The 57,671-nt window shown below is 38.3% G+C and carries 39 protein-coding genes and 1 tRNA gene (1 of these 40 running past the window's edge); 12 read left to right on the top strand and 28 right to left on the bottom strand.

What is annotated here, in order from left to right; translation table 11 throughout:
- Both REI64_RS15005 and REI64_RS15000 read right to left on the bottom strand, forming a co-directional pair.
- Window positions 1-1,271 carry the 5' portion of a RagB/SusD family nutrient uptake outer membrane protein gene (locus tag REI64_RS15005; RefSeq protein WP_308850953.1) on the bottom strand. Its footprint begins 538 nt before the window's first position, so the window shows 1,271 of its 1,809 coding nt (coding positions 1-1,271); its start codon is at window positions 1,269-1,271; its stop codon lies off the left edge, out of view.
- 17 nt (window positions 1,272-1,288) lie between these two features.
- Window positions 1,289-4,699, bottom strand: coding sequence for a TonB-dependent receptor (locus tag REI64_RS15000; RefSeq protein WP_308850952.1), 3,411 nt, complete (start codon window positions 4,697-4,699; stop codon window positions 1,289-1,291).
- 256 nt (window positions 4,700-4,955) lie between these two features.
- Here REI64_RS15000 and REI64_RS14995 point away from each other — a divergent pair, with 256 nt between their 5' ends.
- Complete coding sequence (locus tag REI64_RS14995) at window positions 4,956-5,702, top strand: DeoR/GlpR family DNA-binding transcription regulator (RefSeq protein WP_308850951.1); 747 nt, start codon at window positions 4,956-4,958, stop codon at window positions 5,700-5,702.
- A gap of 37 nt (window positions 5,703-5,739) precedes the next feature.
- On the opposite strand, the gene REI64_RS14990 is transcribed toward REI64_RS14995, so the two are convergent.
- The 3 genes from REI64_RS14990 to REI64_RS14980 form a co-directional block, all read right to left on the bottom strand.
- On the bottom strand, window positions 5,740-7,038 hold the full coding sequence (locus REI64_RS14990; protein ID WP_308850950.1) for a RagB/SusD family nutrient uptake outer membrane protein: 1,299 nt from the start codon (window positions 7,036-7,038) through the stop codon (window positions 5,740-5,742).
- A gap of 16 nt (window positions 7,039-7,054) precedes the next feature.
- Window positions 7,055-10,123: a SusC/RagA family TonB-linked outer membrane protein gene (locus REI64_RS14985; protein WP_308850949.1), complete on the bottom strand. Its 3,069-nt coding sequence runs from the start codon at window positions 10,121-10,123 to the stop codon at window positions 7,055-7,057.
- 130 nt (window positions 10,124-10,253) lie between these two features.
- Window positions 10,254-11,453 (bottom strand): anhydro-N-acetylmuramic acid kinase, encoded by a 1,200-nt coding sequence (locus REI64_RS14980; protein ID WP_308850948.1) that lies wholly within the window; start codon window positions 11,451-11,453, stop codon window positions 10,254-10,256.
- 236 nt (window positions 11,454-11,689) lie between these two features.
- On the opposite strand from REI64_RS14980, the gene nagB reads away from it, so the two are divergent.
- From nagB to REI64_RS14960, 4 genes are all read left to right on the top strand, one after another.
- Window positions 11,690-13,609: a glucosamine-6-phosphate deaminase gene (gene nagB, locus REI64_RS14975; protein ID WP_308850947.1), complete on the top strand. Its 1,920-nt coding sequence runs from the start codon at window positions 11,690-11,692 to the stop codon at window positions 13,607-13,609.
- Between the two features lie 166 nt (window positions 13,610-13,775).
- The gene (locus REI64_RS14970) at window positions 13,776-14,954 is read left to right on the top strand and encodes a heparan-alpha-glucosaminide N-acetyltransferase domain-containing protein (protein WP_308850946.1); all 1,179 of its coding nucleotides are present in this window, start codon (window positions 13,776-13,778) and stop codon (window positions 14,952-14,954) included.
- 165 nt (window positions 14,955-15,119) lie between these two features.
- Complete coding sequence (locus REI64_RS14965) at window positions 15,120-17,981, top strand: insulinase family protein (protein WP_308850945.1); 2,862 nt, start codon at window positions 15,120-15,122, stop codon at window positions 17,979-17,981.
- Between the two features lie 284 nt (window positions 17,982-18,265).
- Window positions 18,266-19,501, top strand: a complete 1,236-nt coding sequence (locus REI64_RS14960) for a hypothetical protein (protein WP_308850944.1) — start codon at window positions 18,266-18,268, stop codon at window positions 19,499-19,501.
- A gap of 48 nt (window positions 19,502-19,549) precedes the next feature.
- Here the strand turns inward: REI64_RS14960 and REI64_RS14955 are convergent, their stop codons facing one another.
- Window positions 19,550-21,106 (bottom strand): family 10 glycosylhydrolase, encoded by a 1,557-nt coding sequence (locus REI64_RS14955; protein ID WP_308850943.1) that lies wholly within the window; start codon window positions 21,104-21,106, stop codon window positions 19,550-19,552.
- A 148-nt stretch (window positions 21,107-21,254) separates the two neighbouring features.
- Between REI64_RS14955 and REI64_RS14950 the strand changes: the two genes are divergently transcribed.
- On the top strand, window positions 21,255-22,166 hold the full coding sequence (locus REI64_RS14950) for a hypothetical protein (RefSeq protein ID WP_308850942.1): 912 nt from the start codon (window positions 21,255-21,257) through the stop codon (window positions 22,164-22,166).
- A gap of 191 nt (window positions 22,167-22,357) precedes the next feature.
- On the opposite strand, the gene REI64_RS14945 is transcribed toward REI64_RS14950, so the two are convergent.
- The 13 genes from REI64_RS14945 to REI64_RS14885 all read right to left on the bottom strand — a co-directional run bounded on the left by REI64_RS14945 (window position 22,358) and on the right by REI64_RS14885 (window position 36,119).
- Entirely contained in the window at window positions 22,358-23,746 is a 1,389-nt protein-coding gene (locus REI64_RS14945; RefSeq protein ID WP_308850941.1) for a Gfo/Idh/MocA family oxidoreductase, read from the bottom strand.
- A gap of 507 nt (window positions 23,747-24,253) precedes the next feature.
- Window positions 24,254-25,585 carry an argininosuccinate lyase gene (gene argH, locus REI64_RS14940; protein ID WP_308850940.1) on the bottom strand — a complete coding sequence of 444 codons (1,332 nt, stop codon included), beginning with the start codon at window positions 25,583-25,585 and terminating at the stop codon, window positions 24,254-24,256.
- A 113-nt stretch (window positions 25,586-25,698) separates the two neighbouring features.
- A complete protein-coding gene (locus REI64_RS14935; RefSeq protein WP_308850939.1) occupies window positions 25,699-26,277 on the bottom strand; it encodes a GNAT family protein in 579 nt (192 codons plus the stop codon).
- Between the two features lie 149 nt (window positions 26,278-26,426).
- Window positions 26,427-27,491 carry a M20 family metallo-hydrolase gene (locus REI64_RS14930; RefSeq protein WP_308850938.1) on the bottom strand — a complete coding sequence of 355 codons (1,065 nt, stop codon included), beginning with the start codon at window positions 27,489-27,491 and terminating at the stop codon, window positions 26,427-26,429.
- Window positions 27,492-27,613: 122 nt separating this feature from the next.
- Window positions 27,614-28,420, bottom strand: a complete 807-nt coding sequence (proC, locus tag REI64_RS14925; RefSeq protein ID WP_308850937.1) for a pyrroline-5-carboxylate reductase — start codon at window positions 28,418-28,420, stop codon at window positions 27,614-27,616.
- 417 nt (window positions 28,421-28,837) lie between these two features.
- Window positions 28,838-29,626 (bottom strand): acetylglutamate kinase, encoded by a 789-nt coding sequence (gene argB / locus REI64_RS14920; protein WP_308850936.1) that lies wholly within the window; start codon window positions 29,624-29,626, stop codon window positions 28,838-28,840.
- A 93-nt stretch (window positions 29,627-29,719) separates the two neighbouring features.
- Window positions 29,720-30,064, bottom strand: coding sequence for a VOC family protein (locus REI64_RS14915; protein ID WP_308850935.1), 345 nt, complete (start codon window positions 30,062-30,064; stop codon window positions 29,720-29,722).
- A gap of 176 nt (window positions 30,065-30,240) precedes the next feature.
- Window positions 30,241-31,224: an acetylornithine carbamoyltransferase gene (locus REI64_RS14910; protein ID WP_308850934.1), complete on the bottom strand. Its 984-nt coding sequence runs from the start codon at window positions 31,222-31,224 to the stop codon at window positions 30,241-30,243.
- 90 nt (window positions 31,225-31,314) lie between these two features.
- Window positions 31,315-32,445: an aspartate aminotransferase family protein gene (locus tag REI64_RS14905; RefSeq protein ID WP_308850933.1), complete on the bottom strand. Its 1,131-nt coding sequence runs from the start codon at window positions 32,443-32,445 to the stop codon at window positions 31,315-31,317.
- A 95-nt stretch (window positions 32,446-32,540) separates the two neighbouring features.
- A complete protein-coding gene (locus REI64_RS14900) occupies window positions 32,541-32,900 on the bottom strand; it encodes a four helix bundle protein (RefSeq protein ID WP_308850932.1) in 360 nt (119 codons plus the stop codon).
- Window positions 32,901-33,060: 160 nt separating this feature from the next.
- Complete coding sequence (gene argC, locus REI64_RS14895; RefSeq protein ID WP_308850931.1) at window positions 33,061-34,110, bottom strand: N-acetyl-gamma-glutamyl-phosphate reductase; 1,050 nt, start codon at window positions 34,108-34,110, stop codon at window positions 33,061-33,063.
- A 40-nt stretch (window positions 34,111-34,150) separates the two neighbouring features.
- A complete protein-coding gene (argG, locus tag REI64_RS14890; RefSeq protein WP_308850930.1) occupies window positions 34,151-35,341 on the bottom strand; it encodes an argininosuccinate synthase in 1,191 nt (396 codons plus the stop codon).
- A gap of 82 nt (window positions 35,342-35,423) precedes the next feature.
- Entirely contained in the window at window positions 35,424-36,119 is a 696-nt protein-coding gene (locus tag REI64_RS14885; RefSeq protein ID WP_308850929.1) for a GNAT family N-acetyltransferase, read from the bottom strand.
- Window positions 36,120-37,059: 940 nt separating this feature from the next.
- Between REI64_RS14885 and REI64_RS14880 the strand changes: the two genes are divergently transcribed.
- The 3 genes from REI64_RS14880 to REI64_RS14870 all read left to right on the top strand — a co-directional run bounded on the left by REI64_RS14880 (window position 37,060) and on the right by REI64_RS14870 (window position 40,125).
- On the top strand, window positions 37,060-37,755 hold the full coding sequence (locus REI64_RS14880; protein ID WP_308850928.1) for a DUF4397 domain-containing protein: 696 nt from the start codon (window positions 37,060-37,062) through the stop codon (window positions 37,753-37,755).
- A 228-nt stretch (window positions 37,756-37,983) separates the two neighbouring features.
- Window positions 37,984-38,907 (top strand): DUF6607 family protein, encoded by a 924-nt coding sequence (locus REI64_RS14875; protein WP_308850927.1) that lies wholly within the window; start codon window positions 37,984-37,986, stop codon window positions 38,905-38,907.
- A 69-nt stretch (window positions 38,908-38,976) separates the two neighbouring features.
- A complete protein-coding gene (locus tag REI64_RS14870; RefSeq protein WP_308850926.1) occupies window positions 38,977-40,125 on the top strand; it encodes a M20/M25/M40 family metallo-hydrolase in 1,149 nt (382 codons plus the stop codon).
- Between the two features lie 40 nt (window positions 40,126-40,165).
- Here the strand turns inward: REI64_RS14870 and REI64_RS14865 are convergent.
- A tRNA-Arg gene (locus REI64_RS14865) sits at window positions 40,166-40,237 on the bottom strand.
- Between the two features lie 28 nt (window positions 40,238-40,265).
- A complete protein-coding gene (locus tag REI64_RS14860) occupies window positions 40,266-41,558 on the bottom strand; it encodes a mechanosensitive ion channel domain-containing protein (protein ID WP_308850925.1) in 1,293 nt (430 codons plus the stop codon).
- 305 nt (window positions 41,559-41,863) lie between these two features.
- On the opposite strand from REI64_RS14860, the gene REI64_RS14855 reads away from it, so the two are divergent.
- Window positions 41,864-42,268 (top strand): DUF559 domain-containing protein, encoded by a 405-nt coding sequence (locus tag REI64_RS14855; RefSeq protein ID WP_308850924.1) that lies wholly within the window; start codon window positions 41,864-41,866, stop codon window positions 42,266-42,268.
- A 159-nt stretch (window positions 42,269-42,427) separates the two neighbouring features.
- Here the strand turns inward: REI64_RS14855 and metG are convergent, their stop codons facing one another.
- Window positions 42,428-44,536, bottom strand: a complete 2,109-nt coding sequence (gene metG, locus REI64_RS14850) for a methionine--tRNA ligase (RefSeq protein WP_308850923.1) — start codon at window positions 44,534-44,536, stop codon at window positions 42,428-42,430.
- A 39-nt stretch (window positions 44,537-44,575) separates the two neighbouring features.
- On the opposite strand from metG, the gene REI64_RS14845 reads away from it, so the two are divergent.
- Window positions 44,576-45,475, top strand: a complete 900-nt coding sequence (locus REI64_RS14845) for an LD-carboxypeptidase (RefSeq protein WP_308850993.1) — start codon at window positions 44,576-44,578, stop codon at window positions 45,473-45,475.
- A gap of 3 nt (window positions 45,476-45,478) precedes the next feature.
- Complete coding sequence (locus tag REI64_RS14840; protein WP_308850922.1) at window positions 45,479-45,886, top strand: DoxX family protein; 408 nt, start codon at window positions 45,479-45,481, stop codon at window positions 45,884-45,886.
- Window positions 45,887-45,893: 7 nt separating this feature from the next.
- Here REI64_RS14840 and REI64_RS14835 read toward each other — a convergent pair whose 3' ends face one another.
- The 6 genes from REI64_RS14835 to REI64_RS14810 form a co-directional block, all read right to left on the bottom strand.
- Window positions 45,894-48,332, bottom strand: coding sequence for a hypothetical protein (locus REI64_RS14835; RefSeq protein WP_308850921.1), 2,439 nt, complete (start codon window positions 48,330-48,332; stop codon window positions 45,894-45,896).
- Entirely contained in the window at window positions 48,253-49,389 is a 1,137-nt protein-coding gene (locus REI64_RS14830; protein ID WP_308850920.1) for a DUF4249 domain-containing protein, read from the bottom strand. Before REI64_RS14830 ends, REI64_RS14835 begins: the two co-directional genes overlap by 80 nt.
- Before the next feature lies 1 nt (window position 49,390).
- Window positions 49,391-52,057: a TonB-dependent receptor plug domain-containing protein gene (locus REI64_RS14825; protein WP_308850919.1), complete on the bottom strand. Its 2,667-nt coding sequence runs from the start codon at window positions 52,055-52,057 to the stop codon at window positions 49,391-49,393.
- A gap of 67 nt (window positions 52,058-52,124) precedes the next feature.
- Entirely contained in the window at window positions 52,125-52,790 is a 666-nt protein-coding gene (locus REI64_RS14820) for a hypothetical protein (protein WP_308850918.1), read from the bottom strand.
- Between the two features lie 174 nt (window positions 52,791-52,964).
- The gene (locus REI64_RS14815) at window positions 52,965-54,473 is read right to left on the bottom strand and encodes a RagB/SusD family nutrient uptake outer membrane protein (RefSeq protein ID WP_308850917.1); all 1,509 of its coding nucleotides are present in this window, start codon (window positions 54,471-54,473) and stop codon (window positions 52,965-52,967) included.
- 25 nt (window positions 54,474-54,498) lie between these two features.
- Entirely contained in the window at window positions 54,499-57,657 is a 3,159-nt protein-coding gene (locus REI64_RS14810) for a SusC/RagA family TonB-linked outer membrane protein (RefSeq protein ID WP_308850916.1), read from the bottom strand.
- Window positions 57,658-57,671: the final 14 nt, after the last annotated feature.

Here is a 57,671-nt window from a genome sequence, read left to right as displayed (position 1 = left end):
CTATCAATATCGGCTTGCGTAACTACTGCTCCTCCTAATTCTTCTAATTCAACCTTTGCTTCAATCCAATTTAGCAAAACTTCTGCATAACGTAACACTGGAGCATCGGTCTCATTTTTATCACCAGTAAACTCAGGAGGCATACCCAATAAATCTACTTGAGTACGTTTTTCTACTTCACGAGGTAAAAACTTAGTGATATAATAGTACGAGCCTGTGTTTAATGCACTAGGTCTGCTGTAAAAAGTTGCTTCAAATCTAGAATCTCGTGTTGCAATCATATTAGTCAGTTCAAACGAAGCATTTGCAGGGGTTGCATTTTGCCATACTTGACCATTGCTAAGAATATATGATTTAAGTAAATCTGAAGTAGGACCGTTAAGGGTAGACTCTGCCAAGTTACCATAAGATGCTATAGCATGGGTAACACCTGTAGCAGGGTCATAATTTCTATACAACACACATTCCTTATTTCCCTTTAGTTCTTTAGACGTAAAAATTGTTTTGTAATCTGTATTAATATCATACCTGTTACTAGCAATAACCAGATCGGCAGCTTCCATAGCAAGCTCTAAGAATTTCTTTGCTTGCTCATTATTCTTATAGTAATACTTTTGCCAAGTACCTTCGCTTAAAGCTATTCTAGAAACAAATCCAGCAACCACATACCTATTCACATTCTGATCACCATCATCTACACGAACGTTTTGCATGGCGAACTTCATGTCATCGTACACGGCATTCATTACCTCATTACGTGGTGTCCTAGGTTTATATAATTCATCTAGCTCATTATCAAAAATCTCTCTAGTGTAAAACGGGACATCTCCATAACTTTGTACTAATTGAGAATACCTAAAAGCTCTAAAAAAACGTCCTATACCATTCCAGTGGTTTTTGGCAGCAGGCGTTAATACACCCGACATTTTAGTTTCAATTCTATCTAACATGATATTAATTGAACGAATGGTAGTATAGCTCCAAATACCACTATTAGGTACAGCTCTAGTAAAATTCGGTTGATTTCCTCTCACAACCATGTCATCGCTGTTGGTAAACCCTACTAAAGGCGCTCCAGTAGTGGTATAACCATCACCGTATCCTGTAAAAAAATCTGTATAATATTTATTAGCGTAAAGACGTAGTTTTTCTTCGCTCGTCCAAGCTGTCTCGTCTGTTTCAGTAGTTAAAGGTGGTCGATCCAAAAATTTCTTACACCCTGCAGAAACAATCACTACAAAAACGAATATTATTTTAAATGCTATTTTCATTTTCTTCTTCCTTTAAATTAAAAACCAACCTGTAGACCTGCAGATGCGGATCTAAATGCAGGGTTTGAGGTACCTGTACGTCCTAAATTATAGTTTCCACCTGTGCGCAACATAGATACTCCTGAAATTGCCTCAGGATCTATTGGCAAACCTCTCAAATTATCAAAGGTGATAAAGTTTTCTAGCGAAACGTACACTCTTGCATTCGTTATTTTCACTCGCTTAAGTAGAGAAGCAGGTAAGTTATATCCTAAAGTAATGTTCTTTATCTTCAAGTAAGACATGTCTAGCATATATCTGCTTTGTGCTCTCATTACGTAGCCTTCATCTGCACCATTCATATTCCAGGCTCTTGGATAGAAAGCATCGGTACGATCTGGCTTCCAATAATTTTCAGCAATAGCTTGTGGCATAGCGCCTTCTTTTGCAAAATAGCCAGGAATAGCCAATTGCCCACTACCCCAAATCTTTCTTTCACCTACCCCTTGGAAGAATAAAGATAAGCTAAAGTTTTTGTAGTCTGCACCTACTCGGAAACCATACTGATATCTTGGTGTAGTATTTCCAATCACCACTCTGTCGCCAGGATTACCATTGGTACCATTACCCGCATCGATATAACCATCGCCATTTACATCTACAAATTTCACGTCTCCCGGGCTAATCAACATGGTTTGGTTACCATCTTCGAAATAAGTTTGGTAAACAGGATTATTTCCAACCAGTTTATTTGTTCTCTTGCTTACGCCATTCCATACAATATTAGTTTGAACAAAAGCTCCGTTAGCATCATAAACAAAATCGTCAGCTTGATATAGTCTATCTGTTACAAAACCATATACATCTCCATATCTACGGCCTGTAGAAAAAGCATTACTTAACAATCTATTTTCCCACGGCAATTTATGGTCTGCCCCTTTTGTAATAAAAGTAACAGCATCTGAAAGATTTCCATCAAAGCTCAAACGTAAACCATTCGCAAATTGATGATTAAAATCCAAATTCAACTCCCATCCACGTGTTCTCAAATCACCAAAATTACCTTGTGGAGCAGTAGCACCAAAAGTAGCTGGCAAAGCATCACCAGCAATAATCATGTCTCTAGTATAGCGTTGAAATAACTCTGCGGTAAGCCCTAACTTATTGTTGAAAAATCTAAAATCGGCACCAATGTTAATATGCTCGATATTCTGCCAAGATATATCACCCGACACTGGAGCTGGTGTACCTAATTGGAAAAATGGAATACCCCCACTGTTTAACCATGAATTTTTTACAATTCCCATTTGTGGGATGTAAAGTGAGTTAGATACCGATTGATCTCCTACATTACCCCATGAAGCACGAAGTTTTGCGAAGCTAACAACACGATCTATAGGCTTAAAAAAACTTTCATTTGAGATCACCCAACCAGCAGAAACCCCAGGATAAGTTCTCCATCTCAAATCTGCAGGAAATTTAGATGTAGCATCACGTCTCAAACTTGTTTCAAAAAGATATTTACCTTCATAATCATAAGTCAACTTTCCAAAGAAACCGACTTGCGAATCCCAATTGGCAGAACCTCCAGAAGTTTCTGTACCTACTGCAAAATTATACTGTGGATTATCGTTATTCAACAGGTTAGTCCTTGATGAATACTGACTTGAAAAATCAAAAGATTCTATTCTCGTGCCCACTAAAAATTTAAACTGGTGTTTATCCAGTGTCAAATTATAATTAGATACGATATCTATTGTATTTCTAAATGACCTAAAATTATCTTGAGAGAAATACGTATTTGCTTTTACAGTATGATCCGTTAATGGAAATTGATAAGCTGGCACACCTCCGGTATTTGTTGGGTTACCATTTTCATCAACATATACTTGAGCTCCGTTAGCATCTCTAAGAGCTTCTACACCATACCAATGTGTGCGACCCTGAACATAAGGCACAGATGCCGTTGATAAATTATTTTGAGTGCTGTAAGCGTAGTCTGCTCTTATGTCCCAAGCCTTGGTTAAGTTAAAAGTAGCGCCTACATTTAAATTCAAGAACTTTTCATTTCGAATTTGATCATTAGACATACGTGCAGAAAAGGCTGGGTCTATAATATCATTGCCATTCTCTTGAACACCAATTGGGAACAAGCGGCTCCAACGATATAGATATAACCAAGGATCCGCAGCAAAAGCATCAGCATTTAATGAATTAGGATTTCTTTTTGTCCCTTCCGCATATCTTACACCGCCACGAAGCGTAAAATAGTCTGTTACTTTGGTAGATAAATTTAACGATGGAGTAAGCCTTCTGTAATCGTCATGTTTTGCAGGCTTCATCATACCTTCTTGCCCCAAATAACCAATACTTAGGTTATAACTCGTGCTACCACTTTTACCATTTAAACCAAGGTTATGCATATGAGATAAACCATTGTCTTTAACCATTGCCGCTACAGGATCGTAAATTCTATATCCGAATTTCTGAATACCATCCCAAGACCAATCACGACCATAAACTACAGGGTCATCATTACCTATTACACCCCCATATTTAGTCTGCCATTCTTTGATTTTTTCAAAACTAGTTCTATCTATACGCCAAAAACCACCCGCAGGCCCCGGTTGCCTCATATTCTCATGAGCATCTAAAGTATATTCTAGACCATCGATACCAGCTATATCAAGCGGTTTAAATGGAGATTGCCACACTACATTATTAGAGTACGTAACCATATTTCCATCTGTTTTGGCTCCCTTTTTTGTAGTAATCAAAATAACACCAAAGGCCCCTTTAGAGCCATAGATCGCAGTAGAAGCAGCATCTTTAAGCACACTTATTGTCTCTATATCATTCGGGTTTACATATTGCATACTAGGAATCTCTACGTTATCAACAAGTATTAACGGTTGAGACGAGCCTAACACCGAACCTACCTGACCACGAATTCTGATAATAGGGTCTGAACCTACCTCACCACTAGGAACCACAACCGACAGACCTGGAACCGCACCCTGCAAGCCCCTAGCTGCATCTGGAATTGGACGATTTCCAAAAACCTTTTCCACATTAACAGACGTAACGGCTCCTGTTAAACTCTCTTTCTTCTGCGTACCAAAACCAACTACAACTACTTCATTAAGATCATTGTTGCTTTCACTTAGTGCAATATTGATGGTGTTATTAGTACCAACAGTACGCTCTTGGTCTGTTCGACCTAAATAGGCAAACTGAAGTACATCTCCTTGATTTGCTTTAATGCTATACAAACCTTCACCATTAGTTTGGGTTACATTAGCACTTCCCTTTACCCGAATTGTTGCCCCTGGGATGGGTAGACCATCTTCTGACGAGGTTATTTTACCCGTTACCGTTACCTGCTGGGCTACAGCATTTACAGTACAAAGAATAACACTCAACAAAAGCATGAGTAACTGTCTTTTCATAAATTTTTAATTTGGTTAATTATATCAATAAGTTTCAAATTCTAAAAACGCACATTAACGCATTTTTTTAAAACACAAAGTAAATATCACAAATGTTTTCCACTAAAAAAAGAATTTTTAACAAAAGTTTAACAAAAAAAGATAATTTACCTTAAAAACCCCGCAAAAATCCGCACAATTTGGTGTTATTTAAAATCATTATACTACAAAAAAAATATTTTTACTACCTTACCCTGATTAAACGCAATATTAAAAAATGCTTAAAAAAGAACGCCACAATATGATTATGCGCCAAATTAACTTACACAATAGGGTGTTAAGTTCAGATTTGGTGGATTTATTAAACGTATCGGAAGATACCATTAGAAGAGATTTACAAGAACTTGCTGACGATAATTTACTAACGAAGGTACACGGAGGTGCACTTTCGAAATCTTATCAGTCTTCTTTTGACGATAGTAAAGTATATGCGAAGGATGCAAAAATTAACATTGCCAAGAAAACTTCCTCACTTATTAAAGATGGAATGGTGATTTTAACCGGCGGTGGAACGACCGTTATAGAGCTAGCGAAACAATTGCCACAGCACCTTCATGCTACATTTATTACCATTAGCCCATTGGTTGCGGTAGAGTTGGCCAAATACGAAAAAATTGAAGTGATCTTAATAGGCGGATTATTCGCGAAGAATTCTCAGATTAGCTACGGTGGCCATGTAATTAGCCAACTGGCTGATATTAGGGCAGATTTATGCTTAATGGGAACAAGTGCCCTACATCCAGCGGATGGCGTAACAGACACTGATTGGGAAATTAACCAATTGAAAAAGGCGATGATTGCTTCTTCTAAAAAAACGGCCGTACTATGTATTTCAGAGAAATTAGGAATTACACTTAGGCTAAAGGTTGCTGGACTGGAGAATATCAGTTATTTGGTCACTGAACTAGATCCCAGCGAGGAAACGCTATTAGCATACCAGACAAAAGGACTACAGATTATATAACGATAAAAAAGGGAGGTTAAAACCTCCCTTTTCAGTATTAAAATGTTGGGTTTGCCGGCGTATTCGGATTGTTATCTCTTTCTTGGAAAGGGTATGGCATAAACCTACGTTTCATTTCTGCCTGTGGTCTATTGAACCTACGCATGTCTTCCAATTTCAAACCTGAAGCAAACAGCTCAATACACCTATGTTGGTAAATGCGCTCTAACAATTCTGCTTGTGTAAATGGTCCAACTAAAGGAAGCAAATTTGCATTTACGCCAAATATATCATTGTTTTTAGTTACTACCTTGTTTAATTCAATTAACGAATTACCTAAATCTGGCGTGGTTTGGCGGGCATAGGCTTCTGCTTTTATTAACAGCATTTCGCCTGGTAAAAAAATTGGAATGCCACCAGTAACAGAAGTCGAAAAGCCAGCCATACGCACCGTAGCTGGACTACCCGCCATTACTGTGTAAAAAGGAACACGCTTATCGTTTGCATCTGGAACTAATGTTCCCGATAGGCCCAAGTTCGTATCTGTTGGTTGAAACACATTATTTGAAGCAATAATAGTATTCAAGACGTTAGGATTAGCATTATCGAAAGTAAATGCCGACCCAACTGTCAATGAAACCGCGTTAGCTTCAGCTATTGCTAAAGGATATTGACCTGTGAACAATGCATATCTGGCTTTTAATGCATGTAGCGTATTCACAATATTTAGGTTAGGCACCGTAGCATTAAACTGTGCCGAAATTGGAGCAGCGGCAATAGCAGCTAAGGCTTTGTCTATTGCTGCTATTGCCGCCTTATAGCCTTCATCTCTAGTTACAAAAGGTACATTCTTACCTGTTGTTACCGGTACCTTTTCCCAAAACGAAGATATGGTACCTAAAGACAAGGCCTTAAAGATTGTCACATAGCCAATCAGTCCAGAAGCATAACCTTTATCGCCAAGCCTCTCTGCATTGCTAATCACATTATTACTTTCAGCGACTACCTTATAGGCTGATGCCCATAAATTAAAAAGAATGGTATTGGTTCCATCTACTGCGTTGCCACCTGTACTTAACTGCAATTCTGGGATGTTACCAGCATTTAGCAACCTTAACTCATTGCTCGAAAAACCTGATGTTGCTACAGCATTAAAAATAACGCCGGTACGGGCTACCGTGTATGTTCGCTGAATACCAACCGCAACTGCCGACATTGCTTGGGCAGAACCTAAGGCCACATCCGACTTTGCTCTCGAAGGATCATCAAATTCCTTTTTACACGATGACATTATACTTGCAGCGAATAACAATCCACAAGCTAAGTATGTTGAATTTGTTCTTATATTTTTCATCATTATATCTCGTTAACCATTAAAACTTAACTTGTAAACCTAAACTGAACGTTCTAGGAATCGGAACCGAGCCAAAATCTATATTTCTTAGAATGGTCGACTGACCTGCTGAGTTCAATTCTGGATCATAACCTTTGTATTTGTCCCAAGAAATTAAATTTCTACCGCTTAACACCACAGTCATATTACTTATTGATTTTACTTTACCAATATTGTAGCTTAATGCAACCTCTCTCAATTTCACAAAAGATCCATCATCAATCCTCCATTCTTCAATAGCATATACACCAGCCACATAACCTCTTGGTAATTGACCCAATTGTTCTTGCTCAGCCACTTTTCCGTTACCAACGCCTTGTCTAGTTCTCCAGTCTGCATTCCACACCTCACTACCTTGTACGCCATCTAGCTGAACTCGTAAACCAAATTTCTTATAGTTAAAATCGTTAACTATAGTCCAGTTAAAATCTGGATTTGGATCTCCAAGCACTTTTCTTAATGGATTTCCTGCGCCATCTCTAGCCTGCTGTGGAATACCAGCAGCATTAGTCACCAAACTACCATCAGCATTTCTCGCGAAATAAGTTCCGTAAAACACACCTAATGGCTCACCATCAATTATACCAATTGGCGCACCAGGGTTTGTACTCAATAATCTCATGGCGCCAATATCATAAGCTTCGTTTTTGTTTTTGTTGAAGATCAAATTGGCATTCCAGTTGAAATCATTTGTTTTAATAGGTGTTCCTCCCAAAATAATTTCAAAGCCGGTGTTTTTTAATGAACCAATGTTGTTCAAAAAGCTGGTAAAACCTTCAGTTGGCGCAATTACCTGAGGCAACAACAAGTCCTTAACTTTTTTATTATAGTAGTTGAAACTTAAGGTTAATCTGTTTTTTAAGAAGCCCAAGTCTGTACCAACCTCTAACTCATCTTGACGTTCTGGCTTAACAGCTTCGTTAGATAGAGTACCGATTGTAAACAGGGAAGTAAAGCCTAAGAAAGGCTGCCCGCTGTAGGCATTAATTCTTTCGTATGCGCTGATACCAGTTAAATTGCCTGATTGTCCGTAAGCCGCTCTCAATTTAAAAGTATCCCACCACGAAGAAAGGCTGGTATTTTTCCAATAATCTGCTGATGATGGCACGTAACTTACACTGGCTTTCACATAAAGTTGGTTTCGCTCATCAACACCAAATACAGACGACTCGTCCATACGTAGAGCACCCGTAACGAAAAGATGATCTTTATATTTAAAGTTTTGTTGTACATAAGCACCACTTATAGAAAGCTCGGTTCTACCATCAACCCCAGGAAGCGGTGTAGAAGCGCCATTCACCGTAGTAATTTTCGGAGCTAAGCCTCTTCCTTGCAATAATGCGTACTGACCTCTTTCGTACTGGTAAGAGTAACCTACTTGGGTAACCGATGTCAACTTTTCAGAAATTTGTGCCTGATAAGTTGCATTGATTTCGTTGTTAAACAATAATGCTTTGTTGCTTGCTGCACTAGAATATCCATTTTGGGCAGCATTCATCGTAACACCTCCCCCAAAAAAATCTGGATTAACGTTGTATGTATAAGGGGGAATATAGGTTGTTCCATTTTGCATTGAATTATCTACACCCAATGTAAAATCTACCGTTAAATTCTTTATTGGATTTAGTTTTAAAGCAGCATTGGCGATAATCCTGTCTACTTCTTGCTTCTGCTTAATGTCTTCAATAACAGATACTGGATTTACACGACCTCGTTCGCCCACAGCCATTAAATTTCCGTTGGCATCTCTTCTCCAAATGTCATGGAAGTTACCAATAATAGTAACTGAGTTCATTGGCGAGAAAAACGAGTTACCGTCCGGCTTTTCGTTTGCAGCACTTTTCACATAGTTCAAACCTCCAGAAAGGCGGGCCCAGTCTGTTATTTTTTGTTCGATGTTGGTACGGAAAGTATATTTTCTAAAATCGGTGTTCTTAATGATACCTTGGTTGTTAAAGTAACCAAATGAACTGTAAACTTTGGTATTCTCTCCACCACCAGAAATAGATAGGTTGTTATCAGTACCCACAGCTGTTCTAAAAATATAATCTTGGTAATCGTAACGGGTTACCGGGCTAGTAATGGTAGCCAGCGGGGTAGCAATAACATCCTGTGTTAATACATCGACCCCTAGACCAAATTTAACCGGAGATTGGTTTACCTCAATTTTCTTACGTAGTTCGCTAATCATCAAGTTTGAGTTAAAGCTCACTTGTGTCTTACCCGCCACACCTTTTTTGGTGAAGATCTGAATTACACCTGCGTTTGCTCTAGAACCGTAAATTGCTGCTGCAGAAGCGCCATTTAAAACCTCTACTCTTTCAATATCCGCAGGATTGATATCTACCATCCTGTTCTGTCCAATGCTGCCCACGAAGTTACCTCCATCGTAATTAGCGGTAGTATTTGTAACCCTTGTAGTGGTATTGTTTACGATTACCCCATCAATAATATACAATGGTTCTGTAGAAGAGTTAGCAGAGCTGATACCACGGAGTTTCACGGACATACCTCCAGCCGGATCGCCAGAGTTTTGACTAATTTGAGCACCAGCAACTTTGCCCTGCAACGAGGTCAGTACATTTCCAGTTGGTGCTTTCACCAAATCATCACCTTTTACAGTGGTAATATAGTTACCCAACTGCTTTCTGGTAGTTCCTTGCGAGGTACCAGTAACGATCACCTCATCAAGTCCCATTGCATCTTGCGACATAGAAAAATCTGCAGATACATTAGTGTTGCTTCCTAAAGTAATTTGTTTGGTTGATGTTTTGTAACCAATAAACGTTACGGCCAACTGGTAACTGCCTGGAGCAAGATTAGCCGTTAAAGAATAAGTTCCGTCGCTATTAGCGGCAACGGCGAAGTTAGTGCCCTGCACCTTTACCCCAGCCCCGGGTATGGGTGCTTTAGAAGCATCTTCTGTAATTCTTCCCGTAATTACGTAACGATTGGTTTGTGCATTTGCCGTAATAAACAACAGCAAAAAGATTGGCGCCATAAAGAGTACCCTCAATGTGGAATGCCATGAAGTGTTGAGTTTCTCCATACCTGAAGTGAATATAAATGGTTAGTTATCCTGACTAAATTGTCAGCTGCGCAACAAATATGTTACGCTGAGATAAATATCCAAATTTATTTCAAATCTGCAAGGCTAAAACTTATAAACAAATTCACATTTATTTTGGCAAACTGATTTTCCCCATACAAATAGACGGCACACCTTCTCTGTTGCCAAAGTTAATTTCGCCACCAGTTAGTGTTTCATTTGCTAGTAAAGCGAAAAGAACCGCCTCTTTCGCATCCGGATTGATCTCCAGATCGTGAGTTGTTTTAAATGCAATTTGTGGCAAAGCTTCTCTCAATAAGGATAACAATAATGGATTGTGCATTCCACCTCCGCTTAGATACAGGACGGGCTTAGATAGATTTGGCAACACACGCTGAATAGACTCGATGATCCCTTTGGCAGATAAATGACATAATGTAGCCATTACATCTTGCTTGCTCAGATCGGTAGTTGAGCTTTTTTGTTGTGCTTGTTCTAAATATCCCAAACTAAACAGCTCCGGGCCAGTTGTCTTCGGGAAATCTGCTGCGAAAAAAGGATCTTTCGAAAGTTCATCAAGCAATGCTTCATTTACAGTGCCAGATTTAGAAATTGCAGCATCTTTATCGTAGTACAAACCTTCAAAATGCTTCTGTACATACTGATCCATTAATGTATTTCCTGGACCAATATCGGTTGAAAACACTTTAGAAGAGTCCAGATCACCAGGCAAATAAGTATAATTGGCAATTCCACCAATGTTCAACATAATTCTGTCTTCTCCTTGCTTAGAAAAAATCAGATAATCTCCGTAAACTGCCAAAGGAGCACCTTCGCCACCTGCGGCAATATGTTTTTGCCTAAAATCGCTAAGCGTGATTATTCCAGTATGTACGGCAATATGATCTCCATCGCCAATTTGCAGCGTACCATTTGGCAAGCCTGCTCTTTTATGCAATGATTTCGGAGCATGATAAATTGTTTGTCCGTGGCTAGCAATAAAATCAATATCCTCATTTGTATAGCCCCACTCTGCAATTGCCTCATTAATTAACTTGGCATGGGTAATAGCAACTTGCTCATTCATTAAGCAAACCATTTCCAGATCTACTTCTCTTTTAGAAAAAATCGATTTAACCTGTTTTCTGAAAGTATCGGTATAATCGGCTGTTTTAAATTTTAGCAACTTGATTTGCGTGTTAGCACCGCTACCTTTAAACGAGCTAAGGGCAATATCCAATCCATCCATTGAAGTACCCGACATTAGGCCGATAATTAACTTTTCTTCCTTATTAGATCTTTGGTAAAGATTTTCGATTTGGTTTTTCATTGCCTTTAATATTTGATAGCGAAAGGTACGAGTTGTTTTGAAAATAAGAGGTAATCCATCATAAAACACCCGTTGCAAAAAATGTTTTTTAATTTTTTTAAAAAGTATCAAACGCTTGAAATGCCCCTTAAAGGCTGTTTTTGTTCAAAACACCAGCTTCTTGCAAATATCTACTCTTTTTTTTTCTATTTAACTATTCTATATTTACTGCTCCGTTCAATAAAAAACCAAGATTAATGGCAAGATTAAATCTATTAGAAGAAACGAGGTTCGAAAAGCTCCCAGTAAGTATTTTTAAAAATCCGAAAGAAGCTTCTCTGAGTGTTGCGAACCGTATCGCTTCACTAATCAAAGAAAAACAACAAAAAGGTGAAAATGCAGTTTTAGGTTTAGCTACCGGTGCTACGCCAGTTGCAGTTTACAAAGAGCTGGTAAGGTTACACAAAGAAGAAGGATTAAGCTTCAAAAATGTAATTACCTTTAATTTGGATGAATACTATCCAATGCAACCAAACTCTGTACAGAGCTATGTTTACTTTATGAATGAAAACCTTTTCGATCATATTGACATAGACAAAAACAATGTGCACATTCCAGATGGCACCTTAAGTCTTGAAGAAATTCCAGCTTTCTGTTTAAATTATGAAAAGAAGATAGAAAGTGTTGGCGGACTGGATATTCAGATTTTAGGTATTGGTCGTACGGGTCACATTGGTTTTAACGAGCCAGGTTCTGCGCCAAACTCGGGAACGCGTTTAGTTACATTAGATGACCTTACCCGTAGAGATGCGGCTCGTGATTTTGGTGGTAAATCTAACGTGCCAACCAAAGCCATTACCATGGGTATTGGCACTATTTTCAAAGCTAAAGAGATTATCTTGATGGCTTGGAATAGGAAAAAAGCTTCTATCATTAAAAAAGCGGTAGAGGGAGAAATTTCAAGCGAAGTTCCTGCTACCTACCTACAACTTTCTGAAAATGTAGAGTTTATCTTGGATCAAGATGCTGCTTTAGACTTAACCAGATTTAATACCCCTTGGTTAGCAAGAGATTGCGACTGGACACCAGAACTTACCCGTAAAGCGGTAATTTGGTTGGCTAGGCACTTAAACAAACCTATCCTTAAGTTAACTGAAGACGATTATAACAATAATGGCATGGCTCAGTTAGCTACAGAGCAAGGTCCAGTTTACGATATTAACATCGATATCTTCAACAAACTACAACATACCATTACAGGGTGGCCAGGCGGCAAACCAAATGCCGATGATAGCCAACGTCCTGAAAGGGCAAATCCTGCGAAGAAAAGAGCAATTGTGTTCTCTCCGCATCCTGATGACGATGTAATCTCGATGGGTGGTACATTTATCCGTTTGGCAGATCAAGGACATGAAGTTCATGTTGCTTATCAAACTTCGGGCAATACTGCCGTTTGGGACGATGATGTTTTACGTTTCGTAGAATTTAATATCGATTTCTCTGAAAAAATGGGAATAGACCAAACCGCAATGAGAAAAACTTACGAAGAAATGCGTGAGTTTATGGCCAACAAGCGTCCAAACCAAATTGACTCAGAAGAAATTAAATTGGTTAAAGGCTTAATTAGGAAAGGTGAGGCTATTGCCGGAGCTCGTTTCTCAGGTTTACCTGACGAAAACATCCATTTTCAAGCACTTCCATTTTACGAAACTGGAAAAGTGAAGAAAAATCCAGTTTCGGATGTAGATGTTGAGTTAACCATGGAATTACTTCAAAAAGTAAAACCTCAGCAAGTATTTGCAGCGGGCGATTTTGAAGACCCTCACGGCACACACATTGTTTGCTTTAACATTATTGTAGAGGCGTTAAGACGATTAAAAGTAACCGAAGATTGGGTTAACGATTGCTGGTTATGGATGTACCGTGGCGCTTGGCACGAGTTTGAACCTCATGAAATTGAAATGGCAGTTCCATTAAGCCCGAAAGAGGTTGAACGTAAGAAATTGGCAATTTTCAAACACCAATCGCAAAAAGATATTCCGGTTTTTCCTGGTGATGATCCAAGAGAATTCTGGCAAAGAGCAGAAGACAGAAATCGTGAAACAGCAAAAATTTATGATGATTTAGGTTTAGCTGATTACGAAGCGATGGAAGCTTTTGTGAGATATCATTATTAACATTTTAGCACGTCATTTCGACCCCGATTTTTTTTCGGGAGAGAAATCTGTAATGGAGCACTTCTAACAAACAGATTTAGCGATGCTTTCTTACAGTTCTCCTCCTAAAGTCGTCGAAATGACGTCATTCGAGAAAATATCTTCTATCTTTAGCATAACAAACTAAATGATAGAAGATATTTTTTATTTACAGACAATGGAAACCAAACCACAACGCCTCTTATCACTCGACTTTTTTAGAGGCTTAACTGTTGCCGCAATGATCTTGGTGAACAATCCGGGAAGTTGGGCACATATTTATCCACCATTAGCGCACGCAGAGTGGCATGGCTGCACCCCTACCGACTTAGTTTTTCCGTTCTTTCTGTTTATTGTGGGCGTTTCTATTGCCTATGCTATGGGCAGCAAAAGAGAGGATCCAACTACTCACGGGAAAACGATTTGGAAAGCATCAAAAAGAGCTTTCACACTTTTCCTTTTAGGTTTTATTTTAGCTTTTTTCCCAAGAAATTTTAGTGATTTCAATTTTATTGAAGCGTTGAAAACAGTTAGAATTCCAGGTGTTTTGCAAAGAATTTCGGTGGTTTTCCTTATTTCATCTATTTTATTTTTAAAGCTGAGCGATAAGCGACTTTTCCAAACCATTGTGGTGTTGTTATTTGGTTATTGGGCATTAATGACGTTTGTTTCTGTACCTGATTTCGGCCCTGCCAATTTAGAAAAAGAGACCAATTTAGGTGCTTGGTTAGACAGAACCATTTTAACCGAAGCACATCTGTGGAAAGCCGCCAAAACTTGGGATCCTGAAGGACTTTTAAGCACCTTGCCAGCCATTGGAACTTGCTTAATTGGCGTATTGGTAGGCACTTATCTTAAAAAGAAAACCATAGAGCCTGCTACTAAAATTGCTTGGCTGTTTTCTGCTGGCACTTTGATGTTTATGGGTGGTTTGCTTTGGGATTTGTCATTCCCAATTAATAAATCTTTATGGACAAGTTCTTATGTTTTATATACTGGCGGATTAGCAACCGTTATTTTAGCCTTGTCTTTCTGGCTGATTGATGTGAACCAATACAATCGTTTTACGAAACCTTTTGTGGTTTATGGTGTAAATGCCATTACGGTTTTCTTTTTATCCGGCTTGATGCCGCGACTGCTAAACATGATTAAAGTTGACCTTAACGGTGAGAAAGTAGGAGCACTAAGTTATGTAAACAAGGCTTGGTTTGTTCCCAATTTTGCAGACCCATTAAATGCTTCGTTAGCTTATGCGATAGCATTTGTACTATTTTGGTATGTGATACTATGGGTGATGTATAAAAGGAATATAATTATTAAGGTTTAAAGAAGGGGGAAGGATGGAAGACCAAATACTAGAGAGTAAAGTTGGAAGTTTTCTCAATCTTAACCTCAGCCTCAATTCTCACATCTCATATCTATTTGTAACTTTACCACTCTCATTCTATCTAAATAATTGAAAAACAAATTTCCCTTAACTAAAATTATATCGATGAAAAAAAATCTGCATTTAGTTGCTATTGGCGCACTTTCATTTGTATTGGCCCAACCAGCAATTGCACAGAAAAAAGCCCCGGCAAAGGCCCCTGCGGCTAAAACTGCTGTAAAAACAGCGGTTAGTCAAGCTTTACCAAATGACCCTAACGTAAAAATTGGTAAGTTACCTAATGGATTGGTTTACTACATCCGTAAAAACGTAGAGCCTAAAAATAGAGCAGAACTTTATTTAGGTAACAAAATTGGTTCTTTGATGGAAAACGAAGACCAATTAGGTTTAGCACACTTTACAGAGCACATGGCTTTTAACGGAACTAAAGATTTTCCTAAAAACGAAATCATCAATTACCTGCAAAAAGCGGGTGTACGTTTTGGTGCCGATTTAAATGCTTATACTGGTTTTAACCAAACGGTTTATCAGTTACCAATTCCAACAGATAGCGTAGAAGTTTTTAAAACAGGCTTCAAAATTTTGGCTAACTGGGCTGGAAAAGTGACCATGGATGGTGCAGAAATTGACAACGAACGTGGTGTTATTGTAGAAGAAGATCGTCAGCGAGGTAAAAATGCACAGCAAAGAATGAGCAATCAGTTACTACCTTTCTTGTTGGGCGACTCGCAGTATGCTAAGCGTATTCCTATCGGTAAAGTTGAAGTATTGCAAAACTTCACTCACGATAAAATCCGTAATTTTTACAAAGATTGGTATCGTCCGAACTTACAAACTGTAATTGCCGTAGGTGATTTTGACGTTAACGAAGTTGAAAAACTCATTATCGCCAATTTCTCTGAGCTTAAAAACCCTGCAAACGAAAGAGCAAGAACTTTTTATAGCATTCCAGACAATGTACAGCCTTTAATTAAGATTGCGACAGATAAAGAGCAACCCTACAACGTAGCGCAAGTAATTTACAAGCAAAAACAAGGTACTGTTAAAACAGAAGCAGATTACAAACTGCAAATGACACAGGGCATGGTGAACAATATGTTGGCTGCCCGTATTACAGAGCTTACACAAAAAGGAACTGCACCATTTCTATTTGCTCAAAGTAGCTATGGCCCTTATCAAGGTGGCATGGTTTGGGATTTTAGTGCTCTACAAACTGTAGCTGTAGCAAAATCTGGTGCAGAATTAGAAAAAGCTTTGGTTGCTGCTTTAGCAGAAAATGAGCGTATGGCTAAATTTGGCTTTACCGCTGGCGAACTAGAAACTGTGAAAAAGAAATTGGAAGCAGGCATAGAAAAACAGTTCAAAGAAAAAGATAAAACCAAATCTTCAGTCTACGTTCAACAGTACTTGAACAACTTCTTAATTGGTTCAGCTATTCCTTCGGCAGAGTATACTTACGAACTTTCTAAAAAATTGCTTAACAACATCACTTTAGCTGATATTAACGCAGCTGCAAAGGCAATGGTTACTAAAACCAACCAAATTGTGGTGGTTCAGGCTCCAGAGAAAGAGAAAGAAAACCTACCTACAGAAGCCGCATTATTAGCAGCGATAAAAACTGCTGGTAATGGCGTAACTCCTTATGTAGACAATACTGTAAACAAGCCTCTAATTGCGCAAGCTCCTAAAGCGGGAACCATTGTTAGCGAAACCAAAAATGATAAAATTGGTGTAACTACATTGGCTTTGAGCAATGGTGTGAAAGTGGTGTTAAAACCAACTGATTTCAAAAACGACCAAGTGATTTTCACTTCGTTTGGTAAAGGCGGTGCTTCATTAGCTAGTAATGACGATTTCATTTCTGCTGAAAACGCCAACTTAATTGCACAAAGTGGTGTGGGAGATTTCAATCCAACGCAGTTGACCAAATACTTAGCAGGAAAAACGGCTTCTGCTGGTGCTTATATCGATGATTTGTACCAAGGTTTCTCTGGAAGTGCTTCTCCGAAAGATTTAGAAACTGCTTTCCAGTTGATTTATGCTCGTGCAACTAACCCACGCAAAGACGTAGAGATTTTCAACAAGAATATTAGCGACTACAAAGTAATTACAGCAAACAAAGGTAGCAACCCAAGTGCTGTATTTGCAGATACTGTACAAGCTGTAATGGCTAACTACCACAAACGTGGGATGCCTACAACCTTAGCTGATATCGATAAAATCAATATTGATAAAGCTTATGCTTTCTACAAAGACCGTTTTGCAGATGCTAGTGGACAAACTTTCATTTTTGTAGGTAATTTCGATGTAGAGAAAATCAAACCTTTTGTAACTACTTATTTAGCAAGTTTACCATCGTTAAACAAAAACGAAAACTTTGTAGACAATGGTGTAAATCCTCCAAAAGGAAAAGTAAGCAAAACCGTTAAAAAAGGATTGGAAGATAAAGTAACAGTTCAGTTGTTATTCCATGATGACTACGTTTACAATGCAGACAACAATGTAATGTTAGATGCTCTGAAATCAGCTCTCGACATTAAAATTACGGAGCGTTTGCGTGAGAAAGAAAGTGGCGTTTATAGTCCGGGCGTATCGCTAAGCGTTCAGAAAAACCCAACTGCTCACTATTACTTTACTATTTCATTTAATTGTGCTAAGGCTAATGTAGAGAAGTTAATCAATGCTGCTTTAGAGGAAGTAAATGCCTTTGCTAAAAATGGCGTAACTGCAGAAGATTTGCAAAAATTCAAATCTGAAGAATTGAGACAAGAGGAGTTAAGCCTGCGTGAAAACGGCTATTGGTTAAGCTACTTAACAAACCGTTTAAAGTATAACGACAATTTAGAGCAAGTTTTAGGTAACACGGCTCGTATCAACGGCGTAACTGTTGATGCAACCAAAGCTGCTGCTCAGAAATATTTAAATGGTGATAACTATATCCGTTTGGTGTTATTACCAGAGAATTAATAGTAATTTTTATTATAATAGAAAGGGGATGTTTAACAAGCATCCCTTTTTTATTTAAATTTAATTTGACAATTGAACCTCAAAGATTGCTTCGTCGATACTCTCCTCGCAATGACGAAAATGAGAGCGTCATTGCGAACTGAAGCTCAAGGCGTAGCGAGGGGTGAAGCAATCTTTCAAATGATTTATCTCTCGGCGGTTAACACAGAAGTTTTTATTTAACTAGTTTGTAGCGTTTCTTCTACCTTCATCGTATCTATCTAAAAACCAACCATTATAACCACATGAAAAAACTTCTACGCAACAGCATTTTATGTATGCTCGCTCTTGCAACGTTAACTCAATGCAAAAAAAGTATTAACAGCTCATCAGAATTAGAATTGGTAGAAATAGCTAAAACTGTAACTGTAGAAGCCGCTAGAGCAGAAGCAACCGGCCTAACCAAACCCACCAAAGTACTAAAGACAGGAAAAATTTACATCTATAAGAACTTCTTATTCATCAACGAAGTAAGAAAAGGCATCCATATTTTCGAAAATTCCGATCCAAGTAAACCCGTTAACGTAGCATTTTTAAAAGTACCTGGAAATGTAGATATGGCCGTTAGCAACGATATTTTATATGCTGATAGCTATGTTGATCTACTTGCTTTTGATATTTCTTCGATTAGCAGTATCAAGGAAGTAAAAAGATTAAAAGATGTTTTCATGCAATTTTACGCCAACCATAGTGGTCAAAAATATGTGGTTACCTACAAAGATACTTTGGTTAAAAAATCAAGCTATCATAAAGATTTGGCGTTTCTTAATACTGCTGCCTACAGCGGTGGAGGTTCTTCTGGGCAAGGCGGTTCTATGGCAAGATTTACCTTGCTGAATGATCATTTATACACCGTTGGTCATTCAGATTTGAGCTTATTTAACACTAAAACTGCGGCAAATCCAACCTTCGTAAAATCTATTAACCTAGGCTGGGGCGTAGAAACTATTTTCCCTTACGAAAACAAGTTATTTATTGGCACCAACACCGGAATGCACATTTTTAACGCCGCAGATGCAGCCAATCCGGTAAAATTATCTACCTACAGCCATGTTTTTGCCTGCGACCCAGTAGTGGTACAGGGCAAATACGCATACGTTACGCTTAGAACTGGAACTGCATGCAGAATGGGGAGCAATCAGTTAGAAGTAGTAGATATTGAAGACCCAACTAAACCAAAACAAGTAGCAGTTTTCCCAATGAAAAACCCTCATGGTTTAAGTGTAAGCGGCAACAACCTATTTTTATGTGAAGGCGATTTCGGTATCAAGAGCTTCAACATCACCAACAAGAACAAAATTGGCGATAACCTGTTGCAACACCTAAAAGACATCAAAAGTTTCGATGTAATTGCAGGCCCAAAATCATTGATTGTTACCGGTCAGGATGGTGTCTATCAGTTTAACTATAGCAACGCGTCTAACTTAAGGCAATTAAGCAAAATCAGAATACAACGCCTACCTATAGAGGTTTGGAATTAAACTCGAATAGACTTACGAAGTGTTAAAAAGCTTCGTAAGTCTTTATGCCTACTTAGCCTCTACACCAACTGGACCGCTTGGTTCGCTTTCATTTTTAATTCGGTCTAAAGCGGTTACCAAATAGCTGTAGCGCTTGCCCTTTTCTATATTGGTGTCCAAGAAAAAAGTATAATCGTTAAAAGCGATACGAACAATATTTTTTGCATCTAGCACGTCAATCTTTTCTCCTTCTTCAAAGCGATAAACCACATAGCCCGATGCCGTTTCACCATCTTTTGCACGCAAGGGCTTTGCCCATTTCAAATGGATACCATCCGCTTGTGCATCTGCAGTTAAGTTTTGCGGCTCGTTAGGTACCACATCATCAATCCAAGGCATTTGAGGCGGCAAAGCCGGATATTTATAAAAATCGTTCCTTAAAGAATCTGCTAAACCTCGCGCCACCGTTGATAAAGATTTCGAGCTAAAAAACACACTTCCCTGTGCTCTATTATTTGCCCTGATAGCTCTAATTTGGTTTGGGATTTCATTTGGTCTGCCCCAAGCAGCTTCTTTTTTAGTGTTACCGTTATGAATTAGATAGGCGGCCTGACCGATATACAAATGACGGCCATAGGTATTTTTATCCCACCAATCTAACAACACTTGGAAAGGAGCAGCAGCACGAGAAAAAGAAAAATAAATCTGCGGATTGATATAATCTACCCACCCTTCTTTAATCCATTTTCTAGAATCTGCATATAACTCGCCATAGTTAGATAAACCATTGGTTTTAGAACCCAGGGTATCTTCCCTGAAATTTCTCCAGATGGCAAAGGGACTAACCCCAAACTTGATGTGTTTTTTGTAGTGATGCACGCTATCGTTCACCATTTTCACCAACAGATCAACATTGTTCCTCCTCCAATCATCTACTTTTGTAAAACCATTAGGATATTTTGCGAATGTTGCACTGTCGTTAATTGTTTGTCCGGCTATGCGGTAAGGATAAAAGTAATCATCAAAATGAACCCCATCTATATCGTAACCTTTAACCACATCCAATATCACCTGCGTAATGTACTCTCTGTTTTCTGGAATACCCGGATCGAAAAGAATTTGTCCGCCATAGCGATAAAATAACTCTGGTCTTTTGTTGCTCAAATGCTCTGGATGCACTTGCATTTTGGCGTGCATAGTTGCCCTATATGGGTTAAACCAGGCATGTAGTTCCATCCCTCTTTCATGAGATTCTCTAATGGCAAATGCTAGCGGGTCGTAACCATCTGCTGGGGCTAAACCCTGTTTACCCATTAGCCAATGGCTCCAAAATTCTCTAGACTTTGTATAAAACGCATCTGCCGTTGGTCTAATCTGTAACAAAATTGCATTCAACCCATTCTTTTTGTGCTGCTCCAAAATGGCTATCAGCTCTTGTTTTTGCTGGTCGGCAGTTAACCCTTGCCTTGATGGCCAATCTATATTTGCTACTGTAGCTACCCAAACTCCTCTAAATTCTCTTTTAGGGGCAATTTTTACATCACTTTGTGCGTTTAATGTTGATACATTTTGGGATACGATTAATAACGTTAAGAAGATGTAGTACTTTGATAAAATTTTAGACATTTTAAAGTATTTGGTATAACTAAATATGTTAACGCATATTGACGGGTTTATATACAAAAGTGACATTATTTTTATACTTTTTTGATTTTTTATTAAGTTAGCACTTACTTTGACGCTACAGAATTACTAATTGGATACTAAAAATATAATGCAGACACCAGAAAAAGCTGTAGATAATAAGGTAGACCGTAATAAAGTTTACTTCCTAATTATTGTAATTGTTGCACTATTAGGTATTAATGGCTACCTATATTTCAGAGATCAACAGCAAACTAGCAGATTTGTTACCATTAGCTCGGAAAAAGATCGTTTAAAACTCGAGGTAGAGAAAATAGAAGTAGAGCTTGACCGCGTAAACCTACTAAATGTAACTTTAAACGATAGGTTAATTGAAGAACAAAAGTTAGCGAGAGAAAAAATTGCTGAGCTTAAACTGGCCTTGAAAAAAGGTGAGCTAACGCAACAAGAATTAGATGAAGCCCACAAACAAATCGTTACACTTAAGGACTTTGTGAAGAGCTATAATAATCAGATTGCTATTCTAGAACAGGAAAATTCTTACCTTAAAACCGAACGTGATAGCTTGAAAACAAGCATCAACAATTATAACGAGCAAACCGAGAATTTACGAAGAGAAAATAGAACCCTAAATAAGAAGGTTAAGGCGGGTTCGTCATTAAAAGCCTCTAATATTAGTGTAACTGCATTTAGAGTTAAGGACAACGGCAAAACATCGTTGGTTACCAAAGCAGGTTCTGCCAATAAACTTACCATAGATTTTGGCATTGCGCCCAATGATTTGGCTGAGAAAACGTATCATCGAATTTTTTTGAGGGTAATTGATCCGGCTGGAAATTTAATTGCTGATGAAAATAACATGTTTGAAGCCGATGGACAGCAAATGCAATATAGCAGAGCCATTGAGATTTCTTATAATGATGATGATACCAGATATAAAATAGATTGGATTAATCCTAGAACTTTCATTAAAGGTACTTACGGCATTTTTTTATATGCAGACGGGTTCTTGATGGGAAAATCGGAAATTGAGCTGAAATAGATAGCAATTAGGATATAAAGAGAAAATCCCGCTAGACAAACCTAACGGGATTTTTTTTGCCCGTTGTCGTCATTGCGAGCTTAGCGAAGCAATCCATCAAGTTTTTTAAAAACTTTTTCTCCAAAAGGTTGGAGTCGGGGCTGTCGTTCCTCTCCGATTAATCGGAGTAAACTCTCGCAAAGACGGACTAGTTACATCTTAATATCCATCACCTTGCTTTTCTTACGGCTTTCTTCGGCCATAAAACCCATGATGTGGCTTTCAATAGAATCATCAATGGTTGAAGTAAGCAAAGCCGGATTTTTCTGCGCTACAGCTTGTACAAAATCGCGTACCAAAAGCCAATCTCCACCACCATGACCACTGTTTTTATATTCTTCTACATCTTCTGCTTTGGGGATAAACTTGGTGTCTTTTCTTGTTTTGAAATCGTAGTGAACTAGCTCCGTCATATCACCAACCAAATCACCCATTGAGCCCATTACCCTCGTTCTTCTGCCGTGATAAGACGTAAAAGCTTCCATAGAGAAACTAGCCGTTACGCTATCTGCAAATTGGATGTTAGTTACATAATGGTCTGGTTGGTCGTTTTCCATTCTATAAACACAACGACCGTAATTGGTAGTTTTTAATTTTTCAGTGATGTAAGCTTTTCTATCTTTTATGCCTGCAGGCACGTCGAAAACTGAAGTGCGTTTATTTAAATCTACATATTCTTTAATGGCAGAATATGGGCACTCTCTTTCTACCTTGCAACCGTCGGTGCAACGAGCTGTGCTTCCTGCTGGTGCATTTGCCGCTTTAAACCATTTTAAATCGCCCATGGCAGAAATTTTTTGGCTTTGCTTATTAATTACCCATTTAATGATATCCAAATCGTGGCAAGATTTAGCTAAGATAATTGGCGTAGTTGCTTTTGAATTATGCCAGTTCCCTCTCACATAAGAGTGCGCCATGTGTGTATGCTCAATAGGCTCGAAATGTTGGATACTGATGACTTCGCCGATAGCTCCTTTGGCAATCAGTTCTTTCATTTTTACGAAGTATGGTGCATAACGCAACACGTGGCAAACCGCTACAATTCGGTTATTTTTCTTCGCTAAGTTTAAAATATCTCTGCACTCTTTTTCTGTTGGTGCAATTGGTTTCTCTAAAAGGATATCGTAACCCATAGCCAGCGCTTTCATACAAGGTTCGTAGTGCATGGCATCTGGCGTAGAAATAATTACTGCGTCGGCAAATTTTGGACGCTTAAAAACATCTTCCCAAGTATTGAAACGGTTTTCTTTAGGTATATTGTGGATTTTCGCATACCTATCGTTTCTAAATTCTACCGGTTCGGCTACACCTACAATTTTGATTTGGTCGGTAAACTTAGCGGCAAAACCTCCGTAAACCATTCCCCTATTACCTGCACCAATGGTAATTGCAGTTACAGGTTTATCCAAGGGTTTGTGTGCCGGATTTTCTGGGATATTGAATAAAAACGAACGTTCACCAATTTTAGCCAATACATCGGTGCTGATTAATGATGCGCCTGCGGCAAAGGAAAGTGTCTTCAGTAAATTTCTACGGTTCATGATATTTTGGTTATAGATTGTTTTGTATAACCAAATATACATTTCAATTTCTTTTGATTTATTCTAAATTAACTTTTATTTTATTTCGATACGTAACAAAAAAGCAACAAATAGTTTACGATAAGTTGATTTTAGAAGTTTAATAGGTTGAGAAACTTATTAGTTAATTTGCGTAAGGATGGCGATAGGAAATGTTTGTTCAATAAACCTGATGGAAGCGGTTATACTTTTTGTTGGCTGTGTCATCCTGAGCTTGTCGAAGGATTGTTTGTGCATAGATGCTTCGATAAACTCAGCATGACAAGTGGTGAGTAGAAGTAACAACAAAAAGATATTAGCGTACAGCAGGGCTATAGCAACCGATGGAATGTAGAACGCATATTTTCAAATAAAAAACATCATTCTTTTACAAAGGTGTGCGGATTTAAAATCCACAATTCGATGGTACGGGTTTACTAACCGAGCTCAGTGAGTTCACATCGCAATCCCGACCAACGGTTCAGCGATTTAACCAACTAAATCTTCGATAGCTTTATTAACCTTCGCAAACCCAAATTGACTTAAAGTCTGTTGCATTCCGGCTGTAATTTCTTTGTTCATGAGGTTTCCGATGGTGCCTTCGTGAGTGTGCTTCACTTCGTACATCGGTTTAAAAGTACCCGTTTCAATTTGCTCGCCAACCACTTTGTAGGCATCTCTAAACGGCATTCCGTTTAACGCCAACTCGTTTACCACTTCTACGCTAAACAGGTAATCATATTTTTTATCTTTAAGGATATCGTCTTTAATGCTGATGTGCTGCAACATGAACGTAGTGATTTCCAAACATTCGTTCAGTGAAATAAATGCCGGGAAAAGATTTTCTTTCAGCAACTGTAAATCTCTGTGGTAACCCGATGGCAAATTGGTGGTCATCATGGCAATTTCATTAGGCAAAGCCTGAATTTTATTACAACGTGAACGTACCAGTTCAAAAACATCTGGGTTTTTCTTGTGCGGCATAATACTACTTCCAGTCGTTAACTCTGATGGGAAACTAATGAAACCGAAGTTTTGGTTGATGAACAAACAAACATCCATGGCCATTTTAGCTAACGTTGCGGCTATTGATGACATGGCTTGTGCCAAAATACGCTCGGTTTTGCCACGACCCATTTGTGCATAAACTACGTTATGGTTCAAACTTTCGAAGCCTAAAAGCTGGGTAGTTAAAGTTCTGTTTAGCGGGAATGAAGAGCCATAGCCCGCAGCCGAACCTAGTGGATTTTTATTGGTGATTTTCCAAGCGGCCAAAATCAGCTCCATATCATCCGCCAAGCTTTCTGCATAGGCACCAAACCACAAACCAAAAGATGATGGCATGGCAATTTGCAAGTGCGTATAGCCTGGCAATAATTTAGTTTTATGTTCTTCACTTAGTTTGATTAATTGGTTGAACAAAGCTTCTGTATTACCCACCATTTCTTCAATACAACTACGGAAGTACAATTTTAAATCTACCAAAACCTGGTCGTTACGAGAGCGACCGCTATGAATTTTTTTGCCAGCCTCGCCAATGCGTTGAGTTAACAACCATTCTACTTGCGAGTGTACATCTTCTACGCTGTCTTCGATGACGAAGTTGCCTTCTTCAATTTCTTTGTAGATATTTTTTAAAGCTGCTTGAACTTCTTTTAGTTCTTCGGCGGTTAATAAATTGATGGTTTCTAGCATTTGCGTGTGCGCCAAAGAGCCTAACACATCAAACTTTGCCATTTGTAAATCTAACTCACGGTCTTTACCTACGGTGAAGTTTTCTACAAATTGGTTTACATCAATATTTTTCTGCCAAATTTTCATTCTTGAGTATTTGTTTTTGAATTATGCTTCTTGTCATTCCGACGTTAGGAGGAATCTATTATAGATCCTTCGCCATGCTCAGGATGACAAATCGGCTATTAATTTCACTTTTATTATCCTGCTGCTAATTTAAGTTTTATTTCTGGCCATTCGCTTTTTAGAATGCTATAAAATACTGTATTACGAATAAAGCCATCAGCAATTTTCATGTGCTGTCTTAAGGTGCCTTCTTCGGTTGCACCTAATTTTAATATCGCTTTTCGTGATTGCATATTACGTTCATCGGCTTTGAGTTCAATTCTATTTAAACCCAAAGTTTCGAAACCGTATTTCAGAACTTCGTATTTCATGGCTTTGTTTAAACCAGAGCCTTGAAATTCCTTTCCAATCCAAGTCCAGCCAATTTGACCACGCTCATCTTTCCAACTAATTTCGGCCAATCGAGTACAACCTGCTACTTTTCCAGAACCAGCTTCAATGATTGTCCACACCGCACAATGGCCTTCGTTTCTATCCCGCAATGCGGATTGGATATATTGATGTAGGTTTTCTCTAATGTTTAAATCCTTCAAACCATAAACCCATAGTGCTTTTTCTTGTGTAATTGGCCAAAGCAAATCTTCATCGCTTTGCTGTAAAGGGCGAAGGATTACTTTTTGGTTTTGTAAGGTTCGGGATAGGTTTTCAGTCATTTCATTTACTTCTAACATTCATTTCTCGTCATCCCGAATTTATTTCGGGATCGTAAAGCGAAATAAATTCAATATATCAAAATATACTACCGCATTACGATTGCCAGTCAAGCTGGCAATGACGACCGCTTAGGCTTAAACGAATTCTTTTACAATCCCACCACTGGTTTTAACATTGCGATATACCCCTCAATACCTTGTCTAATTTCATCTACATACAAAAACTCATCGGCCATGTGCGAGCGACCAGAAAAACCTGGACCACATTTCAACGATGGAATAGACAACAAAGCTTGGTCTGAAGTAGTAGGCGAACCGTAAGTGGTTTTTCCTAAAGCTATTCCCGATACCACAATTGGATGATTTTTATCGATTGATGATGGTTTTAACCTTACCGACCGTGGTTTTACTTCGCAGCCAACATGTTGTTTGATGATTTCAACTACTTCTTCGTTGGTGTAAGCGTCCGTTACCCGAACATCAACAGTGAAAGTACAATTTGCAGGCACTACGTTATGTTGCGAACCAGCGTTAATAATTGTCACCGTCATTTTTACTGGACCAAAAACCTCTGATACTTTCGGGAATTGATAAGTTCGGAACCATTCGATATCTGGCAAGGCTTTGTAAATAGCATTTTCACCTTCTTCACGAGCTGCGTGACCAGCTTTTCCGTGAGCCGTGCAATCTATCACCAACAAACCTTTTTCAGCAATGGCCAAGTGCATTTCTGTAGGTTCACCCACAATGGCAAACTCCAATTCTCCCAAATCTGGAATAACCAGTTCTAAACCATCGTTTCCAGAGATTTCTTCTTCGGCAGTTGCTGCTAAACAGAAGTTATATTTTAAACCTTCCTGTTCGTAGAAATACAAGAAAGTAGCAATTAACGATACCAAGCAACCGCCCGCATCATTACTGCCCAAGCCAAATAACTTGCCGTCTTCAATCGCTGCATCATAAGGGTCGCGGGTATAGCCAGAATTCGGTTTTACCGTATCGTGATGCGAGTTCAATAAAATGGTGGGCTTCGACGCATCAAAATGCTTGTTAAAAGCCCAAACATTGTTCAACTTACGGTTGGTTTTAATACCGTGCTCTCCCAAAAACTGCGCAATTAAATTCGCAGTTCTATCTTCTTCCTTACTAAAAGACTGTATGCGGATTAAATCACGCAGTAATTCCGTACTTTCTTTAATTAGTTTTTCAATCATTTTAAGTATCAAGTAGCGAGTATCAAGTATCGAGACTTCAAGCTAAATCTCTAATCTGTGCACTCTTTCCTCTTTAGTGTTTGGTCTTTCAGCTTTAGTCTAAACCTTCAGCCTTCCAAGCCCTATTCATTGTACAGTCCACCAGCTTTCTTAGCCGATAGTTTAATTCCTTTAATTAGCGATGAACTGAAACCATTATGCTCCATTTCATTTAAACCTGCAATGGTACAGCCCTTCGGCGAAGTTACTTTATCTATTTCAGTTTCCGGATGCGTTTCGTTCAATAACAGTAAATCTGCGGCTCCTTTTGCGGTTTGCACTGCCATTTTCAAGGCATCATGCGCATGAAAACCAATCTCAACCCCGCCTTGCGACGCTGCTCTAATACTACGTAAAAAGAACGCGATACCACAAGCACACAAAGCCGTTGCCGAAGTCATTAAATCTTCTTGAATAGTTACCACAGCGCCAACCGTTTCGAATAAGGTCACTACTTCATTCAGGTTTTCTTCTGAAGCAGTGTCTGTAGCCACGCAAGTCATGCTTTGCCCAATAGAAATCGCCGTGTTCGGCATAGCCCTAATTACCTGTACATTTTCGCCCAATTCTTTACGAACATCAGCACAAGTTACCCCCGAAATCACCGAAACAAACAACTGTTTTTCCGGATTTACAGCAGGAGCTAATTGTGTTAAAACCTTTTTCAATTGTTGCGGCAAAACTGCTAAAACTACAATATCAACACCTTCAATTGCGGCTAAATTATCGTCACTTACCTTAAATCCAGCAGCCACTTCTTCCGTCATCAGTTTGATATTTCTACGGGTTAAAGTGATGTTTTCCGCCTTGCAATATGCTTTGTTTACCAGTCCTTTCGCTAATGACAGTCCGATATTTCCGCTACCGATAATGGTTATTTTTTTTGCCATGATTAAAATTTTCCTTCGGATTGATTACACCTATTATTTGATTACACTAATTTCTATTTTTTGAAAAGCAGTTTCGATGCTCTTTTTAAAGTCAGTCCTGCTATTCGCTCCAATCTTTTTTAAACTTCTTTTCATGCCTCCTTCTCCGTCATTGCGAGAAGGAACGACGAAGCAATCTTTCAAGTCGGGCGCAATAAAAAAGTATTTCCGCTACTATCAGGTTTAGGGAACGAAAGCTTTTGCTATTCACCTCCAAGCCCAACCTACTCCCATCATTGCGAGGCACAGTCAGTCCCGATTATTCGGGAAAGAAATCTTAAAGCGAAAGACAACTAATCCATAGTTGTAAGATTGCTTCGTTCCTCGCAATGACGAAGCGGTTATCTTAACCTCAATGCCAAGTCCCCTTTAGGGGATTTAAGGGCTTAATTTCGTTCCAAAAGTCCCTTTCCCAATCTCCGCTAATTCATCGGCTTTGCCAATATACACCGACGTTACGCCTTTGTTAATCGCTTCAAAAGCGTTATGTAATTTCGGTATCATCCCACCAGCTACAGTTCCATCCGCTTTTAACGGTTCAAAATCTGATGAACGGATTTCTCTCACCACCGTTGCATCATCGTTTACATCTTTCAGCACCCCTTTTTTCTCGAAGCAATATACCAAATGTGTTTCATAAGCGCTAGACATTGCTACCGCTACCGCCGAAGCAATCGTGTCAGCATTTGTATTTAGTAACTGCGTTTCACCGTCATGGGTAATGGCACAAAGTACGGGCACAAACCCAGCTTGTAGTAAATTCGTTAAAGAAGGTACAGAAACCGAGCTTTCATCCAAATCACCTACAAAACCATAATCAATTTCTTTTACTGGGCGCTTTTTCGCTTTAATGATATTTCCATCCGCCCCAGTTAAGCCTATAGCGTTACTACCTTTAGCTTGCAATTGGGCTACGATATTCTTGTTAATCAGCCCTGCGTAAACCATCGTAACTACACGCAAAGTATCAATATCGGTAATCCTGCGTCCATCGACCATTTTTGCTTCAACACCTAAAGAAGCGCTAGTTTCGGTAGCAATTTTACCACCACCATGAATTAATATTTTTGGTCCTTCTAGTACAGTAAAATCTTGCAAGAAATGATGCAAGTTTTCGGAGTTATCTATGACGTTTCCGCCTATTTTTATGATGGTTAGTTTTTGCATAAGCCTTCTTAGCCCCTAAAAAAGGGAATTGTTAAATTGCTCTATTGTTTTATTGTTGAAAATAGCAAACTGCGACTTTCAACTGTAACTATCTTATTCCGACCAAACCGCCAATTCATAGTCATCAGGGTCGGTAAACTGGAAACGCCTACCTCCAGGAAAACTAAAAATGTCTTTCACTATTTTTCCGCCAGCAGCCAATACTTTATCTCTGGTTGCTTCAAGGTCTGCGGAATAAAGTATTACCAAAATAGTTCCATTTATAGGTTTACCTGTGGTAAATCCGCCGTCAACATATTCACCTTCAAATGCAGTATAGTTAGGACTGTAATCGGTAAACTTCCAACCAAAGCATTTGGTGTAAAAATCCTTCGCTTTGTTAACATCTGCTGATAAGAACTCGATGTATTGTATTTGTTCGCGTTTTAGTTTTTGCATAATCTACTATCGTCATTGCGAGCCTGCGAAGCAATCTTAAAGCGTTTGCTAGGCTAATGCTCAATCTAATGTTTCAAACAAGTCTGCCCAAGTTGGGTTAAAACTTTATTTGTAGACTTACGAAGTTTTCGAAACTTCGTAAGTCTACTCTTCGCAAAGCTTTAGTCTTTCTGCTTTTATAATTCCTCCAACATCGCTTTCAATACCGCTTGCGCAGACCATAATCTGTTTCCTGCTTCATGAATCACCAATGAATTTGGCCCATCCAATATCTCAGAAGACAGTTCTAAGTCTCTACGAACAGGTAAGCAGTGCATTACTTTTGCATTTTTGGTTAGCTTCAATTTTTCGTTGTTCATCATCCATCCCTCTGGGAAATCTAACAACTTGCCATATTCTTTATAGCTGCTCCAGTTTTTCACGTAAACGTAATCCGCATCAGCGATAGCTTCATCTAAGTTATGAGAAATTTTCGCCCCTGGAGTAAAGCTCTCTTCCAACTCAAAACCTTCCGGTTGTGCGATGGTAAAATCTAACATTCCTTCGGCTTGTGCTCTACACATCCACTCGGCAAACGAGTTTGGAACAGCCTGCGGTAAAGGTTTAATGTGAGGTGCCCAAGCTAAAACCACTTTCGGTACTTTTCCATTCGCCCTATCTGCAATTGGAACTGGGTTGGTTTCGGTAATAGTAATCAAGTCTGCCAAACTTTGCAAAGGATGTCTGGTTGCACTTTCTAAACTCACCACAGGTACGCCACAAAACTTCACGAACTTATTGAAGAACTCTTCGTTATAATCTTCGTCTCTATCTTGCAGCTTTGGAAAAGAACGCAAACCAAGGATATCGCAATACTCGCCCATTACCGCAGCAGCTTCACGGATATGTTCTACGGTCGTACCATTCATAATCACACCGTCTTGTGTTTCCAGAGCCCAACCTTCTTTATCCATGTTCATGACCATCACGTTCATCCCTAGATTAAGGGCAGCCTTTTGGGTACTTAAACGGGTACGCAAACTTGGGTTCATAAATACCAAACCAAGGGTTTTATTTTTACCCAAATCGCCATAAACATAAGGACTGGCTTTTAAAGCCAATGCACTGGATACTAATTGTTTGATGTCGGTTACATCGTGTACGGAAGAAAACAACTTCATATTTTAAAAGGTATAAGGTTTAAGGTATAGGGTTTAAGGTTTTCCTGCACCGTTTCTCTATGTTATCTCGTCATTGCGAGGCGGTTTGTTTTATTTCACTAATTCAGCAAATGCTTTTAGGAAATCGTCTGCATGTTCTTTTGTCAAATTCAAAGCTGGCAATAAACGAATTACATTTGGCTTCGCTTCGCCTGTAAATACGAAATGTTTGAACAACAAATCTTTCTTCACGTGAGCTAATTCTTCTGGTAACTCGATACCAATCATTAAGCCTCTGCCACGTACTTCCTTTACTTGCTCAAATTTCTTCAACTCTTCGATTAGGTAAGTTCCTATTTCTTCAGCATTTTTCATCAAGTTATCTTTCTCGATAACCTCTAAAACTGCCAATCCTGCTGCACAAGCTAAATGATTACCTCCGAAAGTAGTACCTAACTGTCCGTGCCAAGGTTTAAATTTCGGAGCAATTGAAATCCCTGAAATCGGAAATCCGTTGCCCATTCCTTTAGCCATGGTGTAAACATCTGCATCTACACCAGCCCAATCATGCGAATAGAACTGACCTGTTCTGCCATAGCCACATTGTACGCTATCAGCAATGTAAACAGAGTTATATTCATCGCAGAGCGAACGGATTTTTTGCAAGAAACTTTTTGAAGCTTCTTTGATACCACCCACACCTTGGATGCCTTCGATAATTACTGCAGCAATTTCGTTTCCTTGTGATTTGAAGGTTTCCTCTAAAGCTACTTCGTTATTAAATGGCAAAAAGATAACGTTCTCTGTTTGGTTAACTGGCGCTACAATTTTAGGGTTATCAGTCGCAGCAACGGCCAATGCAGTACGCCCGTGGAAAGCACCACTAAAAGCGATAATTTTCTTTCTTCCGTTGTAGAAAGAGGCTAATTTTAGTGCATTTTCATTCGCTTCAGCTCCCGAGTTCACCAAAAACAATTGGTAATCTTTTTTCCCTGAAACCTGTCCTAATTTCTCTGCCAATTCTGCTTGCAAAGGGATTTTGATAGAGTTAGAGTAAAAGCCAACTTTGTTTAACTGCTCGGTTAAACGTTGCACATAATGCGGATTGGTATGGCCAATGCTAATTACCGCATGACCGCCATATAGGTCTAAATATTTTTGTCCGTTAACATCCCAAACATTGCTGCCCGATGCTTTTGTGATTTCTATGTCGTTTAATGGATATACGTCGTATAAGTTCATTCTATTTTAGGTTAAAGACTAAAGACTAAAGACTAAAGCTCCTTGCATTATGCTAATAGCGAGTTGGCTTATCGATAGTTTTAATCCAATTTTCATTAAGGTCGTAAGTGTTTAATTAAGCCTATTAACATGGCTTTAACTTCGCCCGATATTTTATATATTTCTAAATACTTGCTCTCGTCAAGATATTCTAAATCTTTGGCCAGAAAACAAGCATATTCCATTTCTTGCACTGAGCCTAAAGCATTATCAAGAAAATGAGCAAAATCTTTTTCAGTACGCCGCCCAGCTCCTTCTACAATATTAAGAGGAACTGAATATGCTGCCCTTTTCACTTGACTATGCAAATCAAACTTCTCGTGAGCTGGTGGAAAACAAGGTAAAATAACCTTATAAACATGAAGCACCATTAAGTGCGCCTTCTTCCAAACATCTAACTTTTGATAATCTCTCATTTTGTGAGCCTAAAGGTAAAAGCTAAAAGACTAAAACTTCTTGCAACTTTCATCCTTCTATTCAATTATTTTACTTTTCGACACCGTGCTATTTTCTTTTAGTCTTTTCAGCTCCCTGCTATCTTCGCTTTAGTCTTTGGTCTTTCGGCTTTAGTCTTATTTAAAAATTCGCTGCCTTCAACTTCAGCCCTGCTGTTTCTTCCAGTCCAAACATTAAATTCATATTCTGAACCGCTTGTCCGCTGGCGCCTTTTAAAAGGTTATCTATAATGCTGATGATAAATAATTTATTGCCGTGTTTTTCTAAATGAACAAGACATTTATTGGTATTTACCACTTGCTTTAAATCGATGTTTTTCCGGCTTACGTGAGTAAAAGCGTGGTTGGCATAATAGCTCTCGTACAATTCGTAAGCTTCATCTTCTGTTAAATCACTTTCAACGTACATGGCAGCCAAAATTCCTCTGGTAAAATCTCCACGTTGTGGAATGAAGTTTAAAGGTGCAACCCCTAAATCCCCTAAAGGGGACTTTTTTACCAATTGCAAAAGGCTCTCGCCGATTTCATTTAGATGTTGGTGTTCGAACGCTTTGTATATCGACAGGTTATTGTTTCTCCAGCTAAAGTGCGAAGTTTTGCTTAAGCTTTGTCCAGCTCCTGTAGAACCTGTAGTTGCATTGATGTGTACTTCGTTTTGCAACAATCCTTTTGACGCCAATGGCAGCAAACCTAATTGAATACAAGTTGCAAAACAACCTGGGTTAGCAATATTTTGTGCCGATTTGATTTTCTCTTTATTCAATTCTGGCAATCCATAAATGAAGTTACGAGTTGCAAGTTGCGAGTTATTAGCCAACCTAAAGTCTTGCGACAAATCAATGATTTTCACTTTCTCATCAATAGGGTTTGCTTCTAAAAACTTATTCGCATCGCCATGACCAACGCATAAAAACAATACGTCGATGTCTTGCGAAATCTGGTCGGTAAATTTCAAATCAGTATCACCAAATAAATCAGTGTGTACGTCCGAAATTAGATTACCTGCATTACTGCTGCTATTTACAAAAGCAATTTCTACTTCTGGATGGTTTACCAAGATACGTAGCATCTCGCCACCTGTATAGCCTGCTCCTCCAATAATTCCTGCTTTTATCATCCCTAAATCTCCTAAAGGGGACTTTGAATTTCTATCGTTAATATCTTGCTCCATAACTAAACGTTGGGTTAAGCCCCCTTTAGGGGGTTGGAGGTTATTCCCCCGAGTTCACTTTATGCCAAATCATTACTTGGTTACCGAAGATTTTAGAGAAACCTTTTACATCTTCGCCGCTCCAAGCGTTGTTCATTTCGCCGTAGCTACCAAATTTATTGCTCATTAAATCGTTAGCACTTTCGATACCGATGATATGGAAACGATAAGGCAACAACTCTACAAATACTTTACCGTTAACGGTGCTTTGTGTAGAGCTTAAGAAAGCTTCCATGTCTCTCATAATTGGGTCGTGAAATTGACCTTCGTGCAACCAGTTACCATAAAATGATGATAAGTTTTCTTTCCAGCTTAACTGCCACTTAGTTAAGGTATGTTTCTCTAAAGCATGGTGCGCTTTGATAATCACCATTGGTCCTGCCGCCTCAAAACCTACACGACCTTTAATCCCGATAATGGTATCACCAACGTGGATATCACGACCTACACCAAAAGGGGCAGCAATTGCTTGTAACTTTTGGATAGCTCTAACAGGTTCTAATCTCTCGCCATCAACTGCAACCAATTCACCTTTTTCGAAAGTTAATTCTACTTGTTTAGCTTCGGTTTCGGTTACTTGAGTTGGCCAAGCACTTTCTGGTAAAGTTTTATTGCTAGTTAAAGTCTCTGCACCACCTACCGAAGTACCCCACAAACCTTTGTTAATTGAGTATTTTGCTTTCTCCGCGGTGTAAACTACGCCATGTTTCGCTAAATATTCTATCTCCGCTTCGCGTGATAATTTCAAATCTCTAATTGGCGTGATAATCTCCACACCAGGAATTAAGATATTGAAAATCATATCGAAACGCACTTGGTCGTTACCTGCGCCAGTGCTACCATGAGCCACATAATCGGCACCAATTTTCTTTACATAATTGGCAATGGCTGTAGCTTGGCAAACACGCTCTGCACTTACCGACAATGGATAAGTTGCATTTTTTAATACGTTACCAAAAATCAAATACTTGATGCTATCGTTGTAATAGTTTTCGGTTTCATCAACCGCAGCGTGCGAGGTTACGCCCAAAGCATAAGCCCGAGCTTCAATTTCCTTTAGCTCTTCTTCAGAAAAACCACCAGTGTTTACCACTACCGAGTGAACTTCTAAATCTCTGTCTTTAGTTAAATGAATGCAACAGAATGAGGTATCTAAACCTCCGCTAAATGCTAAAACAACTTTTTTCTTCATCTTGTATTTATTTTATTATTTACCACATAGGCACATAGATTTAATTAAGTCCTATGTTTCTATGTGGTTTTTATTTTCAATTCTATTTATTTATAACGGCCAAAAACAACAATAGTGATTTTAAATCGCTGCCGCCCTTTTTCTCAATTAAACGCTGCTTAATGCGCATAAAACGTTCGTAAAGCTTCGGTTTTTTCTGTAGCTCTTCCGCAAACTCTTTGGCCGCTTCGTGTTTTTTCTCCTTCGGATCGTACAACATGGCGGTGCACATACAATTCTTGCGTTCCTTCATCTTCAAAATATCGAAGTTTACGCAGCTTTGGCAACCTTTCCAAAATTCTTCATCTTGGGTTAATTCCGAATAAGTTACAGGCTCGTAACCTAAATCTGAGTTGATTTTCATTACCGCCAAACCAGTAGTTAAACCAAAGATTTTAGCTTTAGGATACAATTTTCTCGATAGGGCGAAAATTTCTTCCTTAATGGCTTTGGCTAAGCCTTCTTTACGGTATTTTGGACTTACAATTAGTCCAGAGTTAGCCACAAACTGACCATGGCTCCAAGTTTCGATGTAGCAAAAGCCAGCCCAGGTGCCATCCTTGTGGAAAGCAATGACAGACTTTCCCTCCTGCATTTTGCCTGCAACATATTCTGGCGAACGCTTAGCGATACCCGTGCCTCTAGCTTTCGCAGACTCAGCCATCTCTTCAACTATTTCTTCTGCAAAAACACGATGTTCATGAAGTGCGACTTGCACTATAAAATCGTTATTATTCATTAATTCTTTAACGAAAAAATATGGTATTCTTGTTAATTGGGTTTTTAGTGAGGATCAATTCCTCATGGGTTTTAAGTTCCCTAGGGTAAGACTTAAATCCGCGGCGTAAAGAGTTGCCGACTAGTAGTGATATGAAATATGGGGTGTAAACGTTCAATAAAATAACCGTTAGTTGCCATGTTTTTGGCATCTAAAACAGATAATTTATGTACAATTTGTTTACTCATTTTTTAATCGAATCAATTGTATTGAATTGATTGTGGCGCAAAGGTTTAAATAAAAAATGAGTTGTGCAATACAATTCGCATTTTTTTACATTTTGTTTATGATTTTTTAACGTGATTAATGAGTAAGGATAAAGGAGTAAAGACTTGAGTTTCATAATTTAATTTGAAAAGCAAGGTAAGTAATACTATTTAGGTTCAGTCCCGCTACTTGGCTCATACTGCGCTGCCTGCCCCGATACCCATCGCGGGGGCCTTAGCCACAAGGCCGGTATCCGCCAGTATCGGGTTTAGAAGGCAAAAGTCTGCTCACGGCTTTGCGCCCTTTGCGTAACTCTTCTGTTCTTCGCGTTTTATTTTACCGCAAAGGTTTTTCAAAGCTGACGCAAAGTGACGCTAAGAACAAACTACGTGGAAGCGTCATTTTGTTATTGTTATGCACAGGTTTAAGTTAGTTAAACCCGATTGAAGCGGATGCCGATTTATCGGCAGGAGCGGAAAGCGGGGCTAGCTAATCCAAGAGGAATTTGCAATCATTTTCAAATGTTAGCTTACAATATTATTTTTCAAAACGTTGTAGCAAAACATGCAAACCAAACGTATTGATAAATACCAATGCTAGGTAATTGGTCATTTAACAAAGTTTAACATCATACTAAAGCCGATAAAACCAATATTTGTATATTTGAAACTAAATCGATTATCAATTCCTGAACATGAATAAATTTTCCCTAAAAACCTTATACGCTCTTTTTGCAATTGTAACAGTAACCCTATTAGCCGCATGCGGAAAAGGTGACAATGAAGTACCTAATTTTGGCTCTTTAAGTGTTTACAACGCATCACCGTCGCTTTCTACTTACGATGTTTACATTAATGGATCGAAATTAAATACGGCAAATTTGCCTTATGGTGGTGGCGTAAAATATACCCAATTATCTCAGGGTACTTACGAAGCTAAATTTAATGTCGCTGGAGAAACGGCAGCAGTTTATACCAAAACAGGTATTAGCGTTGCCAACAATAACTTCTCTACGCTATACTTAACTGGCACAGCAGGCAATTTTGACGGTTTGTTGTTAACAGATGATTTTGCTAACACTTCGGTAGAAAAGGCCTATGTTCGTTTCATTAATTTATCGCCCGATGCTGCAGCGTTAGATTTACATATTAAAGATGCTACAAGTAATTTAATATCAAACAAAAAGTACAAAGAATACAGCGGTTTTACTGCAATAGATGCGGGTTCGGTAACTTTCGAAATTAAGGAAAATGCTTCTGGAACTGTAAAAACTACTTTAGAACCTACAACGTTTGTAAAAGCTAATTTTTACACCATTATTGCCGGCGGCAAAGTGACTGCGGGTACGAATGAAAGACTTTTTAACGGACAGATTATTCAGCATAGATAACGGCCGAATAATAAAAAATTGATTTAAATCCCAAGCAGGAAACTGTTTGGGATTTTTGCGTTTAGGGACTGATCTTCTTCTAATATTTAAATTCGGCAGTATAAGCAGAAGTAGCCTCTTCTCTTTCTTTATTTAGAATAATTAAAAATAATTTGTTTATCAGAAATATTGCTTGTTAATTTGCATCTGTTTGGAACAATTCTAAATAGCATACACAATTATAAGACAATGAAGAAATTACAACTTTTGGCAATCCTACTATTATCTGGAGTATTTGCCAATGCACAAAACAAGCTGGAGCAAGATCGTAACGCAATTAAAGCTTTAGCAGGCTTTTATAAAGTGAGTTTTAACTACGCGGAGACATTTTCGCCGGTTAGGGAATATGAATATCATGGCAGACATCGTTCTTCTGCAAAGGAAATTGCCATTATTGTTGAAGATTCACCGAAGAAAATTGTAATTCAGCATTTGTTGGTAATGAGAGGCGACAGCATGATTATTAAACACTGGCGTGAAGACTGGACATATGAAGACCCGAAAATATTAGCTTTTGATAAGGAAGATACTTGGAAAGCTATAACGCTAAAACCTGCTGAAACTAAGGGCAAGTGGACACAAAAAGTATTTCAGGTAGATGATAGTCCGAGGTACCAAGCAATTGGCACTTGGGTGCACGTTGATGGCAGATCACAATGGTTGAGCTACGCAGATTCGCCGCTTCCTCGTCGTGAGCACACCGAACGTAACGACTATAATGTTTTAAACCGCCGCAACTTTGTGTATTTAACGCCAACGGGCTGGATGTTTGAACAAGACAATAAAAAAATGTTGCGCAAACCAGGACAGCCAGATGAGCTGATAGCACAAGAAAAAGGTTTGGAAGAATTTGTAAAAACTGACCCTGCTTCTTTTGCCTATGCACAAGAATGGTGGAAAAAGAACGAAGGTTTCTGGAAAGATGCCCGTGATATTTGGGACAATGTTTTTGCCGCTAATGCTGTAATTAAACTAGCGCCTAAAGTAGATAACAAATTACTTTATGAGAAATTCTTCGCAGCTAATGCGCAGTCGGTTAAAGAAAAATGGACTTCGGCCAAAAACAAAGAAGAAATCACAAAAATCATCAATGCCTATTTAATTAAAGGCTAGCTTTTTAAAAGCACTACAAATGCTTTGTGTCGACAATTTTATATATTGTAGGCACAAAGCATTTTTCGTATGTATCGTTTCGTAATCAGCACTGTCTTTCTTCTTTTTGGTTTAAATGGTTTAGCACAAGATTTGAACTATGCTAAAAAGACCATCAATACCTTAACCTCTAAAAAATATTGGGGACGTGGCTACACGAAAAATGGCATGGCAAAAGCCGCTGATTTTATTGAAAAAGAGTTCCGAAAATCTGGCCTTTCTCCAATTAACGGTTCCGATTTTAAACAAAACTTCAGCTTTTCAGTAAATACTTTTCCATCGAAAATGGAGGTAAAATTAGACGGAAAGAAACTGTGGACAGGAAGAGATTTCATTGTTCACCAAGCTAGCAAAGGCGCAATGTTAACTGATAGCCTGCTGAAAAAAGATAGCTTGACTTATTTGGGTAAAAGTGGAACCATCGTTTTAACCATACAACCTAAATTAACTTGGTCGGTTTCGCAGCAAGATGCAGCATACACCGTCATTGAGGTAGACAAAAACGTGATTACCGCTGCTCCAAAAGTGATTGAAGTAAATATTAAGAACGAATTTATACCTTCTTTTACTGCCGCAAACGTTGCTGCTATGGTGAAAGGAACAGCAAATCAAGACTCAGTAATTGTTTTTACCGCACATTACGATCATTTGGGTGGAATGGGCGACAGAACTTATTTCCCTGGGGCAAACGATAATGCTAGTGGTGTGGCTATGCTTTTAGATTTGGCAAAGTACTATGCCGCTAATCCACCAAAGTACAGTGTAATTTTTATTGCTTTTGCTGCAGAAGAAATTGGGCTGCTTGGCTCTAAATACTTCACAGAAAACCCACTGTTTCCACTTAAGAACATCCGATTTCTTTGGAATTTAGATTTGCTAGGTAACGGCGATGCCGGCGCTACCGTGGTGAATGCCACTATTTATCCAAAAGAATTTGCTTTACTGAATAGAATTAACGATAAGCACAAATATTTGATCAAAATTAACCCAAGGGGAAAAGCGGCTAACAGCGATCATCATTTCTTTACAGAAAAAGGAGTGCCAGCATTTTTTCTTTACACGCAGGGAGGCGTAAGTGCCTATCACGATGTGGATGATATTGCCAAGACTTTACCATTAACCGCTTACGAAAATCTGTTTAGGTTGTTTGTGGATTTTAACATCGAAGTAATGAAGTAAAAAAAAGCACCAACTGTTTTCTGATTGATGCTTTTAAAAGTAGCCCCGAGCAGAATCGAACTGCTATCTAAAGTTTAGGAAACTTCTATTCTATCCGTTGAACTACAGGGCCAACTGTAGGCGCAAATATATAAAATTATCTAAGCTCTATCTATCTGATTTAACATTTCCAATTGTTTCACATCACCCGAGCCTTCCGCTTCGTAAATCTGTAAACCAAAGTATGGCGCAGCAGCAATAATATGGTCAAAAATATCGGCCATGATATGCTCGTACTCTGCCCAAATAATGGTATTGGCAAACACATAAACCTCTATTGGCAAACCATGTGGCGTAGGGGCCAATTGCCTTACCATAATGTTCATCTTTTTGTTGGTGCCCGAGTGGCTAGAAATGTAGTTATCAATATATTTACGAAACAAGCCTGCATTGGTCAGGTTTCTGCCATTAATCAACAAGCTTTTATCGGCATTGGTGCGGGTGTTATGTCTTTCGATATCCCTTTGGCGATGTTGGATATAAGAACTCACCAATTGGATTTGCTCAAATTTGGTCAATTCCTCTTCTTTTAAGAAACGAATGCTCGACTGCTTAATGTTGAGTGCTCTTTTAATCCTCCGTCCACCAGATTGTCGCATTCCACGCCAATTTTGAAACGAGTCGGAAATGAGCGAGTACGTAGGGATTGTAGTGATGGTTTTATCGAAGTTCTGCACTTTTACCGTAGTAAGGTTGATTTCTAGAATATCGCCATCGGCACCGTATTTGGGCATGGTAATCCAATCGCCAATGCGCACAATATCGTTGGTAGTTACTTGTATGCTGGCTACAAAACCCATAATGGTATCCTTGAACATCAATAAGAGCACAGCTGATATCGCCCCCATGGCGGTAAAAAATGCCACTGGCGATTTTCCCGTGAGGTTAGAAAACAGCACTACCGTACCAAACAAGTACAATAAAATCCGGATGACTTGCAGGTAACTGTCCATCGGTTTACCCTTAAAACCTGGCTTCTCTTTGAGCAAATCGGCACCAGCTTTAATCACCGCCATCATTACCCAAACTACTACGAGTACCAAATAGATATCGCACAGACCTAAAAGCAGTTTGTTAATTTGCTGGTAATCGTGAAATACGATAGGGATGGTTAAATACAGCACCATGAGCGGCGCAATCAAAGAAAGATAGTGTGGTGCTTTGTTTTCTAGCAAAAATTTGAAGAAAGGAATATCCGCTTTGCGAATAGTTTGAATAACGATTAAGCGCAACAAGCGCCTTACAATGTAATAAATGATGTAGGTAATAACGAGGGCGAGTGCCAGCAGGGTAAGCGCATTGACAACTGCAGCGGCATTGGCCGATAATCCTAGGCTTTTAAAGAAGCTTAAACTAGCACGACTGAAATCTCGCAAGTAATTGTTTAATTCCATATCGTCGCAATATAAGGGTTTTGATGGGAAGTAACGAAGGGTGGGCGTAATACTCTTGTTAATAAATGCCCTCCAAGAACCTCGTAATTTAAACAGCCATTGCAGTTGGCAGAGCTCGGCTTATAAGTTTAAACACCCCGGTCTACGACCACCCCTCTAAAAGAGGGGAATTATAAAAGCTTAAAGTAGATCCTTTCTCGACCCGTTGTCTTTAGAAGTTACTCGCAATTCCCCTCTTGTAGAGGGGTGCCCAACGGGCGGGGTGTTTTTGTACACAAATCATTAACTTTAAGCAAATCTACATTATGAATATCAGTATCAATGATGAACCCATTAAATCATCGCCCAAACAAAACCTTCCCTATAATCCCCAATTAAAAGCGAGGGCTAAAGAGCTACGTTATACAGGAAACCTTCCCGAAGTGTTATTTTGGATGCAGGTTAACAGGAAGCGGTTTCACGGTTTAGATTTTGATAGACAACGTGTAATAGGAAATTATATCGTTGATTTCTATATCAGACAGTTAGGCTTAGTAATCGAAATAGATGGAAAAAGTCATGATTTTAGTGGTGACTATGATGAACAGCGAGAGAGGTATCTTATTGCCTTAGGACTGAAGGTTTACCGCATTACTGTTAAAGATATCTTGAAGCGGATGGTTTTTGTATTGACTGGACTGGAAAATTACATTGTTGAGCACTATAGGTAAATGTTTACCCTATGGGTGATAGATTTTGCATTTACATAATCCTAGTTGCATAAAACACCCCGCCCTTCGGGCACCCCTCTACAAGAGGGGAATTGGCTGCCAAACAAAACAGCCCATTGTATTTAACAACGGGCCGTTTCTATATCATATCTCACCAAGTTACCTCACTACACCACCATTTGTACTCTGAGCAGTTGGGCCAACAAAACTCAATTTTCCTTGCGCATCTTCTGCCATTAAAATCATTCCCTGCGAAACAATTCCTTTGATTTCCCTTGGTGCCAAGTTGGCTAACAAACTCACCTGCTGACCAATAATATCTTCTGGCTTGTAATGTTCTGCAATGCCCGAAACTACGGTACGCTGGTCTAAACCAGTATCTAAAGTTAGCTTTAGCAGCTTTTTGGTTTTCTCTACTTTTTCGGCAGCAACAATGGTAGCTACACGGATATCCATTGCACCGAAATCTTCGAAAGTAATATTTTCCTTCGCCGGAGCAACGGTGGCATTTGCCGCTTCGTTTTGTGCTTTGCTATTGTTTAGCTTATCAATTTGCGCTTGTACTTCTCCATCCTCAATTTTGCTGAACAACAAAATAGGCTCGTTAATTTGGTGACCGCGTTTTAATAAACTCACAGAACCTGCATCTTCCCAAATATGACCGCCGTAGTTCAACATTTTCTGCAATTTATCTGCGGTGAACGGCAAGAACGGCTCAATCAGAATTTCTAAGTTCGCAGCAATTTGCAAAGCGATGTTTAGGATCGTTCTTACCCTATCTTCATCAGTTTTAATCAATTTCCAAGGCTCGGTATCTGCCAAATATTTATTACCTAGCCTTGCAACGTTCATTACCTCGGTTAAAGCCTCTCTAAAACGATAATTCTCAATCGAAGCGCTAATCTTAGCAGGATAAGCTTTCAGTTCTTCAATTACAGCATTGTCGATGTCGGTCAACTCCATGCAAGTTGGCACTTTACCATCGAAATATTTGTGCGTAAGTACGGTTACACGGTTCACAAAATTCCCGAAAATCGCTACCAGCTCATTGTTATTCCTTGCCTGAAAATCTTTCCAAGTAAAATCGTTGTCTTTGGTTTCTGGAGCTGTAGCCGTTAATACATAACGTAAAATATCTTGCTTCTCTGGAAACTCCACCAAGTACTCGTTTAACCAAACTGCCCAGTTTTTAGAGGTCGATATTTTTTGACCTTCCAAGTTCAAGAACTCGTTTGCAGGCACATTATCCGCCAGTGTAAATTCGCCATGCGCCATTAACATGGCCGGGAAAATGATACAGTGGAAAACGATGTTATCCTTTCCGATAAAGTGCACCAATTTCGCATCCTCACTTTTCCAATACTCCGCGTAATCAAATTTGTCTACACTATTTTGGTCGATGTAGTATTCCTCCGCCTTCGGGTTCCAAACATCCAATTTGGCGTAGTTGGCAAGTTCCTTCGTGGCAGAAATGTAACCAATCGGCGCATCGAACCAAACATACAAAACTTTCCCATCTGCACCTTTCACAGGCACTTTTACACCCCAGTCCAAATCTCTGGTCATCGCCCTTGGCTGCAAACCTGCATTTAACCAACTTTGGCACTGCCCATATACATTTGGTCGCCATTCTTTGTGGCTTTCAATATATGTTCTTAATCTTTCTTCGTATTTATCTAATGGCAAAAACCAGTTCTTGGTTTGTCTCATTACTGGAGGTTCTCCAGACAAAGTCGATTTTGGATTGATTAAATCGGTTGCGTTCAAGGTACTTCCACAGCTTTCACATTGATCGCCATAAGCATTTTCGTTGCCGCATTTAGGGCAAGTACCTGTGATGTATCTATCTGCCAAGAAAGATTGTGCTTTCTCGTCATAGTATTGCTCGGTAACTTCTTCGGTGAACACGCCATCGTTGTACAATTTCTCAAAGAAATCTTCAGCAGTTTGGTGGTGTGTTAAGGACGAAGTACGGTGGTAGATATCGAAGGAAATCCCGAACTCCTTAAAAGAATCGCCAATGATTTTATGGTATTTATCTACTACTTCTTGTGGCGTGATGCCTTCTCTCTTCGCTTTTAAAGTAATAGGCACCCCGTTTTCATCAGAACCGCAAATGAATTTTACGTCTCTTTTATTTGAGCGGAGATAACGCACATAGGTATCTGCAGGCAAATAAACCCCCGCTAAGTGACCAATATGCACCGGACCATTGGTGTAAGGCAAAGCTGCCGTTACGGTATATCTTTTAAATTTATTATTATCCAAAACAATTTATTTATTTTGGCAAAGATAAGCGTTTTTAAGATGATTAAACAGCCACCATATTTAAAAAAGGGAGATAAAATTGCGATTGTTTGTCCGGCAAAGAAACTTCCTAAACCTATTGATAAAGGAATTGAGATTTTACAAAGCTGGGGACTAGAAGTTGTGCTGGGCGAAACTGTTACGGCAGCGCACCACCAATTTTCTGGAACAGATGAACTGCGAGCAAAAGATATCCAGACTTTTTTGGATGACTCTTCGATTAAAGCCATCATTGCGGGTCGTGGTGGTTATGGTACTATCCGCATTATCGATGAGTTAGATTTCACTGCCTTTAACCAACACCCAAAATGGCTAATTGGCTTTAGCGACATTACCATTCTACTTTCTCATGTATTTGCTCAGTTTGAAACTCAAAGCATTCACGGGCAAATGCCTTATACCTTTGAAGACAGTACTCCCGAAGCTCTAGAAAGCCTCAGAAAAGCTTTGTTTGGCGAGAATGACACTTATGCTTACCAAAGTGATTTCGCTTGTAGAGAAGGAAACACAGAAGGAATTTTGGTGGGTGGAAATTTAACTTTGTTACTTGCTGTAGAAGGTTCAGTATCTGAAATGAATTTCGATGATAAAATTTTGTTTATTGAGGATGTTGGTGAACACGAATATTCGATTGACAGGATGATGCGAGTGCTCAAGCGTAAGGGCAAATTAGCTAAACTTAAAGGATTGGTGGTCGGTGCGTTTAACGAAATTGGCGAAGAAAGCATTTACTTTGGGCAAACTCCAGAAGAGGTAATTTGGGACTTAGTAAAAGAGTACAATTATCCAGTAGCTTTCCTATTTCCTTCTGGCCACATTGCCGATAATAGGGCAATGGTTTTGGGTAAAGACGTATCTTTATCCATCACAAACAACAACGTAACATTCAAATACATTTAACACATGGCAATCTTCGACACGTTAGGCAAATACCGCAATACAGGCTTATTAATTTTAAGAATTGGCTTAGGCGCTATGATGATGGTTCACGGCTTACCAAAAATTATGGGTGGCCCAGATAAATGGGCTGCATTAGGTGGCAGTATGAAGGTAATTGGCATTAACTTTTTGCCTACTTTTTGGGGCTTAATGGCTGCCCTTACGGAAGGCATGGGTGGTTTTCTCTTGTTGCTGGGGCTGTTCTTCCGTCCGGTAAATATGCTATTGGCATTTACAATGTTGATAGCAGCACTTGTACACTTTGGCAAAGGCGAAGGTATTATGGGTGCTTCTCATGCCATTGAAGTTGGCATTGTATTTTTTAGCTTGATTTTTATTGGTCCGGGGAAGTATAGCGTGGATAAGAAGTAGGACAAACCTACTTCTTAACTTCTATTTTAAATGTGTTAAAGCCCGGCGTACCATCTGCTGAAACGCCTTGGATAACGCCAATGTAGGTTCCCTCTAAATCTGGAGTGTAAAAACTCAAGCTTTTAGTTTTACCGCCTTCAAGCATAATTGAAGGATTCCAATAGACTGCACTTTTGAAATTTGGCAACGAACTGTTTAATTCAGAGTCAGAATCATAGCGGGTTTCTACAAAGTTCCTCTGAAGCTGTAACCCTTCAAAATCAATTATTATTGCATTAGGATTAAGTTCGAAATTTGAAACGTTAGCTTTTTTACTTAAAAAATGAATTATTCCGTGATAGGTTTGACCATTGTAATAGTACTTTTCTGTGATTAACTCAAGTTTATAGATATCGTCTGTAGATTTAGACATGATTTTTTTAAGATCAAAATATGGAACACCGTCATATAATACCAATGGATTTTCACTTAGGAACTCTTTACCTCCAATAATTTTAAGATTAAACTCCTGTTGTCTTTTAAGAACAGTAACTTCACTAACATACTCTCTTAATACGTCTTCTAATGTATTAAATTTTGTATACTCTGCGAGTATGTATGATTTGTCAGCCTTATTGTAAAACATAGCTGTATCAGCAGTATATGGTGTTTCTTTAAAAGACTTCAGATTATAAAACGTCTCCACTTGTTGCGCAAAATATGGATCCTTAAATAGCTCAGATGAATTAAACTCGAGGAGGGGTAAATTAGATACCATTTGTTCTTTATTCATATTCTGATAAAAAGAACTATAAAGTGAAATCTTAGACGTACTATCCTTAGTAAAATCCGACTGAATTATTATCTCATGAGATCCAGTTAATTTCCCAGGATTAAACAGAAAATTTCCAGAAGAATCTGTAGCCGTATGATAAAAAATGTCAGGCTTACGTGTAGATGTCAAATAGACCGGCAAGCCCTTTTCTGAACTTCCTTTAGAAGAAGTTAAATTTCCAGATATTAGATTACCGTTATATTCAGGTAAGAATTTTAAGATTCCCTCTTTGCTCGTTTTCCAGTTAAATCTACGCCAGCCTTGCGTTAAAAGAAGGTCATCCAAATCTCCAATTTTTGATTCAGACAAATACACTGAGGGATTTTCAATCGTTTCTTTTAACTCCGAAGTAAGATACATGTAAGTAACTATGTCTATTTCTTCAGTTTCAGGCAAGGCATTTAACCTATAAACTGACATAGAAGCATAACTTTTCAGCGATTCGCTTTTCAATCCAATTTGCTCAGGAGTTATAGCAATTTCAACCTTTTTTCTAGGAGCATACAGGTTATTGGCAAAAAGATTAAGGTTTAATCGTTTCGTGATAGGTTTATAAAAGATTCGCTCAGCCACTGGACTTCCTTTACTATCGAAAATTGTAAGTATATGTAGTCCCTCATTTAACTTTTCCTTATCTAATATTAACCTCGTTTTACCTTGGGTCAAATTATTTTCTGAAGCAAACACCACCTTTCTCCCATCATGAACTATTGAATAAACAGTATTAATGTTTGTGTTTGTAGATATAGTAAAATCCCACTGGGTAAGATTATCTTTTAGCATTATCGAGTAACCATTTTTTTCAGTTGAAGGAAGTTCCTTAATAATAATTTCCTTTTCCTTTGAAGTACAAATTAATTTATACTTTTCAGAAGATTTGGGATTCAATACAAATTTACCGATGCCAGAAGTAGTAGTTTTTACTAATGACACAGTGTCGTTCTTATTATCGATTATTGCTCCCGTTACTGCTACACCTTTACCTCCACTGTTTGTTATTTTAAAAGCGACGTTAGCTGACGTATTATCAAGCAAAGCTCCTCCTTCGGGGAAAAAACTTACCTTATATTGCTCTTTACTTTTATTTTTATGAGTTGTGAGATTATTTATATTAAATATATTTAATTTCTGCTCGTAGAAAATATCAGCGCCTCCATTTTTCATAAGATTTGTATATACCCTAAAAAAGTACTGCCCAGTACCTAAAGAGCTTGGCAATCCTAAATATCCGTCACCCATGCCATTTTCTAAAGAAACCATTACTTGTAATTTTGGTTCCAGTTTTTCGGTCAACAACTCTACATAGGCAATCTTACTTATATTACTAAGTAAACCATTTGATGTGTTAAAATTGTAAATTTTGAACCAAATTGTTTCGCTAGTTAGATAGTTAGGTTTATTTAGATGGACGTATACTTTATCGTTATATGCACCTTGTCCTTTAACAAATTGTTGCTTAAGCTTAGGTAGGTACTGTGACCAGGCCAACTGGACAGAAAGCAAAAGAAACACTACTATTTTTATAATATTACGCGTCATTATTTTTGAAAATTTATTGCCAAAAAGCTGGTCTTCTATTTGTTCCTCTAGTAGTACAATCACCGCATTTTCTTGCTGTACTTGAATAACCAATTACAGTTCCGAACGGACTAAAAATCTCTTCCAATGGCACATAGTTTGGATTAGAAAATATGCTAGCCTGATTTGATGGAATAGTATCTGGGGGGGCGCACTCTACTTTAGAATCGACTCTCCAAACTGGTATTTCAGCTTTTGAAATAAAAATTCTCTTGCTCTTAACTTCACCTACACTTATAAATCCTAACACTGGTTCGGAAGGATTTTTAATATTTATTAGGTTTCCTGTCAACTGCGATGGTAAAGCATCGAATATAGTTCCCAAACTTTCGGTATTTCTTCTCAAATTTTCCCAAAAGTCGAATGCATCTCTAGTTAGAACAGATTGCTTGATAAGAATACTATATTTATCAGATAACTTTTCCGAATTGTGTGGAATAAATGTTATGGGTTGTTTATTTATAACATCATTAGAGAGCTTAATAGACGAGCCAAGGACAATATTAGTAGAGTTAGCAGTAGCCCAACATTTGTAAATATCTTCTGTACTTCTGTCACGCAATCTTATGCGACCAGATTCCCAAACAATTGTTGAATTGTATGTTGCATAAAAAATCCAGGTTTCTTCAAAATTCCATCTATAGTAGCGTGAATTGTTAGTGTTATCTCTAGTATTAAGATACACTTGAATTCCATCTGGTTTAGCCTCCCAACTAACATCATCTATTTCCGGTGTAACTCTAGCCTCCAAAAAGTCTGTCAAATATTCAGAACCTTTAGAAATTATTCTTAATCGATATTTTCTAGATGGATCTAAATTGAGTACAGCAGATTCGTAGTCGCCCATGCCTTTTTCAACTAAGGGATATACTTGATTTGTGTTACTCTCAATAGTTATTTTGGCTCCATTTTCGGGAGCCAGGCTACCTTTCTCAGCAACTGGTACTGTCCTACTCAATTTAATTTGCGTACGCACAGCTCCTAGGCTAATCATTCCTTCCACTACTAACAGTTTACTGTTAGTATCCTTAATCTCGGGCGTAAATCTTTCTTTGCACCCAAAAGTTGATAGTAGAATTATTACGAAAAAGTATCTTACAAAGATTTTCATATTAAAATCTGATATTATAATTAACAAATGGAATTGCTGTTGCAAATATTGATAGATTGTAACCATTAATTGCTCCGGCCTCTTGTGTAAAATAAGTAGAAAAAACATTTCTTCTTCCTGTTAAATTATACACCCCAAAGGTCCACGAATTATGTGTCAATTGTTTAAGTTTATGGTTACCTTCAATATTAAATGATGCATCCAGTCTTAAATAATCAGGTATACGATAAGCATTCCTGTCTGAATAATAAACCCTGTCACTTCCGCCATATTGATACTTAGCCACTGGCAATGTAATTGGCCTTCCTGTGCTATAAGTAAAATTAAGAGAAAAATGATAACGCTGCTTTATTTTATAATTTCCTGTAAAATTAAATGAATGAGGTTTATCATAATTTGCAGGATAATATTCTCCATTATTCACTAATGGACCTACGTTTACATCATCCATTTTTAGTAAAATACGTGAGTAAGCGTAGCTCAACCAACCATTTAGTTTACCAGTGTTCTTCTTAACAAAAAACTCTATTCCATACGCTTTACCCCTAGTATTAATAACATCCTGTTCTATATTGTGATTCAGCACCAAATTGGCACCACTTTTATAGTCAAGAAAATCTTCTAATCGTTTATAATAGCCTTCTACAGACGTTTCAATTGTTTGTGCCGCAAAGTTTTTATAAAGCCCTAAAGAAACTTGTGATCCTTTTTGTGGACGAATGTTCGGATCGCTTAATTTCCAAACGTCAGTTGGAGATATTGCAGTAGTATTAGATAGTAAGTGAATGTACTGTCTTAAAGTATTATAGGAAGCCTTAACTGACAAATCGTTTGTTATAATGTATCTACTTGATATCCTTATTTCCGGAGCGTGATAAGTTTTTATAATTTCATTACTTTTATGATCTATAATATCCGTTATATTAACATCTGCTTTAGGTACATTATCGGCATAATACGCCATTCTTCTAGGGCCAAGAGCATTAAAAACGGAATACCTTAAACCAAGGTTTAAAGATAATTTTTCTGAAACTTTAAATTCGTCTCCAAAAAATATCGCTGTTTCTAATGCCTTTTCCTTTTGCACTATATCTGTTGCCACTAAAGACTGGGCCCCTAAAGGCAGGAATGTGCCAGGTGCTAAACTATAGTGTGTAGACGAAAGACCAAAATTAAATATATGTGAGTCGTTAAAAACATACTTAAAATCGCCCCTTACATTTACTTGATTAATACTAAAATCCAACGAATAGGCATTCACCGGGTTTTGGTCACTTTTTATATCGTATTCATAATTATCAACAGCTGTTTTAAAAACACCATTTAGCTTAGCACTAAATATCTTCTTCCACTCCAAAGAAGCATTTCTATTGCTATAGTTATAACTAGTGTCAGAACTTAATTTAAAGTTATCTTTACTGTGATAGGCGGTTAAGTTTATTTCATTGTTCTTGTTAACAGTATGGCTAACGCCTAAATTGAAATCATAAAATGACGCTTTACTGTTTTTATATTCATCTGGAAGCAAATCTAAAAGCCAGTTAGAATAAGTTGCCCTGCCTCCAAATATAAACGATGTATTGCCGCTATCTATCGGCGCTTCTATGTTGAAGCGGCTTGTGATCATCCCTATACCGGCAGAACCTTTCAATTTAGATTTATCTCCCTGTCGGTTTTGCACTTCCAGTACCGACGATAAACGTCCACCAAACTTCTCTGGGATAGTGCTTTTGTATAATTGCACTTCTTTTACTATATCTGGATTAAAAGCTGAGAAAAAGCCAAAAAAATGTGAGGGATTATATATTGTTGAATTATCTAAAAGAACTAAATTTTGATCTGCTGATCCTCCCCTTACATTAAAGCCAGTACTTGCCTCGCCAACAGATTGTACCCCAGGTAATGTTAGTACTACCCTTAACACATCTGGTTCACCAAACACCGCTGGTACCTGCTTAATATTTGCTATGCTAAGCTTATTTACTCCCATCTCCAGATTCTTCAGCGTAGATCCCCTTTGAGATAAAATTCTAACTTCTCGCAGAAGCTCAACATTTTGCCTAATTTCAATATTCAACCGTCCATCTGCGTAAAGCATCACCTGTCTTCTTGCTGTCTTATATTCATGCGCAGAGATATCAATATAATTCAAACCAAGTGGCAAAGTTATCGAATAGAGTCCTTCATTATTTGAACTTACAACTACTTTTCCGTTCGCAGAGGAAATCCTTGCATTGGGAACTACAGCCTTAGTAATTTCATCTATCAAATAACCAAAAATTGTAGCAGTACCGTTCTTAACATAACTGTTGCGTAAGCCCACTTCATATAATTTATTAAAAACCTTGGCGCCATCAGTTGATTCTGTAGTAGACCTAACGTCGTTATCATTTTTTGTATAATCTAATACATTAGCTGCGTATGGTTCAATTTTAACATCTTTGGTTACAAATATCTCTCCACCATACTCCGTATAGTAAATTTCAGACTGGTTCAATACAGCTGCAAGAATTTGTGAAATGGAGTTGTCTTGAAAAGTTTTTGTTACAGTTATACCATTTAAATCTTCCGATCTATAAAAAATTCTAACGCCAGATTTACTCTCTAACTCTTTAAGAACTACAGTTATTGGGGTATCGTTAAAACTAACGCTAAGTTTCTTTGTCAAATCTTGAGCGAATAGAAGTATTGGAAGCGCAACCAACAATGTTGTAACGCAATACTTTAACCTTAAGTTAATTAGACAAACTATCATAAAATTTGCTTAAATTATTGAGCGTTGAAACTGGGTCTTTTTTGAAATTAAGATTATTTTGTTTAGCATATTTTCTCAATTCAGATTTATTAGATGGGAACAATTTAGTGAATGAGCTTTCGCGGCTAATTTTATGAAGTTGACCTTCCTTAGTTAAAACAAAGTATTCTGTTTTCAAAGGAAATTCTTTTCTAGCGCCATATGTATCTATTATCTCTTTTACTTGCTTTTTTTGTTTTACCAAGACTTGAATGGTGCCACTATAAGTTTGCTCGTAAAAACCTAAATTTACTGGCTCTCCACTATCATTTCTTAGTTTAAGGTTTACAAACTTCTTATTCTGAAGCTTAAATGATGCCACTCTGCTTGTAATTAGACTAAATTCTGCATAACCTTTTGGCAGAATGCTCACTAGTATTTCCTGTGCCATATCGTACATCAAAGGCACATCAGAAAAATGAAAGCCATCATAATCAACTTCTCCCTTTACGAACTCTATCTTATCACCTAGGTAGGGGTTACCTATCAATTTTCCTCCAAATCCAATATAAGATGGTCCATTGTAAAGTCTGATTTGCGGAGACATACGGTTGTTAAACTCTGTAATCAATTTTGCTTCAGCGGTATCGATTACATTCTGAGCCATTGTCGATCCGGCTTTTAAGAATAGTAATAAAAATAGACTTATAAACTTCATTAGGCTAAAAACCGTTTTTTATTTGTTTATATAAAGACTGTGTAGACTAAATAATTAGTCAAGAAAAAACCCAATTGCAAAAAGCAATTGGGATTTTTCTTAATTATGAAGTATACGAGTATACTAAGGGTTTTGTGGTCCAATATTAGGATTATTATCTATTTCAGACCTAGGGATCAAGAATAAAAATCTATTATCGCCAGCCGGTATAAACATCACGTTATTAACAGACGTTGCTACATAGTTAGGCACTGCATTACGATCTAAAGGCAAATGCAATCTCTTCAAATCCAAATACCTAAATCCTTCGCCCCAAAGCTCTACCCTACGATTAACCATAATTTCATCAATCAAAGCTTGTCCAGAATTAGTAGACAATACCGCGGTAAGATCTCTTTTACTAACTAAAGCGAATAATGCAGTTCTAGCAGCAGCATCTTGACCACCTGTTCTTGCATACGCCTCAGCTAAAATTAGGTGCATTTCTGCACTTCTCATCCAAGGCACATCGCCTAAAGATGGATCTCCAACAGCTTTAACAGAGAATTTTCTACTCATGTAAGGGGTTCTAACAAATGCTGTAGTTGGAAGCGGAAAATTAGCTGCAGTTGGCGCAGGTTCCCACATTTTCTTTCTTACATCATTAGCTCCAATCAAATTATATAGTGCAGAGTTGATCCTTTTTGGAGTACCACGCTGATAGGTAGTATTTGCATTGTAAGCAATTTGAGCATAAAATGATCCAAAAGTATCACCTTGTTCAGTTGTAGGATTAGCACCCCACATATATTCAGAAAGTGCAATATTGTTGAAACCTGTTTGATAATCTGCTTGACTCATTAGAGGATAAGCATTACCATCTACCACTTCTTTTGCATATTTGATTGCGTTAGGATAATCTTGCATTGTTAAAGCAACTCTAGCTCTTAAGCCTTTTGATACCCATACATTAATGTGGGTTTTATTAGGAACTGCAGTTACATTTAATGCAATAGCTTCATCTAAATCTTTCACAATTTGCGTGTACACCGTCTCTACACTTACCCTAGGCATTCTAGAATCTGTTGGCAATAAAGGCAATGGCACAGCCAATTGATTGTTTGGCTTTGCAGCAGCGTCATAACGTGTCCCATAAAACTGTACTAAGTAAGAATAAGAATATGCTCTAAGCGTTAACGCTTCGGCTTTAATTCGGTTTCTTTCCGCTTGAGTACCTTCAGCAGCATCAATGTTTGCAATGATATAGTTTGCATTACCTATCATACGGAAAAACGTACGGTAGTAATATTGGTTACTTCCGGCATTGTCTGTTCTGGGAGCTAAGTAGTTACCTTCTCCCGTTGAAGTAAACCAAGTGGCATTAGCTTGATGCAAGTCTTCGCCCATGTGGTCAATTCCCAGTAAGATACCGCCCACCCCAGGTTTACCCTGCACATTACTGCTGGTAGCAGTTGTTCTTTCAAACATATATCTATAGATACCATTTAATGCCACACTTGCATTCGCAGTAGAAGTAAAAATTGCGGTGTTATCTACCTGATCTGTTGGTGCTGTTTGTAGATAATCTTTCTTGCAACCAGACATTGCAAGTAAAGAACTAGCTAACATAGCACTGTATAATATTTTTTTCATATCTCTTGATATTTAAATATAAAAATTAAAATGATGCGTTAAGACCTACACTTAAAATTCTCGCTTGAGGGAAAACCGTAGAGTTATTTCCATCAAATGACTCTGTTGGGTTCAAACCTTTTCTCTTAGAGAACAAATGTAAATTTTCACCAGTTACAAACAATCTAGCGCTCTTTACATCTACTTTACCCAACCATGCCTTAGGTAAGTTATACGCTAAATTGATGTTACGTATAGCTAAATAAGAACCATCTATTAACCAACGTGTAGAAGCGGCATTGATGTTATTAGTGTTACCAATATCATATCTAGGAATGCTGCTTCCAGTATTTGTCTGTGTCCAAGCGCTCTGTAAATCTTTATGTAATGCTCCGCCATAAGATGCACCGCCCATTAAGCCTGCATAATTTCCATCATAAAATTTACCACCTATTTGATAGTTCAATAAAACAGATAATGAGAAATCTTTATAGCTAAAAGTGTTGTTTAACGAACCAATCATATCTGGAATTGCACTACCAGATCTAGCAAATAAAGCGTTCGACTGTACAGTTACGTACTCTACACCATTAATTGTTCTTTTCGCAGATGCAGCAATAGTAGTAGTATAATCAGGCACATAAAGTGCTGAACCATCTGAAGGATCAACTCCTGCATATTGTCTTAACCAAAACTGATAATAATCGTAACCCGCTTCTCGTCTCTTGTTACCACTAATGATTTGAGGTGTTTCAGCTGGCAATTTTGTTACTCTATTTTTAAGGAACGTAGCATTGGTTACCGCTGTCCATTTAAAATCAGCTGTTCTTACGATATCACCTCCCAACATAACCTCAAAACCTTGGTTATACATTGAACCAACGTTCTGTCTAATTGATGTTACAGGATCTGAAATTGGTTGTGGAACACTAAACAATAGGTCATTTACATTCTTTCTGAAGAACTCGACCTCACCAAATAACCTATTTTTAAATAATGAGTAATTCAAACCAACGTTCAGTGTATTTTGAGACTCCCATTTAAGTTCTGGGTTGGCAGCACTAGCTAATAAGGCACCAGGCTCTACACCACTATTCCAGCCCAACTCATAGAATGCTCTATCTAAGTAATAACCATCTAACAAGTTATTACCTACTTCACCATAAGAAGCTTTTAGTCTTAAATCATCTAACCATTTAACACCTTGGAAGAAATCTTTGTTAACAGCCCAACTAGCGCCTAACGAATAGAAAGTTCCCCATCTTGCATCTTTTGCAAACCTAGAAGAGCCATCAGTTCTTAGTGAAGCATCAAAGAAATACTTACCTTTAAAGTTGTAAGCAAATTTTGAGAAATAAGACTCAATTCTATCATTGTCCGCTTGACCGCTAGAAGAATTGTTATTTACAAAGTTTGCAAACTCAGTATTCCCCTCTAAATTCAATTGCGTCCTGCTAGCACTAAAAATCCTATAACCATAGTCATAATTCTCGTGACCTACTAAAGCAGAAAACGTGTGGTCTTGAATCTGCTTGTCGTAAGTTAAGATTTGGTTAAAAGTATAACTGGTAATTGTTGAGTTATTTTGCGACTTGTAACCTTTTTGCGTTTGTCCATCACCCACTGTAGGATTCCAATAAACATTGTTATTGTTATTCCTAATATCAATACTAATTGAAGGTGTGAATTTAAAATCTTTCAAAAATTTCACTTCTACGAAAGATCTAGCACCTAATTGATTTCTTCTAGAAATATTTTGGTTCAAAAGGGTTTCATACAATACATGTCTACCTGGTGAAGCACCTTGAGGACGAGTAAGTGCACCTGGGTGCAATCCATAATCATACCATTGTGCATTAGTCAAATTATTGAAGATTGGTTGACCCGCGGCATCGAAAGCTCGTACTGGATAGATTGGTCCCATACCTCTTGCAAAACTAAAAACGTTTACGAAACTCGCTCCGTTACCAGTAGCAGCATCACTAGCGTTGTTTACATTAGAAAATACACCCGATAAGTTTAAGCCAGATCTTAACCAAGGCTTAATCTGAGCATTTACGTTCATTCTCGCATTAAATCTTTTAAAATCAGATCCAATAATGAAGCCCTGATCATTTAAATAACCTAAAGACACATAATAATCTGATTTGTCATTACGACCAGATAAACTCACGTTAGCATCTGTACGCTTACCAGCTCTAGTCATTGGCTCATACCAATCGAAATCATTATACAATAATGTTGCAGCAGGGTTTAACTTACCATCTGTACCCACTAATTGAGCACCAGGCACATTGAATGGATTATAAACCAAGTTAGTGTAAACATCTGCAGAAGCCTTAGTAGCAGCTGCTGCTTCTGAAAGAGCTGGAGACGCAGTATACATTAAGTTATTTTTAATACCCTGCCATACCAATGGATAATACTCATAAGCGTTTACCCTATCGTATTCAGGAATACCCCTTTCCGAATAACCTTGCACAATGTTCGCCGACAATTGAGGTTGAGCAGACTTACCTTTCTTAGTAGTAATGATTACCACACCATTTGCTCCCCTAGAACCATATAAAGCTGAAGAAGAAGCATCTTTTAACACAGACACGCTTTCGATATCGTTTGAGTTAATATCACCAATACTACCATCGTAAACGGATCCATCTAATACGTATAAAGGACTGCTAGATGCAGAGAAAGATCCGAAGCCTCTAATTCTTACACCCGCAGATGCTCCTGGCTGACCATTAGATGATAACACAGTGATACCTGGCGCAGCACCTTGTAAAGCTGCGGTTACGTTAGTAATAGGTCTATTTTCTAGATCAGCTGCACTAATAGATGAAACGGAACCAGTAATAGCTTCTTTCTTTTGCGTTCCGTACGCAACAACAACCACTTCTGATAAACTTTTTGCATCAGTAGTAAGTGAAGCATTCACCACATTACTAGCTCCAATTGCGGCATCCGAAGTAGCAAAGCCGATAGAACTGAATTCTAGTACTTTCGCTGACGCTGGAACAGACAAAGAGAATCTACCTGTCGAACCGGTAGACACTCCAATATTAGTTCCTTTTACCTTAACACTTACGCCCGGCAAAGGCAAACCATCTTCTTTTGAAGTAACTGTCCCCGTGATTGTCCTATTTTGCGCTATAGCTGCTGTGGCTACGAATAGCAAAATGAACAAACTTTGTAGAAGTTTTTTCATAAATTAATAAAATT

Origin of the sequence: Pedobacter sp., assembly GCF_031119335.1 — a bacterium.
Taxonomy (GTDB): Bacteria; Bacteroidota; Bacteroidia; order Sphingobacteriales; family Sphingobacteriaceae; genus Pedobacter.
This window is presented reverse-complemented; position numbering and strand designations above follow the sequence as displayed.

Excerpts from the sequence above, each read along its gene's own strand:
- REI64_RS14880 (WP_308850928.1), top strand. The coding sequence starts at position 37,060 with ATGAATAAATTTTCCCTAAAAACCTTATACGCTCTTTTTGCAATTGTA.
- argC (WP_308850931.1), bottom strand. The coding sequence starts at position 34,110 with ATGGAGCAAGATATTAACGATAGAAATTCAAAGTCCCCTTTAGGAGAT.
- REI64_RS14845 (WP_308850993.1), top strand. The coding sequence starts at position 44,576 with ATGATTAAACAGCCACCATATTTAAAAAAGGGAGATAAAATTGCGATT.
- REI64_RS14955 (WP_308850943.1), bottom strand. The coding sequence starts at position 21,106 with ATGTCTAAAATTTTATCAAAGTACTACATCTTCTTAACGTTATTAATC.
- argG (WP_308850930.1), bottom strand. The coding sequence starts at position 35,341 with ATGAAGAAAAAAGTTGTTTTAGCATTTAGCGGAGGTTTAGATACCTCA.
- REI64_RS14970 (WP_308850946.1), top strand. The coding sequence starts at position 13,776 with ATGATAGAAGATATTTTTTATTTACAGACAATGGAAACCAAACCACAA.
- argB (WP_308850936.1), bottom strand. The coding sequence starts at position 29,626 with ATGCAAAAACTAACCATCATAAAAATAGGCGGAAACGTCATAGATAAC.
- REI64_RS14945 (WP_308850941.1), bottom strand. The coding sequence starts at position 23,746 with ATGAACCGTAGAAATTTACTGAAGACACTTTCCTTTGCCGCAGGCGCA.
- argH (WP_308850940.1), bottom strand. The coding sequence starts at position 25,585 with ATGAAAATTTGGCAGAAAAATATTGATGTAAACCAATTTGTAGAAAAC.
- REI64_RS14900 (WP_308850932.1), bottom strand. The coding sequence starts at position 32,900 with ATGAGAGATTATCAAAAGTTAGATGTTTGGAAGAAGGCGCACTTAATG.
- REI64_RS14840 (WP_308850922.1), top strand. The coding sequence starts at position 45,479 with ATGGCAATCTTCGACACGTTAGGCAAATACCGCAATACAGGCTTATTA.
- REI64_RS14885 (WP_308850929.1), bottom strand. The coding sequence starts at position 36,119 with ATGAATAATAACGATTTTATAGTGCAAGTCGCACTTCATGAACATCGT.
- REI64_RS14855 (WP_308850924.1), top strand. The coding sequence starts at position 41,864 with ATGAATATCAGTATCAATGATGAACCCATTAAATCATCGCCCAAACAA.
- REI64_RS14815 (WP_308850917.1), bottom strand. The coding sequence starts at position 54,473 with ATGAAAAAAATATTATACAGTGCTATGTTAGCTAGTTCTTTACTTGCA.
- REI64_RS14810 (WP_308850916.1), bottom strand. The coding sequence starts at position 57,657 with ATGAAAAAACTTCTACAAAGTTTGTTCATTTTGCTATTCGTAGCCACA.
- REI64_RS15000 (WP_308850952.1), bottom strand. The coding sequence starts at position 4,699 with ATGAAAAGACAGTTACTCATGCTTTTGTTGAGTGTTATTCTTTGTACT.
- REI64_RS14910 (WP_308850934.1), bottom strand. The coding sequence starts at position 31,224 with ATGAAGTTGTTTTCTTCCGTACACGATGTAACCGACATCAAACAATTA.
- REI64_RS14860 (WP_308850925.1), bottom strand. The coding sequence starts at position 41,558 with ATGGAATTAAACAATTACTTGCGAGATTTCAGTCGTGCTAGTTTAAGC.
- REI64_RS14950 (WP_308850942.1), top strand. The coding sequence starts at position 21,255 with ATGCAGACACCAGAAAAAGCTGTAGATAATAAGGTAGACCGTAATAAA.
- REI64_RS14930 (WP_308850938.1), bottom strand. The coding sequence starts at position 27,491 with ATGATTGAAAAACTAATTAAAGAAAGTACGGAATTACTGCGTGATTTA.
- REI64_RS14915 (WP_308850935.1), bottom strand. The coding sequence starts at position 30,064 with ATGCAAAAACTAAAACGCGAACAAATACAATACATCGAGTTCTTATCA.
- REI64_RS14830 (WP_308850920.1), bottom strand. The coding sequence starts at position 49,389 with ATGAAAATCTTTGTAAGATACTTTTTCGTAATAATTCTACTATCAACT.
- REI64_RS14870 (WP_308850926.1), top strand. The coding sequence starts at position 38,977 with ATGTATCGTTTCGTAATCAGCACTGTCTTTCTTCTTTTTGGTTTAAAT.
- REI64_RS14820 (WP_308850918.1), bottom strand. The coding sequence starts at position 52,790 with ATGGCTCAGAATGTAATCGATACCGCTGAAGCAAAATTGATTACAGAG.
- REI64_RS14960 (WP_308850944.1), top strand. The coding sequence starts at position 18,266 with ATGAAAAAACTTCTACGCAACAGCATTTTATGTATGCTCGCTCTTGCA.
- nagB (WP_308850947.1), top strand. The coding sequence starts at position 11,690 with ATGGCAAGATTAAATCTATTAGAAGAAACGAGGTTCGAAAAGCTCCCA.
- REI64_RS14875 (WP_308850927.1), top strand. The coding sequence starts at position 37,984 with ATGAAGAAATTACAACTTTTGGCAATCCTACTATTATCTGGAGTATTT.
- REI64_RS14965 (WP_308850945.1), top strand. The coding sequence starts at position 15,120 with ATGAAAAAAAATCTGCATTTAGTTGCTATTGGCGCACTTTCATTTGTA.
- REI64_RS14905 (WP_308850933.1), bottom strand. The coding sequence starts at position 32,445 with ATGAACTTATACGACGTATATCCATTAAACGACATAGAAATCACAAAA.
- REI64_RS14935 (WP_308850939.1), bottom strand. The coding sequence starts at position 26,277 with ATGACTGAAAACCTATCCCGAACCTTACAAAACCAAAAAGTAATCCTT.
- proC (WP_308850937.1), bottom strand. The coding sequence starts at position 28,420 with ATGGCAAAAAAAATAACCATTATCGGTAGCGGAAATATCGGACTGTCA.
- REI64_RS14995 (WP_308850951.1), top strand. The coding sequence starts at position 4,956 with ATGCTTAAAAAAGAACGCCACAATATGATTATGCGCCAAATTAACTTA.
- REI64_RS14985 (WP_308850949.1), bottom strand. The coding sequence starts at position 10,123 with ATGGAGAAACTCAACACTTCATGGCATTCCACATTGAGGGTACTCTTT.
- REI64_RS14990 (WP_308850950.1), bottom strand. The coding sequence starts at position 7,038 with ATGATGAAAAATATAAGAACAAATTCAACATACTTAGCTTGTGGATTG.
- REI64_RS14980 (WP_308850948.1), bottom strand. The coding sequence starts at position 11,453 with ATGAAAAACCAAATCGAAAATCTTTACCAAAGATCTAATAAGGAAGAA.